Here is a 57671-nt window from a genome sequence, read left to right on the forward strand (position 1 = left end):
GCGCGCGCGACGAGCGCCGCAGGGCGATGAGCGCGCGGTAGGTCTCGAACGTCGCGGCGTCCCAGCCGGGCCCGCCGTGCTCGACCTGCTCCCACGGCATCGGCACGCGCGCGTGCTCGCCGTTGGTGCCGGTCACGCCGCCCTCGTCCCCCGCGAACAGCACGGGCGTGCCGGGGTAGGTGAACAGCAGCGCGGCGGCGACCTCCTGCATCTCCCGCGTCCCGACGACGGTGCGCAGCCGGGCCGTGTCGTGCGAGCCGAGCATGTTCCACTGGTGGCGCGTGACGGCCCACGGCACGGTCGCGTCGAAGTCCCGCATGGTCGCGACCATCGACGGCCCGCCGTGCCGCGGCACAGGGACCGGCAGACCCATGAACGAGGCCGCGGTGCCCTCGGTCGCCAGCCACGTCCAGGCGGGCCGGGTGAAGGCCGAGTAGTTCATGTTGACGTGCCAGCCGCCCACCGCCAGGTCGCCGGCGGCGTCGTGGAAGTGCTCGGAGACGAGCACCGCGTCGGGGTTGAGCTCGCTCATCGTCGCGCGGATCTCGCGCGCGATCTCGTGCGTGAAGTCGTCGGCCGCGTAGCGCCCGGTCATGTTGGCGACGTCGATACGCCAGCCGTCCAGGCGGTACGGGGGTGCGAGCCACCGGCCGATCACCGAGTCGGCGCCGCGCACCATGCGGTCGACGAGGTGCGGGGCGTTGTAGTTGAGCTTGGGCAGCGAGGCGTGCTCGAGCCAGCCGACGTAGCCGGGCTCGCGGTCCGTCCAGTAGTAGAAGCCGGCCTCCTCGCTGGCCGGGTCCTCCTGCGCGCGCCGGAACCACTCGTGCCCCGCGCCCGTGTGGTTGGTGGTGAAGTCGCCCAGGATCCGCAGGCCCTTGCGGTGCACGGCCGTGGCGAGCGACGCGAGCGCCGCGTCGCCGCCCAGCAGCGGGTCGACGTGGTCGAACGTGCTCGCGTCGTAGCGGTGGTTGGAGCGTGCCGGGAAGATCGGCGTCAGGTAGAGCGTGTCGACGCCGAGCCGCTCGAGGTGGTCCAGGTGCTGCTCGATGCCCCCCAGGTCGCCGCCGAACAGCTGCTGCGCGACCCCCGGGCCGGCGGCGATCGACTCGTCGGACCACTGCGCCGGCAGCGCCCAGTCCGGGAGCGGCCCGTGGTCGTCGCCCGACCGCGCGAACCGGTCCGGGAACACCTGGTAGACGACCGCGTCGTCCATCCACGCCGGCGCGGGCTCGTGCACCGTGATGCGGAAGTCGGCGGCGTCCGGCACGTCGCGGGCGAACACCCCGCGCCCGTTGAGCCAGCGGTACCCGCCCGGCTCGTCCAGCAGGAACCGGTAGGACGTGACGGGGTTGTGCACGGGCAGCTCGGCGACGTACCACCGCTCGTGCTGGTCGGACGACTCGAGCCGGGCCGGAGAGAGCCTCGGCTCACCGTCGCGCACGGCGCGCAGCCACACGGCCGTCTCGGGGTTGTCGGCCGGCACGCGCACGCGCACCGGGACCACGTCGCCGAGGCGGGGCGTGGCGCGCGGGACGTAGAGCTCCGAGCCGTCGTGGTGCGGCCCGAGCCCCCGGTGCGGTGCGCTCACCCCTTCACGGCCCCGGAGGTCAGGCCACCGACGATGTACCGCTGCAGGAACAGGAACAGCAGGATCACCGGGATCGCCGCGACCACGGCGCCCGCCGCGAACAGCCCCCACGGCGCGGTGCGCTCGTCGGCGGCCAGCGAGTACAGGCCCACGGCCACGGTGTACTGCTCGGGTCGCTGCAGCACCACCTTGGCCACCAGGAAGTCGCCGAACGCGGAGACGAACGAGAGCAGGCCGACCACGGCGAGGATGGGCGTGACCAGGCGCAGGATGATGGTCCAGAAGATCTGCGCGTGCGTGGCGCCGTCGATCTTCGCGGCCTCGTCCAGCTCGCGCGGGACCGTGTTGAAGAACCCGTACATGAGGAACGTGTTCACGCCGAGCGCGCCGCCCAGGTACACGCAGATCAGGCCGAGCAGGCTGTTGAGGCCGAGCGCGGGGAACACCTCGCCCAGCGACAGCAGCAGCAGGAAGATCGCCACGAACGCCAGGGTCTGCGGGAACATCTGCGCGAGCAGGAGGCCCGTGAGCGAGCCGCGCCGGCCCTTGAACCGGAACCGCGAGAACGCGTACGCCGCCGCCGCTCCCATGATCACGGTGCCCACGGCGGTGACCGTGCAGACGACGAGCGAGTTGGCCGCCCACGTCCAGAACCCACGCTCGTCCAGATTGGTGTAGTTCTCCAGGCTCACGTCGCTGAACAGGTGGTTGGAGCCCGTGAGGGTGCCGCCCGGGTTGAGCGAGGCCGACAGCACGTAGAGCAGGGGCAGGACGCAGACGGCGATCATGACTATGCCGACGATGTGCCGCCAGCCCACCTCGCGCCACCAGCGCATGCCGGTCACCGCGGTGTGGTTGGCGTTGGACGTGGCGGACTTGGGCGGGCGGACCTCGGTCGCGTTGGTGACCATGTCAGAGCTCCTCGAGACGACGGGTCCGACGGAAGCCCCACCAGGAGATCGCGCCGACGATGAAGAAGATGAGGACCGACAGCGCGCTGGCGAAGCCGTACTGCTTGACCCCCGACTCGAAGGCCACGGAGTAGACCATCGAGATCAGGATGTCGGTGTGGCCGACGACGATCGGCGTGCCCTCGAAGTTCGGGCCACCGCCCGTGAGCATGTAGATCAGCGAGAAGTTGTTGAAGTTGAACGCGAACGACGCGACCAGCAGGGGCGCGACCGACACCATGAGCAGCGGGAACACGATCGAGCGCTGCACGCGGCCGGCGCTCGCGCCGTCCATGCGGGCCGACTCGAGCACGTCGCCCGGGATCGACTGCAGCGCGCCCGTGCACACCAGGAACATGTACGGGAAGCCGAGCCAGAGGTTCACCAGGAGGACCGAGACCTTCGCGAGCGTGGGATCCGTGAGCCACGGGATGCTCGCGCCACCCAGCAGCGTCTCGTTGATGAAGCCGAAGTCCGGGTTGAGCATGCCCTTCCACACGAGCGCCGCGAGGAAGCCCGGGAACGCGTACGGGAGGATCAGCAGCGAGCGGTAGATCTTGCGGCCGCGGATCCGCGGGTCGTTGAACACGACGGCGAGGAACAGGCCCAGCGCGAACGTGGTCGCCACCGAGAGGATGGCGAAGACGAAGTTCCAGATCAGGATCGAGATGAACGGACCCGAGATCCGCGAGTCGGTGAACGCGCGCGTGAAGTTCTCGAAGCCGATGTTGACCTTCCACCCGGGCGTCAGGGCGGTGCCGTCCGGGGCCCGAAAGCTGCCGTGGTCGTCGGGCGTGTAGACCGTGCCGTCGGCGTCCGTCATCGTGTCGGTGGCCGGGTCGTACGTCATCGTCGACTGGTAGATGTACGCCGTCGAGCCGTCCTGCGTGCGCAGCGAGCCGTCCGCCGGCTCGTCGGACACCGGGACGCGCAGCGCGACGATCGCGTCCTGCTGCTGGGCGATCGACGCGAAGTTCAGCACGTCCCAGCCGGGGACCTCCGACGGCTTGCCGTCCGCCTCGGTGGCGCCCTCGACCGGCTCGAGCGGCTGGTCGGCGGTGCCGACCTCGACCTGGCCGTCCTGGACCACGGCCAGGCCCAGCTCGCCGCCCTGGCTCACGATCGTGACCGGGTAGGCGTCCGAGCCCTCGACACGCTGCTCGCTCTGGATCTGGATGGCCTCGATCGCGTCGGCCTGCGTCGAGTTGTGCCCGTCGCCGTAGTTGGTGAACGCGATGTAGCCGGTGTAAGCGGCCGCGAAGATCACGTAGGCGAAGAGGAAGACGAGCCCGGGCAGCAGGTACTTGGCCGGCAGCGCGCGCCGGGAGAAGTACGCCCAGTTGACCGCGACGAGCACCACGACGAGGAAGGCGACGATGCCCCACTGCGAGACGGCCGCCGCGGAGAGGATGCCGTAGACGGCCCCCGCGTCGATCAGGGCCACCAGGATCACCTTGACCCAGAAGCCCCGCCCGTAGTCACGTGCGTGCGAGACGCCTCCACTGCGCGACGGGCGCGGGCGGGGCGGAGGTGCGGGAGGTGCCCCCGCGCTGTCGGTGGAGAGGGTCTGCTGCGACATGGGATTCCTTTGCTGGGCGCCTCGTTACGCCGAACGTGAGGACGGTCGTGCCTGCGCGGGCGCGAGGGACGGCGGTCGCCCCGCCCCTGCCCGAGGGCGGCGGGGCGGGGCGACCGGGGTGCTACTTGGTGCCGTCGACGGCGTCCTGCATGTTGGTGACCATCTTGTCCCAGGCCTTGACCGGGTCCTTTGCCTGGCCCGAGATGATCTGGACCTCGGTGGTGCCCCAGAAGGCCCACATGGCGCCCATCTCGGGGATCGAGGGCATCGGGGCGCCGGTGGCGCCGGCCTCGTTGAAGCCCTTGAGCACCGGGTCGTCGACCTGCTCGGCCGAGGCCGTCAGCGCCGGGAGGCGGCCGCCGGCCTTGTAGAGCTCGGTCTGCACCTTCTCGGTGGTGAGGAAGTTGGTGACGAACTCGTTGGCCAGCAGCGGGTTCTTCGACTTGGAGGAGATGAAGGCGCCCTGGACGCCCACGAACGGCTTGGCCTCCGAGCCACCGGCGCTCGGCACGGGGAGCACCGAGATGTCCATGCCGGCCTCCTTGAACGCCGTGGTGTTCCACGGGCCCGTCACGATGTACGGCGTCTGGCCGTCGAGGAACGCCTGCTTCGCCTTGTCGCCGTCGAGCGTGGCGAGCAGCACCTTCTCGTTGCCGAGCTTCGCGAGGTACTTCGCGAACGCCTCGCCCTTCTCGCCGCCCAGGCCCAGCTCGTTCGTGTACGAGCCGTCCGCCGTCTGCGTGAAGATCGGGGCGTCGAACGACGTCTGCAGCGGGTACAGGTGGTACGCGTCGCCCGCGTCGCCCTGCTGGATGACGACCGGGTACTTGACCTTGGCCGTCTTGCCCTCGGCGATCAGGTCGTCGAACGAGTTCGCCTTCGTCTCCGGCAGCAGCTTGTTGTTGCGGACGAGCGCGATGTTCTCGATGGCGTACGGCGAGCCGTAGAGCTTGCCGTCGTAGGTGAACGCCTGCACGGCGGAGGAGGCGAAGCCCGCCGCCTTGTCACCCAGCTCGATGGGGGCGACGACGCCGTTGTTGACGAACTCGCCCGTCCAGTCGTGCGCGCCGATGACGACGTCGGGGCCCTGGCCGGTGGGGACCTGCTTGACGAAGTCCGTGCGGATGTCGCCGGAGACCTTCTGCACCAGGTCGACCTTGATCCCAGTCTGCTCCTGGAACTCGGCGACGATCGGCTTCATCACGTCGATGCGGGTCTCGTCGACCCACATGGTGAGCGTGCCCGACAGAGCAGGCGCGCTCGTCGTTGCCGCGGCGCTGGGCTTCGGCGTGGCGTCGTCCTCGTTCGAGCTTCCGCTCGAGCAGGCAGTCATCGTCAGGGCAAGGCCGAGGGCCGCCGCAACGACAGGGATGCTCCGTCGCATCTTCGATCTCCTGGGTTCAGTGGGAGTGCCTGCGACGGGGCGGCATCACCACCGTCGCTGGCCTGATGGGGCAGACGCTAACCTCGTTGCAACTCCGCTTGCAAGTCGTTACGGTAACTTTCAGGCAACGGTTACAGGCCGGTTCGCCGATGTAGTCGTCTGCCTGCTGAACGACCCGGACGAGGAGGTCCCGTGTCCCCTACGCTGCCATCCGTGCGCACACGCCTGACAGACCTGGCTGAACAAGCCGGCGTCAGCACTGCCACGGTCTCGCGCGTGCTGAACGGCAAGCACGGGGTCTCCCCGCACGCACGCCAGGCTGTGCTCGCCGCGCTCGACGTGCTGGGCTACGAGCGGCCGGAGAAGCTGCGCACGCGGTCGGCCGGCCTCGTCGGCCTCGTCATCCCCGAGCTGTCCAACCCGGTGTTCCCGGCGTTCGCACAGGTCATCGAGTCGATGCTGACCGAGCGCGGGTACACGCCGCTGCTGTGCACGCAGTCGCCCGGAGGCACCACCGAGGACCAGTACGTCGACATGCTGCTCGAGCACGGCGTCGCGGGAATCGTCTTCGTCTCGGGCCTGCATGCCGACAGCTCGGCCTCGAAGGACCGCTACCACCGCCTGCGCTCGAGCGGCATGCCGATCGTTCTCATCAACGGGTACGCCGAGGGCGTCGACGCACCGTTCGTCTCCACCGACGACGTCGCGGCCCTCGACCTCGCGTTCCGGCACCTGGTGTCCCTCGGGCACCGGTCGATCGGCCTGGCCATCGGGCCGGACCGGTTCGTCCCCGCGGCGCGCAAGCGTGCCGAGTTCGGGGTGAACCTCGAGCGGCACCTGGGCATCAGCGACCCGACCGGCCACGTCGTCTCCACGCTGTTCACCGTGGAGGGCGGCCAGGCTGCGGCGCTCGAGCTCATCGACTCCGGCCACACCGCGATCATCTGCGGCTCGGACCTCATGGCGCTCGGCGCCATCCGGGCGGCGCGCTCGCGCGGGCTGTCGGTGCCCGGGGACCTGTCGGTCGTCGGCTTCGACGACTCCCCTCTCATCGCGTTCACCGACCCGCCGCTGACCACCGTGCGCCAGCCGGTCCAGGCGATGGGTCAGGCGGCCGTCTCGGCCCTGGACGCGGAGATCACCGGGACCCCGGGTTCCCGCATCGAGCTCAAGTTCCACCCCGAGCTCATCGTGCGCGCGTCCACGGGCGCCGCTCCCGCCATGGTCGAGCTCGCTGCCGCGACCGCCATCGCCTCACCCGCCTGACCGCTCGGGGCCTCGCCCCAGCCACGACGCACCACGCACCCGCGTGGGCGCGGCCATGCGCTACCCCAGGCTGCGCATCCACCCGAAAGGCCCCACCCCTCGTGACCTCGATCGACACCCGCCCGGCCCTCGTGCACGCCCCCTCCGGCACGGATGGCGAGTGGTGGCGGCACGCCGTGATCTACCAGGTGTACCCGCGCTCCTTCGCGGACGGCTCGGGCGACGGCATCGGCGACCTGCCGGGCATCACCTCGCGCCTGCCGCACCTCGCCGAACTGGGCGTCGACGCGGTGTGGCTGTCGCCGTTCTACCGCTCCCCGCAGGCCGACGCGGGCTACGACGTGGCCGACTACCGCGACGTGGACCCCTTGTTCGGCACGCTCGACGACTTCGACGCGCTCCTGCTTCGGGCCCACGACCTGGGTCTGCGCGTGATCGTGGACCTGGTGCCGAACCACACGTCCGACGAGCACGCCTGGTTCCAGGCCGCGATGGCCGCGGGACCGGGGTCGCCCGAGCGCGAGCGGTACCTGTTCCGCGAGGGCCAGGGCGAGACGGGCGAGCTGCCCCCCAACAACTGGGAGTCGATCTTCGGCGGGCCGGCCTGGACGCGCGTCGCCGACGGCCAGTGGTACCTGCACCTGTTCGACTCGCGCCAGCCGGATCTCAACTGGGAGCACCCCGAGGTCCGCGCCGAGTTCGAGGACGTGCTGCGCTTCTGGCTGGACCGGGGCGTCGACGGCTTCCGCATCGACGTCGCGCACGGGATGGTCAAGGAGCCGGGCCTGCCCGACTGGGACGGCCACGTCTCGATGATCGAGGGCTCGGACGAGCCGGTCGCAGGCAACGGCAACCAGGGGCCCATGTTCGACCAGGACGGCGTACACGAGATCTACCGCGCCTGGAACCGTGTGCTCGCGGAGTACGCGGGTGACCGTGCCCTGGTCGCGGAGGCCTGGGTCGAGCCGCTGTCCCGCCTGGCGCGCTACGTGCGGCCCGACGAGATGCAGCAGGCCTTCAACTTCGCGTTCCTGGCCACGCTGTGGGACGCGCCCGCGCTGCGTGCGGTGATCGAGGCGTCGTACCTGACGGCCGACTCCGTGGGCGCCCCCACCACCTGGGTGCTGTCCAACCACGACGTCGTGCGGCACGCGTCCCGCCTCGGCCTGCCCGTGGCCGGGTCGCGCCCCAACGGCATCGGCCACGGCGACGAGCAGCCCGACGAGGAGCTGGGCCTGCGCCGGGCCCGCGCGGCGACGCTGCTCATGCTCGGCCTGCCCGGCTCGGCGTACCTCTACCAGGGCGAGGAGCTGGGCCTCCCCGACCACACGGCCCTGCCCGACGAGCTGCGCCAGGACCCCGCGTTCTTCCGCACGGGCGGCGCCGAGCGTGGTCGCGACGGCTGCCGCGTACCCTTGCCCTGGGCGGCTGACGAGCCCGGGTTCGGCTTCTCCCCCACCGGCGTGACCTGGCTCCCCCAGCCCGCGTCGTGGGCGTCGTACGCGCTCGACGCGCAGCGCGGGGTGTCGGGTTCCACCTACGAGACGTACTGCCTCGCCCTGGCGGTGCGGCGCGACGAGCACCTCGGCACCGGTGGCCTGGCGTGGGCCGACTCCTACGGGGACGACGTCATCGCCTTCGAGAACCGCGACGTGCTCGTGGTGGCCAACCTCGGCTCCGAGCCGGTGGGACTTCCGGCCGGGGCGACGGTGCTGGCGTCGTCGACCCCGGTGTCCGGCGGGATCCTGCCGGGCGACGCCACGGTCTGGCTCCGCCGGCCCTGACGCGGGGCGGCGTCGCACGACCAGCCTCCGCCTGCCCTCTGGCGGCCGGCCCTCGCCTACCCCTTCGCCTCGCTTCGCCGATTCGGCATCGATGCGCCGATTGCAATCGACGTACCGATGACGAATCGGCGAAGCGACGGCGAGCGGAGGCAGCGACGGCGGGCGGAGGCGGCGACGGGGGCGGTGTCACCCGCGGGCCGGGCAACCGCGGGGACGACGGGGCTGGGCTCAGCCGCGGTGGGCCACGTCGTAGGCGCGGGCGGTGTGCGCCGGGACGGTCAGCCGGATGCGGCCGTCGGCCACCGTGCTCGCGTCGCACCCCGCCGCCAGCACGTCGCAGTAGTCGCCGTCGGCGAGGCTGGTCGCGACGTCGATCGCTTGCGCGTCGTCGCCCGCGTTGACCACGACGAACCCGCGCTCGCCGCGGCCGAACGCGACGGCGTCGCCCTCCGACCAGGCGTCGACCACCGGCGCGTCGCCCACGACGCCCCGCCAGCCGACCATGCCGGCGACCGCGGGCCAGCGATGCTGGCACACCCAGTCGCCGGCCTCGCGCTGCGCCTCGGGACCGGGCTCGGCGGGGCACGTCGCGTCCAGCACCGCGCCGCTCGCGTCCTGCGCCGGTCCCGCGTCGGTGTCGTCGAACGCATAGCCGGAGTAGACCTGCGGCGTGCCGTACGAGCCGGCGAGCATGAGCACGTTCGCGAGGGCGTAGTCGGCGTCGCGATAGCTGAGCGTCGAGCCGTTGCGCTCGGTGTCGTGGTTGTCGACGAACACGACGGCGTCCGGCGACGGCACGTACCGCGCGGACGCCGAGCCGAGATCGAGCGCCAGGCCCGGCGAGCCCGCGAGCACGCCCATGAGCTCCTTCGCATACGTGAACTCGTACACCTGGCCGTTGCCGGTGTACTGCTCGGGGCTGATGGGCTCGTTCGAGCCGCGGATCACCTCCTGGGCGATGCCCGTCCCGGCGGGGAGCGGCTCGAGGACGGCGGCGACGTCGGCAGGCGCCATGTGCTTGGCGGCGTCGATGCGGAACCCGTCGACACCCAGCGAGAGCAGGTCCTGCAGGTAGGCGGTGAGCGTGGAGTGCACGTGCGGCGAGGCGGTGTCGAGGTCGGCGAGGTTGACCAGCTCGCACGTCTGAACCTCGTCGGCGTCCAGATAGCTGCTGATGTCGTCACCGTCGGTGAGTCCGCAGTGGTGGAAGTCGTCGGGCGTCCAGATGCCGGGGTAGGTGTAGTGCTCGAACGACGAGCCGGCCCAGCCGACGCCGCCCTCGTCCAGTCCGGTCATGTGGTTGAGCACCGCGTCCGCCCACACGTCGACCCCCGCGTCGTGGCAGGTCCGCACCATCGCCGCGAACTGCTCGCGGGTGCCGAGACGGGACTCCACCCGGTAGCTCACGGGCTGGTACGACGTCCACCACGGCTCCCCGGTGATGTGCTCCTGCGGCGGCGACGTGAGCACCCAGGCGTAGCCCGCAGGCCCGAGGTGGTCCGTGCACTCGCGCGCGATCGCGTCCCAGGTCCACTCGAAGAGCTGCACGCCGACGTCACGGCCGCTGCCGTCCGACGCGGGCTCCGCGTCCGGGTCCGGCGCGGGGCCGGAGCACGAGGCGAGCAGCACAGCCACGATCGCGGTGAGCCAGAAGCGTGGTCGGGTCGTCGGCATCGTCATCCCGGGGGTCGGCTGCAACGTTGCAGCAACTTGCAAGACGACACGAGCCTAGCGGCGCCGGAGACGGCACGGAGCCTCGCTAGCGTGTCGCCATGGTGAATGTCCTGGTCAACGGCCCCGCCGCGTGGAACACGATGATCCGCGTCCCCCGGCTCCCCGAGCCTCGCTCGCACATGATGTTCGCCGAGGGCCACCACGACGGGCTCGGAGGCACGTCGGCCGGCAAGGCCGTCACGCTCGCAGCCCTGGGCCTCGACGTCACCCTCGCGACCGTGCTGGGCGACGACGCGGAGGCCGACGAGGTCCGCGCCGCGCTCGCGCACGACCGCGTGACCCTGCTGGCGGCGCGCGCGCGGGCCGGACGCACCGAGCGGCACGTCAACCTCATGGCTCCCGACGGCTCGCGTGTCTCGATCTACCTCGAGCTGCCCGCCGCCGACTCCCCCACCGCTCCTGCCGTGCTCGAGGCGCTGAACCGCGCCGACGCGGCCGTGCTCGACCTGGCCGACTCCTCGCTCCCGCTGCTCGCCGCCGCGCGGGACCGGGGTGTCCCCGTGTGGTGCGACGTGCACGACGACGACGGCGCCGGCGAGTATGCGCGCCCGTTCGCCGACACGGCCGACGTGCTCCTGGTCAGCGCCGACCGGCTGGCCGATCCGCGCGCCTACCTGCAGGCGCGCGTCGACGCCGGATGCCGGCTCGCCGTATGCACCCGCGGCGCCGCAGGAGCGATCGCGCTCGACGCGGACGGATGGTGGGAGGTCGGGGTAGCGCCGGTCGAGCGGGTGGTCGACACCAACGGCGCGGGCGACGCCTTCTTCGCCGGGTTGCTCAGCGGCCTGCTGGCCGGGCTCAACACGGCCGGCGCGCTCGCGCGCGGGTCCGCGGTGGGAGCGCTGGCCGTCACCACGACGGACCTCGGGGCACCCGGGGTCACGGCCGACCAGGCCGACGCGCTGGCCCGGTCCGTCGACGTGCGTCGGGTGTGAACCGGCGACGGCGCTAGCCGCCCGAGACGCTCAGCTCCGCCTCGTGCAGCTCGCGCGCGAACTCGTCGGACAGCTCGCGCGAGTCGAGCCAGCCGTACGGCAGGATCGGCCGCTTGGGCGAGCCCGCGCGGCCGCGCTGGCCCTCGGCCGCCTCGCCCGGGTACGGCTGCTCGAGGTCGAGCGCCGCGAGTCGGTCGTCGAGCTCGGCCATGGACGAGACCAGCCCGAGCGCGGCCCGGGTCTCGCCGCCCACGACGTAGCCCTTGAAGTACCACGCCATGTGCTTGCGCATCTCGCGCAGGGCCTTGGACTCTTCGCCGAAGTGCTCGACCATGAGCTCCGCGTGCCGGCGCACCACGGTGGCGACGTACGCCAGGCCCGGGCGGATCCGCTCGTCGGACCCGGCGAACGCCGCCGCGAGGTCGGCGAACAGCCACGGGCGACCCTGGCAGCCCCGGCCGACGACCACGCCGTCGCAGCCCGTCCGGGCGACCATCTCGAGCGCGTCCTCGGCGGACCAGATGTCGCCGTTGCCGAGCACGGGGATGTCGGTGACGGTCTCCTTCAGGCGCGCAATCGACTCCCAGTCGGCCGTGCCCGAGTAGTAGTCGGCGGCGGTCCGGGCGTGCAGCGCGACCGCCGCGACGCCCACCTCCTGCGCGATGAGGCCCGCCTCGAGGTAGGTCAGGTGGTCCTCGTCGATGCCCTTGCGCATCTTGACGGTGACGGGCACGCCGTACGGCGCCGCCGCGTCCACCGCCGAGGAGACGATCGCGCGGAACAGGTCCCGCTTCCACGGCAGCACGGCCCCGCCGCCGCGCCGGGTGACCTTGGGCACCGGGCACCCGAAGTTGAGGTCGACGTGGTCCGCGCGGTCCTCGCTCGCGATCAGCCGGACGGCCGCAGCCACGGTGGCCGGGTCCACGCCGTAGACCTGCACGCTGCGCGGACGCTCGTCGGGCTCGTGCGAGATGATCCGCATCGACTCCTCGCCACGCTCGACCAGCGCCCGGCTGGTCACCATCTCCGCGACGTACAGTCCGGCGCCGGACTCGCGGCACAGCCGGCGGAAGGCGGCGTTGGTGACCCCCGCCATGGGCGCGAGCACCACGGGGGTGTCGATGGTCAGGGGCCCGATCCGCAGCGGCGGGAGCACGGACGTGCCCGTGCTCGCAGTGGTCGTGGTCATGGCACCCAGTGTCCCATCCCGGCGCCGCGCACCGTGCGGGGGGCGATCGGAGCGACCCTAGGCGCACTCGGCGCAGTGCCGGAGGATCTCGTCGACGACGACCTCGACGGGCGCCGTCGCGTCGATCGCGATCCCCTCCTGGGGCACGTCGCCCCCGGTCGCGTGCCATGCCACGATGCGCGCGCGGTCGGTGGGCTTCCCGCCGGCCCACTCGTCGTCGGGCCGGGCGTCGAGGCGTCGGTGCAGCGTGGCGAGGTCGACCTCGAGGATGAACACGCCGTCGAACAGGTCGACGAACCGCGGGAAGTTCCGCGACCCGCCGCAGAAGAACGTGGCGGGATGCGTGCGGTCGGCGACCAGCGCACGCACCGCGGCCTCGTCCCAGATGTGGTGCTCGTGGAGGCCCGCTCCCGTCGGCTCGCCAGTCTCGGGGTCGCCCTGGTACGCGAGCACGCGGTCGCCGTGCACGACGTCGTACCCGCGGCGTGCCAGCTCGTCGGCCACGGTCGTCTTGCCCGTGCCGGACAGGCCCTCGACCAGGTAGTTGCGCGCACCCATCGCTACAGCCAGCCGTTGTCCTGGGCGATCCGGGCCGCCTCGGCCCGGGTGCGCGCGCCCGTCTTGCCCATCGCGGCCGACAGGTAGTTGCGCACGGTGCCCTCCGACAGGAACGTCCCGCGTGCGATGTCGGCCACCGTCCCGCCCTGGGCCGCGGCGACCAGCACGTCGCGCTCGCGCTCGGTGAGCGGGCTGGTGCCCGTGGTGAGCGACTCGACGGCGAGGTCGGGGTCCACCACGCGCAGGCCGCGGTGCACGCGCCGCACGGCGTCGGCGAGCTGGTCGGCCGGCGTGTCCTTGACCACGAAGCCGCTCGCGCCCGCGTCGAGCGCCCGGCGCAGGTACCCGGGACGCCCGAACGTGGTCACGATGAGCGACCGGCACGACGGCAGGGCCCGGTGGAGCTCGCCCGCGACCGAGATCCCGTCCAGGCCGGGCATCTCCACGTCGAGCAGCGCCACGTCCGCCCCGCTCGCTCTCGCGGCGGCCAGCACCTCGTCGCCCCGGCCCACCTGGGCCACCACCTCCAGGTCGGCCTCGAGGTCGAGCAGCGCCGCGAGCGCGCCGCGGACCAGCGCCTGGTCGTCGGCGAGCAGCAGGCGGATGCCGGTCACGCGGCCTCCCGGGTGGTGACGAGCAGGCGGTAGCCGCCTAGCGGACCGGTCGTGACCTCGACGCGGGCACCGGCGGCGCGCGCCCGCTCCACGAGGCCGCGCAGCCCGTTGCCGCGGTCGTCGGCGGCCGGGCCGGTGCCGTCGTCGTCGACGGTGAGCGAGTCGGGCGTCATGGTGATCTGCACCCGGGTGGCGGCCGCGTGGCGCAGCACGTTGGTGGTGGCCTCGCGGATCGCCCACGCGAACAGCACGCGCAGCTCGTCGGGCACGTCGTCGATGCTCCCCGGCACCACCGCCTCGATCGCCGCCGAGTCGAACGCCTGCCGGGCCCCCGCGAGCTCGCCGGCCAACGTGACCGCACGCGTGGCCGTGACCATGCCGCGCACGTCCGCGAGCGCGGTGCGGGCCAGGTTCTGCACCTCGAGCATCTCGGTGCGCGATCGGACCGGGTCGACGTCGAACAGCTTCGCCGCGAGCTCGGACTTCACCGAGATGACCGTCAGCGAGTGCCCGAGCACGTCGTGCATGTCGCGCGCGATGCGCTCGCGCTCGCGCTCGACCGCCAGGACGGCCACCTCGTCCCGCGCGATCTGCAGCTGCCGGTTGCGCATCACCAGCTGCGTGAACCCGAACACCGCGACCGTCGCGAGGATCACCGAGATGATGAGGTCGTCGATGGTCTCCCAGCCGGGAACCAGCCGCGGGACCACCACGATGAGCGCGGACGCCCACAGCGCGAGGCCCAGCGCGCGCGGGTCGCGCAGGAGGAAAACGCCGCTCACGCACACGAAGACGAGCCCGACGAGGCCGTCCTGGTCTGCGGCCAGGCAGGACACCGCCACCAGGCACGTCTGGCCGAGCAGGAACACCCCGGCGCGACCCGGTGCCATCGCGCTGCCGTGCGGGCCGGCGTGCGTGAGCACCACCCACGCGAAGCTCGCGGCCAGACCCGCGATCGCGACGAGCGAGACGACGCGCTGCCAGCCGGGCGCGCTGTCCCACGCCGACTGCCAGGGCTGCAGCAGGAAGACCGCCCACACGATGCCCATGGCCGGGCCGATCACGCGCATCACCCGACGAGCACGGCCCGGCGGGAGGTCCTCGCGGGCCGGGTCCGTCGCGTACAGCGCCGTGTCACCCTGCGGCCAGTTCTCGCGCAGGCGGGCACGCCAGGGTGCCCTCGGGTGGCTCACGGCGTCCACGCTAGCGTCCGGGCAGCCGGGCGACCCGGAACCACGAGCCGCGGTGCCGGGTCGGCCCTGGGCGGCCGGCGTCATGCACGCGCCGTGTCGCGGCGGAACCGCCACGCCGCGCCGACGACGAACACCACGCCCCAGGCCAGCACGTTGACCAGCGCCCAGACCGACACGCCCTCGTCCGTGATCGGCGCACGCACGATCTCGGCGAGGCCGTACGTCGGCACGAACTGCGCGACCGTGGCGAAGACGCCGTCGCCGAGCGGCATGAACAACCCGCCCGCGAACGACAGCAGGGCGAGCACCGGCCCGAGGATCTGCATGACGTTCTCGGCGGGTAGCAGGTACCCCATGAACAGCCCGAAGGCGGCGAACACCGACGACCCGACCCACGCCAGCGCGAGCGAGGTCGCGATGCGCGACGCGTCGCCCGTCGCACCGGCTGGGATGCCGACGGCGGCGGTCACGACCACCGCGCCGAGGCCCAGCACCATCGCGCTGATGACCTTGGTGGCCACGTACGTCACCGGGCTGAGCGGCGTCAGGCGCAGCTGGCGCGTCCAGCCCTGCGCACGCTCGACCGACACGCTGGCCCCGCCGCTCGTGGTCGCGAGGATCGCGCCGTACAACGCCATCGAGATCATGATCCACGCGGTCACGTTGGCGTGACCCACGGACTCGGTCTTGTAGCTCTCGACCGTGCCGAACAGGAGGAAGAACACCGGCGGCATGACGAGCGTGAAGATCACCGTGCGGCGGTTGCGCACCAGGCGGCGCAGCTCGACGGTGAGGTAGGTCAGGTTCAGCCCTCGGCGCGCCCTGGTGGCGGCGGACGGGACGGCGACGGCGCTCATGCGTGGCTCTTCTCGGTCTGGGTCTCGGTGATGGTCTCGGCGGTGTGTGCCGCCTGGGCGTCCGTGGTGAGCGCGATGAACGCGTCCTCCAGCCCGCGCGCGGCGATCTCGAGGTCGGTCGCGTCGGTGGCCGTCAGCAGGTGGCGCGCGACGGAGTCCGAGTCGGTGGTGCGGATCAGCACGCGCTCCCGGCGCACCTCCACGTCGACGACCCCCGGCAGCCCGCGCAGGGCGGCGGCGTCGATGGTCCCCTCGAAGGACGCCGAGACGATCCGCCCGCTGGTCAGGCTCTTCACCTGCGCCGCCGAGCCGTCGGCGACGATCCTGCCGTGGCTGACCATCACGATGCGGTCCGCGTACGCGTCCGCCTCCTCGAGGTAGTGCGTCGCGAACAGGATGGTCCGGCCGCGTGCGGCGTCCGCCCGCAGCGCGTTCCAGAAGTCGCGCCGCCCCTCCACGTCCATGCCGGTGGTCGGCTCGTCGAGCACGATGAGGTCGGGGTCGGGCAGGAGCGCGAGCGCGAACCGCAGCCGCTGCTGCTGGCCGCCGGAGCACTTGCCCACCTTGCGGTCGCCGATGTCGGCGATGCCCGCCCGCTGCATCACCTCCCGGGCCGGCCGCGTGCCGCCGAAGAACGAGGCCGTGAGCTGGACCGTCTCGAGCACGGTCAGGTCCTTGAGGAGACCGCCGCTCTGCATGACGGCCGACACGCGACCGGCAGCGATGGCCTGGCCGGGCTCGAGCCCCAGCACCTGGACGGTGCCCTCGTCCGGGTCGGCGAGCCCGAGCAGCATGTCGATCGTCGTCGTCTTGCCGGCGCCGTTGGGCCCGAGGAAGGCGACCACCTCACCGGGGCGGACGGCCAGGTCGAGGCCGTCGACGGCACGCACGGTGCCGAAGGACTTGCGCAGGCCGCGCAGGTCGAGCGCGAGGGTCCCCGTGGCCGGGGTGTCGAGCAACTGTGAGGTCATGACTCGATCGTGGCGGTTCGCGGGAGGTCGCTCCCCCGCCGCGCGTCACCGCCTGGACATGACGGATGTCACGACTGCGCTCTCGAGACCGACAGTCGGCCTCGAGACTGACAGTCCCAGCGGGTTGGAGCTGTCAGTCTCGAGGCCAGGTATCAGTCTTGATCCTCCGGCAGGGTCAGGCCCCGACCAGCCGGGCGCCGAGGTAGGCGCTCACCTGGTCGAGCGAGACGCGCTCCTGGCTCATGTCGTCGCGGTGCCGGATCGTCACCGCCTGGTCGTCGAGCGTGTCGAAGTCGACCGTGATGCAGAACGGCGTGCCGATCTCGTCCTGACGGCGGTAGCGACGACCGATGGCGCCCGCGTCGTCGAAGTCGACGTTCCAGCTGCGGCGCAACTCGGCGGCCAGGTCGCGCGCCTTGGGCGAGAGCGACTCGTTGCGCGACAGCGGAAGCACCGCCGCCTTGACGGGCGCGAGGCGCGGGTCGAGCTTGAGCACGACGCGGGTGTCGACGCCGCCCTTGGTGTTGGGCGCCTCGTCCTCCGTGTAGGACTCGACGAGGAACGCCATGAGCGAGCGGGTCAGACCGGCCGCGGGCTCGATCACGTACGGGACGTACCGCTCGTTCTTGGCCTGGTCGAAGAACGACAGGTCCTGGCCCGAGTGCTCGGTGTGCGTCGTCAGGTCGAAGTCGGTGCGGTTCGCGATGCCCTCGAGCTCGCCCCACTCGCTGCCCTGGAAGCCGAACCGGTACTCGATGTCGACGGTGCGCTTCGAGTAGTGCGACAGCTTCTCGGCGGGGTGCTCGTAGTGGCGCAGGTTGTCGCGCGCGATGCCCAGATCCGTGTACCACTCGGTGCGCAGGTCGATCCAGTACTGGTGCCAGGTCTCGTCGGTGCCGGGCTCGACGAAGAACTCCATCTCCATCTGCTCGAACTCGCGCGTCCGGAAGATGAAGTTGCCGGGCGTGATCTCGTTGCGGAACGACTTGCCGATCTGGCCGATGCCGAACGGCGGGCGCATGCGGGCCGTCGAGTACACGTTCTTGAAGTTCACGAAGATGCCCTGCGCCGTCTCGGGCCGCAGGTAGTGCAGGCCGGACTCGTCCTCGACCGGGCCGAGGTACGTCTTGAGCATCATGTTGAAGTCGCGCGGCTCGGTCCACTGCCCCCGCGTGCCGCAGTTCGGGCACGCGATGTCCGCCAGGCCGTGCTCCGGAGCCCGGCCCTTCTTCTCCTCGTACTCCTCGAGCATGTGGTCTTCGCGGAACCGCTTGTGGCAGTGCAGGCACTCGGTGAGCGGGTCGGTGAACACCCCGACGTGGCCCGACGCGACCCACGTCTGCCGCGGGAGGATCACCGAGGAGTCGAGGCCGACGATGTCGTCGCGGCTGGTCACCATCGCGCGCCACCACTGGCGCTTGATGTTCTCCTTCAGCTCCACGCCCAGCGGTCCGTAGTCCCACGCGGATCGGGTGCCTCCGTAGATCTCACCGCTCGGGAAGACGAAGCCTCGGCGCTTGGCGAGGGAGACGACGGAATCCAGCCGGGACGGTGCAGCCACGAGAGTTCACTCCAGGGGGTGGGCCCGCTGCTGGGTGCGGCGGGCGATCGACCGCGACCGGATGCCGCGGGATGAGCCCGCTCAGGCTACCCGTGGGATGCGTGCGGCACGACGCGCATTCCGGGCGCGGCGGGACGCTCCGCCCCTACGATCGGCGGGTGAACGACGATCCGATGGACGGATTCGGGCTCGGCGGCCTGTCGCTCGTCGCCGCGCTCATCGTGCTCTTCCTCTTCGCGATGGCGCGCTCGCACGCGACGTACTGGGCCGGCCGAGGCGTGGTGCGCGGCGCCCACACCGTGCACGAGACCGATCACGGCTTCGCCTGGTGGCGCTCGATGATCACGCGCCTGGAGGCGTGGACCAACACCAACGCTGCGCAGCGCGGCCTTGACCTGGTGCGCGGCTGGGGCCCGATCGCCGTGACCATCGCCTTCGTCATGTTCGGCCTCCAGACGGCGATCTTCGCCTCCGCGGGCCTCATCCAGATGAAGTACACCCGCTTCACGGTGGCGACCATCCCCGGCGCCATCGTCTGGGCGATCATCTGGGCCACCGTCGGCGTCGGCGCCGTGTGGGGGGCGATCAAGCTGTTCGCCGCCTCGCCGATCGCGTTCACCGCCGTGGTCGGCGTCCTCGCGCTCGTGGTCGCGTGGTGGGTGCGGCGGCGCCTGCTGCGGCAGTCTCGCAGGCAGTCTCGCGGGCAGGCGATCGCGGCCGGCCCTGGGAGCGGCCGCGAGCCCTCTGCCCACATCGGGCGGCACGTCTCGCCGGACGTCGCGGACGGGCCCGCCGACCGCCGCGAGCCTCAGCCGTGAGGTCCTGACAGGCAGAACTGGTTCCCGTCGGGATCGGTCAGCACCACCCAGCGCCAGCCGCCCTCCTCGTGCCGGGCGACGAACGTGGCGCCCTCCGCGACGAGCCGCTCGATCTCGGCGTCGTGGTCCGAGGCCGACAGGTCGAGGTGGATGCGATTCTTGCCCGGGGTCGGGTCCTCGACCTGCTGGAACCCGAGGATGGGACCCGTGCCGGACGGGTGCACCACGACGAAGCCGTCCCCCATCGCGTCGTCGAGCCTGCCGTCCGTCTGCCGGGCCCACCATCGCGCCAACGTGGGCGCATCGGTGGTGTCGAACGTGATCATCCCCAGTGAGATCGTCATGACGGCAACCTAGCGAAGCGCTCGGACAGCTGGACCCGAACCTGGTGGCTCACGTGCCGCGATGCTGCACCGCGCTCACGACGGCCGGTCCACCGCGCCGCCGTACCGCCGGTCGCGACGGGCGTACTCCTCGACCGCGCGCCACAGGTGGCGCCGGTCCACATCGGGCCAGGGCTCGTCGAGGAACACCATCTCCGCGTACGCGGCCTGCCAGATCATGAAGTTGGACGTGCGCTGCTCGCCCGACGACCGCAGGAACAGGTCGACGTCCGGCAGGTCGGGCTCGTCGAGGTACCGCGCGAAGACCTTCTCGGTGATCCGGTCGGCGTTGACCTTGCCGGCCGCGACGTCGCGCGCGAGGGCCTGCGCCGCGTCGGCGATCTCGGCGCGACCGCCGTAGTTCACACACATCGTCAGCGTGCAGGTCGAGTTGCCGCGCGTACGCTCCTCCGCGGTCTCGAGCTCGCTGATGACGGAGCGCCACAGCCGCGGGCGCCGGCCCGCCCAGCGCACGCGTACGCCCCAGGAGTCCATGAGGTCACGGCGACGGCGCAGCACGTCACGGTTGAAGCCCATGAGGAAGCGCACCTCGTCGGGCGACCGTGACCAGTTCTCCGTGGAGAACGCGTACGCGGAGACGTACTCGACGCCCACCTCGATGGCACCGGCGACGACGTCGAGCAGCGACGCCTCACCGGCCCGGTGGCCCTCGACGCGGGGCAGGCCGCGCGCGTTGGCCCACCGCCCGTTGCCGTCCATGACCACCGCGACGTGCCGCGGCACGAACTGCTTCGGGATCTCCGGGGGGCGGGCGCCCGAGGGATGCGGATAGGGGGCAACGACGTCGTGGGGCACGAGCGCCATTGTGCCGCTCCCGCCTACCGCCGGAGGGTCACACGCGCTCGACCATCGGCAGCGAGCGCAGCTGTCGCTCGAGGTGGAACTGGCTGTATGCGGCCACGAGCCCGTTGCCCTCGCCGCGGTGCCGCTCCGCGCTCGCGTCGGCCACGGCCCAGTCCCCCACCAGCAGGGAGGCCAGCAGCGCGAAGGTCTCGGGTGCGGGTGATGCCGCGCCCGGTGGCCGGCAGCGCGCGCACACCGCGCCGCCCGAGGCGATGGCGAACGCGTGGTGCGGGCCGGGTTCGCCGCACCGGGCGCAGTCCGTGAAGGACGGCGCCCAGCCCGCGATGGCCAGCGCGCGCAGCAGGTAGGAGTCGAGCACCAGGCCGGGGGCGTGCTCACGCGTGGACAGCGCGCGCACGGCGCCCACGAGCAGCCAGTACTGCTGGACCGCCGGCTCGCGCTCGGCCTCCACCAGCCTGTCCGCGGTCTCGAGCATCACGGTCCCGGCGGTGTAGAGCGTGTAGTCCTCGCACACGGCACGGCCGTAGGAGCCGATCGTCTCGGCCTGCGTCACGATGTCGAGGTTGCGGCCCGTGGACAGCTGCAGGTCCACGTGCATGAACGGCTCGAGCCGCGAGCCGAACCGCGAGGAGGTGCGGCGGACGCCCTTGCCGACCGCGCGCACCTTGCCGTGCGTGCGGGTCAGGAGGGTCACGATGCGGTCGGCCTCCCCCAGCTTGTGGGTGCGCAGCACGATCGCCTCGTCGCGGTAGAGGCTCACGCTCCCATTGTCGCCCCGTGCACCCACAGACGACGTCGGCGCGCGGGGACGGACCCCTGGTCAGCGCGGAGCGCGGGTGAAGACGTGGTGCACGACACCCGTGGGTGAGGCGACGGTCTCGATCGCGAACCGCTCCTCGAGACCCTCGAGCCCGTCCCACAGCCGCACCCCGCGCCCGAGCACGATCGGCACGACGACGACGTGCAGGTGGTCGACGAGGTCCGCCTCGAGGAAGGCGCGGACCACCGACGGTCCACCGCCGAGCCGGACGTCGAGCCCGCCCGCCAGCTCCGTCGCCAGCGCGAGCGCCTCGTGCGGGCTCGCGTCGCGGAACATGAACGTGGTCTCCCCCAGCACGAGGTCCGGGCGCGGATGGTGGGTGAGCACGACGACGGGCGAGTGGAAGGGCGGCTCCTCGCCCCACCAGCCCTGCCACGCCTCGTCGGGCCAGGGGCCGGTCTGCGGACCGAACTTGCCGCGTCCCATGATCTCCGCGCCGATACCGACGTTCGTCGCGGCGGCGAACGCGTCGTCGACACCGGTCGTGCCGAGACCCTCCGCCTCGGAGTCGTGGCCCGTCATGCTGACGAAGGTCCGCGTGGGGAAGAACCACTGCATCAGGCGCGGCCCGGCGTGCCCGAACGGAGCCTCGGTCGTGCGGCCCTCCCCCGTGGCGAAGCCGTCGAGGGAGACTGCGAGCGCGTGGACCCGAAGCTTCGTCATCGCGTCACCGTAGCGGGCGTGTCACCGCAGACTCGCGCCGCCGAGCCCAGAGCCCACGACCGTCGAGGGTGGTGACGGCGAGTGGTCGAGGATCGGCGGCGCGAGTGTGCGCACGGCGTGCGTCGGGGTCGCCGACGAGGACCGCGCGCGCCGGAGCGGCGGCGGTGTGCGCGCCCCGGCAGGCCGGGAGCGCGGGACTCAGCGCTGGTAGCGGTTGACGGCCGACGTGATGGCCTTGAGCGACGCCGTGGTGATCGACGGGTCGATCCCGACGCCCCACAGGATCTGGTCGCCGATCGCGCACTCGACGTAGGCGGCGGCCGTCGCGTCCCCGCCGGCCGAGAGCGCGTGCTCGGCGTAGTCGAGCACCGCGATGTCCACGCCGATGCCCTTGAGCGCGGTGACGAAGGCCGCCACCGGCCCGTTGCCCGCGCCCTCGATGGTGCGCGGCTCGCCCCGGTCGAGGAGGTCCACGACGAGCGTGTCGGCGCCGTCCTGCACGCTCGTGGCACGCGTCCCGCGCAGCGAGAACCGCCCCCACGGCACCAGGTCGCCGAAGTCCTGCACGGGCGTGACGACCTGGGTCGCCTCCACGGGCAGGTACTCGTCGACGAAGATGCGCCACAGCTCGTCGGCCGTGACCTCCGTGCCGTGCTCGTCGGTGTGCCGCTGCACCACCTGGGAGAACTCGATCTGGAGCCGGCGAGGCAGGTCCAGGTCCTTCTCGGACTTCATCAGGTAGCTGATGCCGCCCTTGCCCGACTGCGAGTTGACCCGGATGATCGCCTCGTAGGAGCGCCCGACGTCCTTGGGGTCGATGGGCAGGTAGGGCACCGCCCAGACGATGTCGTCGACGGACTTGCCCTCGCGCGTCGCCGACTTCTCGAGCGCGTCCAGCCCCTTCTTGATGGCGTCCTGGTGCGAGCCCGAGAAGGCCGTGAACACCAGGTCGCCGCCGTAGGGGTGGCGCTCGTTGATCGGGAGCTGGTTGCAGCGCTCGACCGTGCGGCGGATGTGGTCCATGTCGGAGAAGTCCAGCTGGGGGTCGATGCCCTGGCTGAACAGGTTCATGCCCAGGGTCACCAGGCAGACGTTGCCGGTGCGCTCCCCGTTGCCGAACAGGCATCCCTCGATGCGGTCCGCGCCGGCCTGGTAGCCCAGCTCGGCGGCGGCGACCGCGGTGCCGCGGTCGTTGTGGGGGTGCAGCGAGAGCACGACCGACTCGCGGTAGCGCAGGTTGCGGCTCATCCACTCGATGGAGTCGGCGTAGACGTTCGGGGTGGCCATCTCCACCGTCGCCGGCAGGTTGATGATGACCTTGCGGTCCGGCGTCGGCTCCAGCTCGTCCAGGACGGCGTTGCAGATGCGCAGCGCGAACTCCAGCTCGGTGCCCGTGTACGACTCGGGGCTGTACTCGTAGAACACCTCGGTGTCCGGGACGAGCTCCTCGTACTTCTTGCAGAAGCGCGCGCCCGACACGGCGATGTCGACGATGCCGTCCTCGTCCGAGCGGAACACGACCTCGCGCTGCAGCGTGGAGGTCGAGTTGTACAGGTGCACGATGGCCTGCTTGGCGCCGGCGATCGCCTCGTAGGTGCGCTCGATGAGGTGCTCTCGCGCCTGGGTCAGCACCTGGATGACGACGTCGTCGGGGATGCGCCCCTCCTCGATCAGCATCCGCACGAAGTCGAAGTCCGTCTGGGACGCTGCCGGGAAGCCGACCTCGATCTCCTTGAACCCCATCTGCACCAGCAGCTCGAACATCTCGAGCTTGCGTGCGGGGTTCATGGGCTCGATGAGCGCCTGGTTGCCGTCGCGCAGGTCCACCGCGCACCAGCGCGGTGCCTTCTCGATGCGGGCGTCGGGCCATCGGCGGTCCGGCAGCTCGACACGGATCTGCTCGTGGAACGGCCGGTACTTGTGGATCGGCATGGGCGACGGCTGCTGGGGGCTCGTCTCGAGATAGCTCATGGGGTCATTCCTTCGCTGCGTGTCTGCGGGTGGCCAGCCGGCACACGGAACACCGCGGCGAGGATCCGGCCTAGAAGGCCTCGCCGCGGCAGCGAAGAAGGAGGGTGTACCCGAGCATGTGCGCCACCCTACTCCCGGTCAGGGTGCGGAGCACAAACCGACCAGCGCGGAGCACAAACCGACCCGCGCGGGGCGCGGAGCACAACCCGACCAGCGCGGGGCGCGGAGCACAACCCGACCAGCGCGGGGCGCGGAGCACAAACCGACCAGCGCGGGGCGCGGAGCACAAACCGACCAGCGCGGGGCGCGGAGCACAAACCGACCCGCGCGGGGCGCAGCGCGAACCGCTCAGCGCAGCGCGACCAGGCGGTCCGTGCTGAGGGCGTACAGCTCGGCGCCCAAGCGCACCACACGCCGGGTGCCCGTGGGCAGCGCCACCTGCCACTCCCGATCGCCGTCGGCGAGCCGCAACGCCGCCATGCCCGACTCGCTGCCGGGCAGGTTCACCAGCACGGCCACCCTGTCGCCGTCGGAGAACGCCGAACGCGACTCGACCCCGGCGGGCCGCTGCCACACCCGCTCGCCCGACGCCGCGTCGAGCCCGACCAAGGAGCCGTTGCGCTCGACCACCACGCGGCCGCCGGCGTCGGCCACCACCCAGCCCGCGGGCTCGGCGGCGCGCCAGAGCGGCGCGGCGCCGTCGGTGTAGGCGCGGACGCCGACGCCGCCCCGAGTCGCCTCGACCGTGAGCACGCGCGGCGAGGCGGGGTCGTGCACCGCAGGGATCACCGCCTCGCCCCTCGCCGTGCGCACCACCCTGCCGGCGCCGTCCATGAGCACCGACGTGGCCGAGACGCCACCCGCGCGGGACTCGAACCGCGTGCGCACGTACACGCCGTCGGGGCGCAGCCGCACGAGGTCGTCGCTGATCGCGACCGGCAGGGGGTGGCCGTCGGCTGCGTCGATCGCCATCTGCGCCGGGAAGGAGGAAGCGACGACAACCCGTCCCGCGACGGCCAGCCCGATGTTGCCGGTCGCGCGCGGGTGCGCCCGATCCGACGGCGGCGTCGTCCACTCCTGGGCACCGCTGGTGGGATCCACGCGCACCACGCCCATGCCCGCGGGTACCCACCCAGCGAGCACGACGTCGTCGTCCACGGCCTCGATCTCGACCCACCGCCCCTGCACTGGGTGATCGGCGAGCACGCGCCCCGTCCCGACGTCGACGAGCACGACGCGCGAGGGGGGTCGCTCACCCCGCCCGCGCAGCCCGACGATGCAGGCCAGGCGCGCCGCGCTCTCGACGCAGCCCTGCACCGGGGCGGCCGTGGTGCCGATCGCCTCGGTGCGCCACAACGGCTTTCCGGTGACCACGTCGAGCCCGGCCAGGTGCAGCACCGGGGAGTCCTGCGCCACCACCACGACGTCGCCCACCAGGACGGGCGCCATCGCCGACGCCGCCGGCGCGCTCCACCGCTCCCGGGGTGCGCGCGCGAGCGAGTGCACGGCGCCGTCGAACGCGGCGGGCTCCAGCACCGCGACACGTTCGCGGTCGGCCGCCACGTGCGGGGCGACGAGCACGAATCCGACGAGCAGACCCACGGCGAGCGTGCCCGCGACCGCCGCGAGCACCGGCCGCCGGCGCGCCCAGCCCCACAGCGGCCCGCGCGCGCCCCGAGACCGAGCGGCGGCGCCGTCCTCGACCTCGTCCAGCTCGACCACGCTCACCGTGGGCTCCCGGCCGTTGGGCCTCATCCCCGCACCGTACGTCCGCGCAGCCGTCCGCGTCAGGCGGCGGGCGACGGACCTCGCACCACGACGAAGGAGTAGTCGCCGAACGTCACGGTCGAACCCGGTCGCAGGCGCACCGGGTGGTCCACGGGGCACACCACCTGGGCGCCGTCCGGCAGGGTGACGACGGTGCCGTTGGTGGACCCGCGATCGGCGACCCAGATCCCCGCCGGGGAGACCGCGACCTGCAGGTGGGTCTTCGAGACGGAGCGGCCGGGATCCACCACCCTGATGGTCTGGACGTCGACGACCGCCGACGGGTTGCGGCCGATCAGGGCGACGCCCTCGACGACCACGCGACGACCGTCGCTGAGCGCGAGCTCGGCGCTCGTCCGCGGTTCGGGCGACTCCACGACCTCCGGCTCCGGCGCGACCTCGGGCCTGGGTGCGGATCGGCGCGTCATCTCGACCTCGGGCTCCAAGAACGAGTCGAGTCCGGCGTCGACGTCGGCGTCGAGCTGGGCGTCGACGACCGGAGGCGCCTGACCTTCGGTGCGAACGCTGCCGGCGCGGCCAACGCCGGCGCGGGCACCGTCGGCGCGGGCATCGTCGGCCCGGGCATCGTCGGCGCGAAAGGTTTCAACGGCGGCGGTCTCGACGCGCTGCCGGGCACCCACCCGGACGACGGGCATCGCGCGCGTGTCCACGTCGGGGCCGTGCTCGCGCGGGACCAGCGGGGCCAGCACGAGCGGGTGGGATCCGGTCACGGTGGGTGCGTCGGCGGGGTCGGACGCCGTCGCCCACGCGGGCACGACCGGGGCGTCTGCCGCAACCAGGCGGGCGGGCGGCCGGCGCGCGGGCTCCTGGGCGGCTACGGCGACGGGCACGGTCGCGCGCACCTCAGCCGCCGCATCGTCGAACCACTGCGGCGCCTGGTCGAGCTCGTCGTCGCGCAGGTCCACGACCTCGTCGCCCGCGGCTTTGTCGTGCCAGCCGCGGTTGCGCCCCGTCGCGTCGAACAGGGGCGAGACGAGCACCACGAGCTGCCCGACTCCGAGCACGAGCGCCCCGGCGGCCACCACGAGCCCGCGGACGAGGACGCGGCCCAGGCCGATGGGCCGGAGCGTCTCGACGTCCACCGTGCGCAGGCCCAGCACCAGCCGCCCCAGCGTCCAGCCGCGCGTGCCGTGCCAGACCCACTGCAGCACGACCAGCGCGAGCACCAGAGCCGCGCCGACGACGACCACCACCGGACCCGCGGACCGGCCGAGCAGCAACGGCGTGCCGGCCAGCAGCAGCACGAGCGTGTCGAGCGTCGCCGCGAGGAACCGGCGGCCCAGCGAGGCCACCCGGGCGGGCGCGGGCGCCATCGACGGACGCGCCACCGACCGACGAGCCACGGACGGGCGCGCCATCGACGCGCGGCCGCTCACGGACGGCTCCTGCGCGGACGGTGCCGCCCGCGCAGCGAGGCCAGGGACAGCCGCGCCCACGTGCGTCGCCGCCAGCCCACGGCACGGCGCATGCCCCGGACGGCGGTCTCGACGTCCGCCCAATACGCGGCCGCCTCGGCGGGGGTCGGCCGGTGGGCGGAGAACACCGCGCGGTCCGCGGCGCTGGCCAGCTGGTGCACGTCACCCGCTGCGCTGAAGGCCGTCGCCAGCGAGCGGGCCGACTCGGCGCGGGTGGCGTGCGCCAGCACGGGCTGGCGCAGGTCGACGGCCGCGTCGAGCACCTCGTCCCAGCCACCGGCCACTCGTCGGGCCACGTCCCGGTCGCGTCGCCGCCTGCGCCGCCGTCGCGCCTTGACCGCGCCGATGACGAGGAACGGAAGTGCCAGGATCGCCAGAGGCACCGAGACGACCCCGCCCACCTTGGCGATCGTGCTCCACAGCGAGCCGTCGCTCTGGTCCGAGGGCGGTGTCTTGGTGCCGGGCTGCTCGGTGTCGTCGTCGGGCGGCTTGACGGCGTCCGGCGGCGGCGGGGGCGGCTGGACCACCTGGGGCTGCGGGTCCGACGGGTTGGGCTTCTCGTTCTGCTCGGGCGTCTGCTCGCGCGGCGGCGTCGGGTAGAACGGCACCCAGCCGTACCCCACGAACGGGATCTCGACCCACGCCTCGAGGTCGTCGCCCGTGACGGTCACGGGCTCGCCCTGGGGCACGGACCCGTCCGATGCCGCGTGCGGCACGAAGCCGAGCACGACGCGCGCCGGCAGTCCCATCGCCCGCGCCATGAGCGCCATGGCAGCCGCGTACTGCTCGCCGTCGCCCACCATGATGTCGCCGTCGAGCAGCGAGACCATGCGGTTCGCTCCGTGCCCGGACAACGACTGCACCTGGTTCGCGTCGGTCGCCCCGTGGCTGAAGTAGCCCTTCTCGGAGAGCCACTGCTGGAGCGTGCGTGCGACCTGCACGGGCGTTCCGGCGTCGCGGGCCACGTCGGCGGCGGTCACGGCGACGACGTCGGGCACGTTCGTCGGCGGCTGCGAGACGTCCTCGGTCTCGGCCCTGCCCACCTGGGTGTCGGTCGGGTCCCGCGGCACGACGACGTCCAGCGCGTAGGACAGCCCCGGCCGCAGCGCGCCCGTGAGGACCGCGGCCCCGGTCGCCTCGTTGAACCGCAGCCCCTCGGCGGCGGCGGAGTCCGCGATGTCGATCGACGTCGCCTCGCCGACCGTCGGGAGCCACACGCCCGAGAGCTTGTCGATCGTCATCTCGACGTGCGCCGCGCTGCCGCGCGCGTTGCTGGGGATGGTCTCGCCGACGCGGCGGAACTCCCCCGAGCTCTCGGCGGTGCCGTTGCCCGCGACGTTCCACACCACGCCGTCGTAGCGGTCCATGGTGGCCAGCCTGATGGTGGCGCCCGCGGGGAGGCCGGTGACGGTGAAGAGCTTGGTGTCTTTCTCGCGCTTGACGTAGTCGCGGAAGGCCGCGAGCGGGCTCGGGTACGCGCGCGGGTCGAACGGCGGCACGATCTCGTCGCGCACCACGAGCCGCGGCGTCTCGCCCACCACCGCGGGGGCACCGAGCAGGGAGCCGCCGAGCCCGACCGCGGTCAGGACCGTCAACGAGAGCACGCGGCGGAGCCGCAGCGTGCCCGCCCGCCATGCGGCCCAGGGCAGCAGGACGAGCAGCAGCACCACGCCCGTGGTCATCGGCGGGATGCTGGGCCGCCGGGTGCCGAGCAGGGCGACCACGCCCGCGACCACGACCGGCACCACGATGGCCGCCGCGCCGCCGCGCCGGGCCCGCAGCGCGATGCCGAGCGCGGCCACCGAGCCGACGAGCGCGAGCAGGTACGGGGCCACGAGCAGGCCACCGCTGGAGCCGACGGGCGGTTGGAGCGTGAGCATCTGCTGCCAGGAGGAGCCGACCCCCCGCAGGAGCGTCTCCAGGGTGTCGAGCGTGGGCAGCACACCCGCGACCGTGGTCGACGGCGCGGCGAGCGGCCCACCCGCCGCGAAGTAGACGACCACCACCACCGCGACGACGGCGAGCGGTGACCAGCCCCGAGCGGCCGAGAGCACGGCGACCCCGCCGCCCAGCAGCAGGCCGCCGACGATCGCCGGCACGGCGGCGGTGCCGCCGTACACCTCGACCTGGGGCCACAGGACCACGGCCAGGACGCCGAGCAGGCACGCGGCGTCGACGGCGGTCTGCCCGGCGGACCGGAGGGGACGGTTCCTCATGCCAGCGCGCGCCTCAGCAGTCGGGGCAGCTCGTCGAGCTCGCCGAGGGTCGCCAGCGTCAACACTCCCTGGCTGCGCACCGCGAGGGAGGCACCGCGCTCGCACCGCACCACCAGCGTGCGCGTCCCGAAGGGCACGTACCGCGCGGCCAGGCGCAGGTCGGCCTCCGTCGGCACCGAACCGGACACGAGCACGGCGACCGTCACGTCGGGCGTCTCCCGTGTGATGCGGCGCCCGAGCACGGTCGCGCTCGCCCCGGAGGCGGACGTCACGATCGCCGAGCAGTCGTCGAGCAGCCGCGGAGGCGTGTCGACCCGCAGGCTGCCCGGTCCCGCGAGCACGGCGAGGCCACGCTCCTCGCGGATCACCTGGGCGCCGATCGACGCGATGGTGGAGACCGCGAGCTCGAGCTCGTCCTCGTGCGCGTAGTCGGCCGGGTCGGTGGCGAGCGCGAGCACGGTCTGGGTGCGCCGGGTGTCCTCGAACTGCTTGACCATCAGCACGCCTCGGCGCGCCGTGGTGCGCCAGTGGATGTAGCGCCGGTCGTCGCCCGCGACGTAGTCGCGCAGCGCGTGGAACGAGAGGTCGGCGTCCGTGATCTCGCGCGTCGACTGGCCCTCGAGGTCGCGGAGCAGACCCGCGCTCGCGCCGGCGAGGGACACGACGCGCGGGTGCACGTACAGGTCGACGGGCCGCGTCCACAGCACGCTGCGGCGCGCGAGGCCGAGCGGGTCCCCGCGCACGGACCGGACCGGGCCGACGACCACGACCGCACGACGCTGGGTGGGGATCGCGAACAGCTCGTCGTGCGTGCCGCCCGGGCCCAGGCTGGGCACCCCCAGCTCGGCGACGTTCGAGCCCACGGGCAGCTCGACGCGCGAGGGCAGCGCCCGGCGGCGCGCGCGGTTGGTGACGCTGACGCGGCCCACCGCGCGCTCGCCGATCCGCACGCGCCGGTCGGCCATGTCCAGGTCGACCTGGTAGCGCGCACGGCCGATCATCATGAGCAGGGAGACCGCGAGCACGGCGGCGAGGCCTGCGCCCAGGGCCGCGAGCTCGAGCCAGCCCAGCCACCGGCCCACCACGAGGGCGGCGGCCGCGAGGACCGCGACCCCCCAGCCCAGGGGTGAGACGCGCATGCTCAGGCCACCCGCACCGTGGGCGGCGCGGTCGTCTCCAGGACGCGCGCCACCACCTCCGCCTGCGTGACGCCGGCGAACTCCGCCTCGGAGTCGAGGATGATCCGGTGCGCGAGCACGGGCTGCGCCAGCGCCTTGACGTCGTCGGGCACCACGAACTCGCGGCCCTCGGACGCCGCCCACACCTTGGAGCAGCGCACCAGCGCGAGGCCGCCGCGGACGCTCGCGCCCAGCGCCGTGCGCCCGTCCTCGCGCGTGCCCTCGGTGAGCCGGGCGATGTAGTCGAGCACGGCCTCCTCGATGTGCACGGTCTGCGCGAGGTCCGCCATGGTGCCGACGGCCTGCGTGGTGATGCGGGCGGTCAGCGACGCCGTGCGGTCCTTGGCACCGGCCAGGATCTCGATGGCCGACGCGCGGTCGGGGTACCCGAGCGACGTCTTGAGCAGGAACCGGTCCAGCTGCGCCTCGGGCAGGCGGTACGTGCCGGCCTGCTCGATGGGGTTCTGGGTAGCGATGACCATGAACGGGCGACCGACGGCGTGCGTGATGCCGTCGACCGTGACGTTGCCCTCCTCCATCACCTCCAGCAGCGCCGCCTGCGTCTTGGGCGAGGCCCGGTTGATCTCGTCGGCGAGCACCACCGAGGCGAACACCGGTCCCGGGTGGAACTCGAACCGCTGCGTGCCCTGGTCGTAGATCGTCACGCCCGTGACGTCCGACGGCAGCAGGTCGGGCGTGAACTGGATGCGGTGGTGCGTGCCCTGCACCGTGGCGGAGATGGCCTTCGCCAGGCTCGTCTTGCCGGTGCCGGGCGCGTCCTCGAGCAGGATGTGCCCCTCGGCCACCATCGCCGTCAGGGCCAGCCGGATGGTGTGCTCCTTGCCCAGCAGGGCGAGGCCCACGTTGGACACGAGCGCGTCGAACGTCTCGGCGAACCAGGCGCTCTGCTCGGGGGTCATCTGCGTGTCTCTCCTCGGAGGGGCTGTGCTGGTGGTCGGTGTCGGGCTCATGGGCCGGTCCCGCCGTCGGGCGGTGGGGAGATCTCGATCGTCGTCGTGGCCTCGGCGCTCCACGCGCCGTCGCCCTTCGCGTTGCGCGCCCTGACCTGCACGGTCACCTGGTGCGAGCCCGCTGCCGGGTCCGCACCGAGGACGTCGCGGGCCGACAGGCGCATGGACGTGGCGTTCGCGCCTGCCGTGTCGGAGCTCCACCGGTCGCCGTCCGCGCGCCAGCGCACGTCGTACCCGGAGATGCGCAGGCCGCCGTCGTCGGGCGCGTTCCACGAGACCGTGAACGTGCCGGGGTCGGGGCTCTGGTCGGCCGCGACGGCCACGTCGGGCACCGTGTCCGGGACCGAGCCCCAGTCGAAGCGCTGCGTCTTCGTCGCCGTCGAGCCCGCGTACGACCGGCCGTCGATGGTGGTCGAGGCCTGGACCGACAGCGTCAGGTCGACGCCCGAGAACGGGATGGCGGTCGCGGGCACGTCGAACGTCGCCGAGGTGCCCGTCAGCCCGTCGTCGCGGGCCAGCGTCGTGTTCCCCCGGACCGTGTACGCGTAGGTGAGCCCGGACCCGCCGCCCAGGTTCGTGACGGGGTTCCACGAGACCTTGATCCGGGTGGGCCGGCCGCCCGACCCGGTCTCGACCGTCTCGAAGCTCAGGCCGTCCGGTGCCGGGGGCGGCGTGGTCGCCTGTGCCGAGGCCGGGGCGCTCCACGCGCTCGAGCCCGCGGCGTTCACGGAGCGCACCTGGTACTGGTAGGTGACGCCGCCGTCGAGGCCGTCGAACCGCACGCTCAGGCGCGCACCGCCCACCGAGTGGATGCTACCGTCCGGGAGCTTGACCTCGTACGCGGTGATGGGCGACCCGTTGTCGTCGGCGGCGTTCCAGGACAGGTCGATCGCACCCTCGCCCGCGGGCGCGGAGGCCGTGACCCCCGTGGGCGCCGCGGGCAGCCCGAACGTCGACGCCGTCGTCGTCCCGGCCGTCCCCCAGCCCGCCTTGTTCTTGGCGCGCACGGAGACCTTGTAGGCGACCTTCGTCTGCGCGTCGTTGAACGTGTAGCGACGCGTCCCGGCGGGGACGGTCGCGGTCAAGCCGTTCGGCCCGTCGATCGTCACCTCGTAGCTGCCGATCCGGTCACCGTTGGACCGCGGCTCGGTCCACGTGATCTCCAGGACGCGCCCCGCGTTGGTGTCGGCGGGCAGCGCCTTGACCTCGGGGGCGTCGGGGGCCGCGGCGGGCGTCTCCGTCGCGGACGGGCTCCATGCGCTGGGGTCCGGGGCGGCGTTGTGCGCCCGCACGCGGACCGTGTACGCGGTGCCGTTGTTCAGCCCGGTGAACGTGTGCCGCGTGCTCGTCTCCGTGACCGAGCCCGTGACACCGCCCGTGATCTCGACCGTGTAGGACGTCACGGGCGAGCCCGAGGACTTGGGCGCGTTCCAGGAGACGTCGAGCCGCCCGTCCCCGAAGGTCAGCGTCGGCACCCCGGGCGCGTCGGGCACGGCGTCGGGACGGGCGGGCAGCGACGCCCCGCTCGGGTCGGACCAGCCGACCGCGTTGCGCGCCTCGACGGTGAACGTGTACTCCGTGTCGTTGGTGAGCCCGTCGAACGTGCAGCTGGTGGTGGCGCACTCCTTGGTCAGGCCGCCGGGCTGCGCGGTCACGCGGTAGCCCGTGATGGGCGTGCCCCGGCTGTCGGGTGCGGTCCAGGACAGCGCGACGCTCCGGTCGCGCACCGCCCCGATGCGCGGGGCGACCGGGGTCGCGGGCTTGCCGCGCACCGTCACGGTGATCCGGCCCTCGGCGTCGCGGTCCGGGTCGCCCGTGACGTCCCGCACCCGGAAGCGGACCACCATCGACCCGATGAAGCCGACGTCGGGGCGCACGCTGACCGTCGAGGCGGTGTGCCCCGCGGTGCCCGAGCCGGGCGTCTCCACGGCCGCGTCGACCACCGTGAGCGGCGAACCCGGGAAGGGGTTGAACGCGCCCTCGAGCACGTCGAGCGTGACCTGCTGCCCCTCGGCGCCGTCGGGCACCGAACGGTTGAGGACGCGCGCGGTCGGTCGCATGCTCGCGCTCGCGCGCAGGTCGATCTTCTCGTCCAGGGTCCCGGTGCGGCCGTAGCCGATGCGGAGGCCCAGGGACGCCGTGGTGCCCTTCTTGGTGGTGGCCGCCGCGCTGACGGACAGCACCGAGCCCTCGAGCTTGGTGGTGAAGCCCGGCGGGGTCGCGGTGGTGATCGCGTACGAGTACCGGGTGGCGGAGCCCGCGGCGCCGTCGGGTCCCTTGGTGAAGGCCGCGAGGTCGACGAGCACGGGCGCCTCCCCGGGCGGGACCTCGATCACGGCGGGCGTGAACACGGGCGGGTGGTCCTCGGCCGCGAACACGTCGATGGGGATCGTCAGGTAGGCGGTGCGCGCGTGCGTGTCCCCCGGCCCGGTGCTGTCGGTGACCGGGACGGTGATCGAGGCCGGGCCGGCGTAGCCCTCGGCCGATGTGAAGACGAGGGTGGACCTGTCCTTGACCAGGCTCTCGCCGTTGGACTTCGAGGCCGTCACCGCGGTGACGTCGAGGATGGTGGCGCTGCGGCCCGGTGCGACCTTGACGTACTCGTCGAGCTGCAGCTCCACGCGCTCGCCCGACGCGACGCGCGGCGTGGCCACGTTGGGCCGCAGGCTCGGCGGGAACTCGCCGCGGGCGGGGACGGTGATGAACGCGTACGACGCGACCTTCCCACCCGGCGCCGTGGTGTTGGTGAGCAGGAACGGGACCGTCTGCGCGGTGTCCACGAGCGTGACGATGACGTTGCCGGCCGCGTCCACGCGGGCGACGTCCGCCACCGTGGCGGGCACGGACACGGCGAGGTCCTCGAGCGGGCCGCTGGGGTTCTGGGCGACGGCGAGCACGTCCACTGACACCTCGGTCAGGCCGAAGGTGTCCTTGGCGGGCACGACGACGTCGCGCGCGATGGGCCGCAGCACGGGGGCGTCGTCGTCGACGGTGACCTGGAGCACCGCCGTGTCCTGCCCGCCGAGCGCGTTGCTCGCCCGGTACTGGATGCTCCACTGCCCGTTCTTCTTCGGGGCGACGACCGCGATGCGCCGGTCCTCCACGGTGGCCTCGATGCCGTCCGGGACCACCAGCTCGGGGTCCAGCCGCAGCCCGTTGCCGCTGGAGTCGACGTCGTTGGCCAGCACCCGCACGTCAACGCTCTGCCCCGGGCGCACCGTGACCGCGTCGTCCCGGGCGACCACGCGCACGGCGGTGCTGGGGCGGGCGCTGATGCCCACCCGGATGGTGGCGACGGCACGCTGCCCCACCCAGTCCTCCACCGCGTAGGTGAACTCGTCGGTGCCCACGTCGCCGGCGAACGCCGTGTACTTGATGAAGTCGGCTCCCACCTCGACGCGCCCGTGCTTGGGCGAGGACGCCGGACCCAGGAGGGTGACGCCGTCGCCGTCGCGGTCGATGCCGACGAGAGGGATCGGGATCTGCACGGACTCGCCGGAGAACACCCGAGCCACGACGTCCCGCGGGCGCGGCGGCGCCTTCGTCGCCGGGTCCGACGCGTGCACCGTCACCGTGAGCGTCGCGCCCGTGCGCGCGAGCCCGTCCGTGACCTCGAAGGTGGTCCGGACCGTGGTGGGCGTGGCCGGCGCCTGGTAGCGCAGCACGTCGCCCGAGACGAAGAGCAGGCCCTGGCCGGGGGCCAGCGGCTCCGGGAGCTCCGGCACCAGCGAGAGGCTGTCGCCGTCGGGGTCGTAGGACGTGTCGAGCACCGGGATGGTCACCACGCCGCCCGTGCGCACGGTCACGGCGACGTCCTGCACCACGGGAGGGCTCTGCTCGGCTGAGGCGGGCACGGGCTGCACGACGATCTGCCCGGTGGCCTGGGCGTTGCCGTTCGAGACCGTGTACGTGAGCACCTCCGGCCCGTCCAGCGCGCGGCTGGCGCGGATCTGCACGAGGTGCCGCTCCAGCACGGCGGCGCGCAGCGGCGAGTCGTCGGGGACGGTGAGCTGCGTCAGGACCAGCACGTTGCCGGAGGGGTCGGAGTCGTTGGCCAGGGGGTCGATGGTGACCTCCCCGCCCGCGGGCAGGAACGCCCGGTCGGGGACGGCCACGGGCGGGGGCGCCTCGCCGGGCCACTCGACGACGTCGATGCGCGCGATCCCCGTGGCCTGCTGCGGCGCGGCCGTCACCACGAACTGCACGTAGTAGGTGCCCACGCGCGAGGCCTGGAAGGCGAAGGTGCCGTCCTCGAGGTCCGGGGTCACGGTCGCCCCGGCGACGTCCTGGACGGACGCGAGGCGCACCGGCTCGTCCGAGGTCGAGCGGACGGCGTCGAGCGGCTTCACGGTGATCGGCCGGTCGATGTAGGTGACCGCGTGCACCGGGTCCAGCTGCGGCGGCAGCGACCCCGCCGCGCGGACGTCGACGTCCAGGCTGCCCTGCACCGTATGGGACCCGTCGGAGACCGAGAGCGTGACGCGCGCGCGACCGAGGGTGCCGCCGCTCGCGTCGAACGTCAGCGTGCCGTCGGGACGCACCTGGACCTCGCCGGACTTCTCGGCGACGCCCGCGCCCACCAGGATCAGGTCGTCCCCGTCGGGGTCGCGGAAGTCCGCGAGCACCTGGTAGGTGGCCTTGCCGCCCTGCTCCACGCGCATGGAGCCGACCCGCAGCTGCACCGGGGCCTCGTTGCTGCTCTCGGGCGTCGCGGTCAGGCGCACGGTCGCCGTCGAGGGCGCGGTGGTGCCCCGGCCGTCGGTGATCGTGTACGTGAACTGCACGGTGCCGGAGGCCGACGGCGAGACGTCCACCTGCAGCGCACGGCCTCCGTACACCGCACTGACGTGGCCGAAGGACGACGGCAGGTCGTCGAAGTCGGAGACGACCAGCACCCCGCAGTCCGCGGAGGAGTCGTTGTCGATGACGGACAGGATGGTCGAGCGGCCCGGGCGCACGCCGAACTCGTCGTCCACCGCGGACGGCGGCGACGCCTCCGACGAGCACTCGGTCACCAGGTCCTGGACCGTGTCGGTGCTGTCGGAGTCGTCCTGCTGGTCCTTGGGGTCGTCCGGCTTCTCGATGTCGTCCCAGTTGGGCGTCCGCAGGTTGGTGTCCTCGAGCGGCAGCCACAGCCGCCCGCGCGCGGTGTCGTTGAGCACCACCATCGAGCGGTTCACCCGGAACTTCAGCTCGTCCTGGGCGGACGTGTCCTGCAGGTTCTTGACCACGGCCTTCTTGCCGTCGCACAGCTGCAGGTAGGAGCCCGTCGCGGTGGCCCACGCCGCGTGCGCGCAGGAACCCACCTGCACGGGGGCCGCCGGGACGCCCGTGCCGGTGGTCGCGTGCTCGGTGGGCGAGCCGCCGTCCAGCGGCACCTCGAACAGTGCCGACGTCCCGGCCACCAGGACCCGGGACCGCGCGGGTCCGGGCTGCTGGAGCACCAGCCCGTCGCCGTCCACGTCGACCGGGCCGCCCGTGGTCCACACCGTCGAGCCGCGCAGCGCCACGGGCTCGTCGCCGACGGCCGTGAGCGCGTCGATCGGCCCCTCGCCCAGGGAGCCGGCGGCGGCGGGCGCCTGCCCGGGCGCCACCCGGGTCACGTCGCCCTCGCTGTCGACCGCGAGGACCGTGCCGTCGGGAGCCACCACCGCGCGGCCCGCGTCGCCGAGCTCGACGTCCGGCGGGTCGGTGCCGACCCGGAGCGACTCGAGGGCGGTGATCTCGCGCACGTACAGGCCGCCGTCGGCGTCGACCACGGCGACGACGCCGCCGGCCATCGAGACGTCGGCGCCGGGTGCCGGGACGGGGGTGCCCAGCGCGACGTCGGCCGGGTTGACCACCGCGAACGTGTCCGGCTGCAGCAGCAGCACGTCGCCGCCGTCCTGCTGCACGTCGAAGGTGCTGCCGGCGGTCACGAGGCCCGCGTTGAGCTCCTCGACGGGCACGTTGTAGCGACCGACGCGCAGCTGGTCCGTGGCCGTGACCCAGACGCTGCCGTCGTTGAGGTCGAGCTTGGCCAGCGGGAAGCCCTGGTTCACGATGGCCAGCACCGCGACGAGCACGGGCACGGTGACGACCGCCGCCGCGGTCGTCGCGCGGTGCCGGGCCCGCAGCCAGCTCATGACGCGCACGCCTTCGTCGGCTCGTCCGACGACCGACCGTCCGCGCGCACGATGGTCACCTGGATGCACACCTGGCCATCGTCCCCCGTGGGTGGCACCGCGACCGAGGTCGTCGGGACGAACGCCAGCTCGGGATCGCCCGTGGCGCTCAGCACGCCCCACAGGTAGCGGTCGCCCTCGGCGGGCTGGGGGTTGGTCCAGGTGAACACGAACGTGCCGTCCGACTGCCGCGTGCCCGACAGGCCGGTGGGCGAGGGCACGTCCTGGCCGACGACGGCGTCACCGGGGACAGAGAACTCCTGGCTCGGCTGCGGGTTGGGGCCGTCGTCGCGGTTCATCGCGGCCGCGGCGACGCCGATCACCGCGGCGAGCACGACCACGCCCGAGACGATGGCCGTCACGGTCCGTCCCCGGCCAGAGCTGGGCTCCTCGTCCGGCTCCTCTGCAGGGACGTCGAGGACCGGCAGTCCGTCGCTGGTCGGTGCCTCGGGCACGGCCGCCCAGGTCGGGGTGCTCGGAGCCACCTCGATGACCGGTCGCAGGCGGGTCGCGTCGTCGCTCTGGGCCGGCTGCCGCACGTCGTCGGGGGCGAGGGGCACGTCGGGCAGGTCGAGCGGTGTGACCGGCAGCCCGAGGTCGGCCTCGACCTGCTGGAGCGCGCGCGCGACGGCCTGCGCACTCGCGTACCGGCGGGACGGGTGCTTGGCCATGGCGCGCTCGAGGACGGCGAACAGCGCCGGCGGCACGTCCTGCCGGCCCAGCTGGGGCAGCGGCGTGCGCTCGATGCGCGTGACCAGGTCCTGGGCGCTGTTGCTGCCGCCGGGCACCTCGAACGGCGTGCGCCCCGCGAGCAGCGAGTAGATGGTGGCCGCGAGCGAGTACACGTCGGAGCGCTCGTCGCCGGTGGGGTGCTCGGCGAGCAGCTCGGGCGGCGACCACGGGATCGACATGCCGACGGTGGCGCCGCCGCCCTGCCCCACCGTCGCCGCGATGCCGAAGTCGGTCAGCGCCGGCCAGCCGAAGTCGGTCGTGAGCACGTTGGCGGGCTTGATGTCGCGGTGCAGGATGCCCACGGAGTGCGCCGCCTCGACAGCCGAGGCCAGGCGGATGCCGATGCGCAGCGCCTCGTGCACCGACACGTGCTCGGTGCGGTAGCGCTGCGCGAGCCCCGGCCGCGAGCAGTACTCCATGACCAGGTAGGGCCTGCCGTCGGCGGCGATGGCCGCCTGGTGGATGGTGACGATCGACGGGTGGTGCGACAGCTGGGCCATGAGGTTGGCCTCGGTCTGGAACCGCTCGCGCACGTCGTCGTCCAGGCTGCCCGCCAGGAGCACCTTGACCGCGACGTCGCGCACGGGCAGGTCCTGGCGGTACAGGAAGACGTCCGCGAACCCTCCCAGCCCCAGCAAGCGCACATACCGGTAGCCGGGAAGCGTCGGCGGCGCCGAAGGCTCCCGGCGTGCTGTCACCCTCGTTCCACCGTGAACGTCACCCCGTCGCCCAGGTCCACCACGTGGCCGGACTCGAGCGGTGTCGCCTCTCCCGGGTGCAGGCGCCGCGCGCCCTCGCCCGTGCGCGTCACGTGCACGCCGTTGGTCGACGCGAGGTCGGTGACCAGCACCTGGCCGTTCTCCACGCGCACCTCGGCGTGCGTGCGCGAGATGTCCTGCTGCGGGCTCGGCACGGTGACGAGGTGCGGCAGCTCGCTGTTGGTCACGCGCGCCACCTGCGGCGCGCGGCCCAGCAGCACGGCCCGGTCCAGCGGCACGACGAGGCCCGTGGAGAGCACCAGCTGCGGGACGACGCCCGCCTCCTTCGGCGGTCCGAACGGTCCGGGCACGGCCTCGCCCGTCCAGTCGGCGGCCCAGGAGGGCAGCCGCTCGCGGATCGCGGCCAGGTCCGTGGACAGGATGGTGAGGCCGTCGTGGTCGTCGACCGACGAGCCACCGACCGACACGAGCGCCGGGAGCGCGCTCGGGGACGAGGTGCTCGTCGCGGCGGTGGTGAACGTGGGCGCCTCGATGGGCGCCTGCGGGGCGGTCGGCGCCGGCTCGTCCTGCGCGGGCACGGGGTCGTGCGCCGGACCCGTCTCCGGCCCACTCGCGGGCTCGTCGGCCGCGGCCTCGAGCGGGACGAGCGCGGGGACGTGGACATCGCCGTCGGGCTCGTCGGGCTCGTCGTCGGGCACGGCGTCGGGCACGGCGTCGTGGCTCGCGCGAGCCGACGACTCGTCGTCCTGGTCCTCGACGGGGGCCGGCGCGGCCGCCACGTCGTCGGGGACGGCCGGTGCGGTCGCCACGTCGTATGGCACGGCGGGCGTGGGCGTCGTGACGGCGGCCCCCCGACCCGCGCCGGCGTCCTCCGACGCGGGCCCCTGCTCGGGGTCCTCCGCGGCGGCGGGTGCCTCGGGCGCGACGACGGGGATCGCCGACGTCCCCTCGGCCGCCGCGGCGGGGACCAGGGCCACCTCGATCTGCGCGGCGCGAGCCGTGCCGTCGCCCAGCGGCCACGAGGCCTCGCCGGCCGACTCCTGCCCGCCCGCGCGCAGCTCGACGCCGACGGCGGGCTCGAGCACCTGCTCGGTCCAGGTCGTGACACCGTCCGCGGTCAGGCTGCGCGACCCGACGGCCGACCAGACGACCACCTCGACGTCGCCGCGCTGCACCACGTGCACGCGCTGGCCCCGGACCGCGACCAGCGCAAATCCCGGCAGGCCCTCGAAGCCCTGCCGCGCCAGCACTGCGAGCGCGCCGAGCACGCCGTCGGCGCCCCGCTCCCACACGGCACGGACCGTGTCGGCGGGGACGCTGGGGTCGAGCAGCGCGACGAAGCCCGGGCAGGCGACCGCGGTCCAGGTGCCGGGACGGTAGGCGGGGACGCTCATCGCGGGAACTCCTGCTTCGCTGGGTCGGTCGCGGCGACGGAGCCGGCGGCCGGGCGGATCCGCGGCACCGTCGCCCCGTGGAGCATCTCGTCCCACTGGTGGACGCCGAGCTCCGCGCCCATGCGCGGCACCGTGATGTGGACGTCGTCGAGCTGGCCGGAGGCGGTGGCGACGTCGACCACGACGGCGCTGACGTTGTCGCGTGCACCGTGCTCCAGTGCCCGCCCCACCAGTGTCGCAGCTGCCTCCTGCGCGTCCGGCACCGAGCGCAGCACGGCGGCCAGCTCGGCCGGCCCCAGCTCGCGCGTGAGCCCGTCGGTGCAGATGAGCAGGCGGTCGCGCGGTCCCGCCGGCAGCAGCCAGTAGTCGGGCTCCGGCTCGCCGCTGGTGCCGAGCGCACGGGTCAGCACGTGCCGCTCGGGGTGGGAGGCCGCGTCGGCGACCTCGATCCGCCCCAGGTCGATGAGCTCCTGGACCACGGAGTGGTCCACGCTCACCTGCTCGAGGGTGTCGTCCGCCCAGCGGTACACGCGCGAGTCGCCGACGTTGAAGACGAGCCAGTAGGCGCCGCCCTCGTGCACGGTCACGGCGACACCGGCGACCGTGGTGCCGCCCTGCCGGCCACCGGTGAACTCGCCGCGGATGCGGCTCGCCGTGCGCGAGAAGCATGCGTGCACGTCGTCGGCCGTGGCCGACGGCTGGCCCGCCAGCTGCGCGAACTCCTCGACCGCGATCCGGCTCGCCAGGTCACCCGCGTCGTGGCCGCCCATGCCGTCGGCCACCAGGAAGACGGGCGGGTAGGCCAGCAGCGCGTCCTCGTTGACCTCACGCACGAGCCCTCGGTCGGTCGCTGATCCCCACGACGTGCGCATGGTCACCCCCTCGTGTCGGTCGCCGGAGCTGACGGCTCAGACGATACGTCGGCGCACATCGTGCCTCACCTGAGCCGAGAACGGCACATCTGACACCAGATCGGTCACGCGTCGCTCAGATGCCGAGCTGGAACACGCCCCAGTACGCCAGGACGACCAGCACCACCGAGCAGCCGACCACGACGGCCCAGAACGAGATCGCCCGGAGCACCCCCTCGGCCTGCCTGCCGACGAGTGCGAGCGCCTCCCGCTCCCGCTGGAGGAGGACCACCAGCGCCGCGACCGCGGCGATGCCGAGCAGACGGACTCCCACCCAGCCGCCCTTGACCACGACGTCGTTCTGCTCGTAGTCCAGCGCCAGCTTCGCGATCGCGACCAGGTACCAGACCAGCCCGGCCACGGTGAGCACGGCCCCGAGCGCGCACACGACCATCCGCAGCGGGATCCCGCGCGGGAAGCGGTGCACCACGGCCGTCGCCCGGCCCCGGCGTCGTCGGACCACCTCGACCGCACGCGCGCCCGGCACCAGCACCAGCGGCAGGACGATGAGCCCCGCGCCGACGAGCACCGTGGCGATCACCACGTCGCCGTCGCGCAGCCAGCTCGGCTCGGGCACTGGCGCGGCGACGAACTCCTGCGTGGGCTGGTCCCCGGCGATGCGCGGCGGCGCGGCGGCGGTCGCCGGCAGGCCCAGCACCCACCCGCTGAGGTCGGTGAGGAAGCTCGCAGCCATGACCCCGTCGATCTTCAAGCCGTGGTTCGCGCCGGCGTAGTAGCGCACGGTGACGTCCCCGTTGCCCGCGATGGCCGTGTCGCGGAGCACCTGCTCGGCACCCTGCACGATCGGCATGGACGAGTCGCCGGTGCCGTAGACCATGAGGACGGGCTGGGTCATCTTGCGCTGGAAGGGCGTGACGTCGAAGTCGGCGTACTCGAAGCCGCCGCCGGGCAGCGCCATGCCCACGGCCCGCGGGATGGCACGGAAGACGCCGTGCGGCACGTTGGTGTTGCGCAGGTAGTTGTCGGCCGCGAACGCGGCCTGCTCGCGCGGCGGCACCACGGGCGCCGACGCCAGGACGACGAACGCGAGCCGCGGGTCGGACGCCGCCATGACGGGGGCGATCCACGCACCCTCGCTCTCGCCGTACACGCCAACGCGGGCGGGGTCGACGCCCTCGTGCACCCGCAGGAGCGCGACCGACCGCTCGTAGTCCGCGGCCATGGCGACGTAGTCGCGGTGCCTCGCGGAGTACGTGTCGAGCCGCTTGTCCGGGACCATGGTGACGATGCCGGCCGCCGCCATCGCCGCCGTCTGCTCGCTGAAGGCGGTCTCCGACGAGCCGGTGCCCGCGCCGTGCACGAACACGACCCCGGGCATGGGCTCGGGCGCGCCCACCGGGATTCGGATCTTCGCGCCCACGGTGGTGCCGTCCAGCTGGACGGTGACCCGCTCGATGCGCACCGGGTAGGAGCCGAGCGTGGGCGCACCACCGATCGCCGTCGACGGGGATTCCGCGAGGATGGGGTCGGCCAACGGCACGGGGTCCCACTGCGGGCCCATGACGGCACCCAGGATGGCCAGCACGATCACGCCGAGCGCGGTGCTGGCGACGAGCCGGTACGGACCCGTGAGCCGTCGCTCGACGAAGCCGCGCACGCGCCGGCCGCCACCCGGCGGTGCGTCGTGAGCCACGTCCTCCCGGTCCTGCTGCAGCACGTCAGAACCCGAGCCGGCCGAGCTGCTTGGGGTCGCGCTGCCAGTCCTTGGCCACCTTGACGTGCAGGTCCAGGTACACCCGGGCGCCCAGCAGCGCCTCGATCCCCCGCCGCGCCTGGCTGCCGACGTCGCGCAGCCGCGCGCCGCCCTTGCCGATGATGATCGCCTTCTGGCTGTCGCGCTCGACGAACAGGTTCACGCGCACGTCGAGCAGGGGCGGACCGTCGCCCGTGCGCTCGCGCGGCACGATCTCGTCGACCACCACCGCGAGCGAGTGCGGCAGCTCGTCGTGCACGCCCTCGAGGGCGGCCTCCCGCACCAGCTCCGCCACCATGACGATCTCGGGCTCGTCCGTCAGCTCGCCGTCCGCATACAGCGCGGGCCCCTCGGGGAGATGCCCGACCAGCACGTCGGCCAGCGTGTCCACCTGGTACCCGCCGACGGCGGACACGGGGACGATGTCGGCCCACTCGCCGAGCCGGGAGACGGCCAGCAGGTGCTCCGCGAGCCGGCCCTTGGGCACCAGGTCGGCCTTGGTCACCACGGCGACCACCGGCGTGCCGCGGCCGTCACGGGCCAGCTGCTCGAGCTGCTCCGCGATGAACCGGTCCCCCGGGCCCACCTTCTGGTCCGCCGGCAGGCAGAAGCCGATGACGTCGACCTCCGTGAGCGTGTCCTTGACGAGCGCGTTGAGGCGCTCGCCCAGCAGCGTGCGGGGGCGGTGCAGCCCGGGGGTGTCCACGATCACCAGCTGCGCGTCCTCGCGGTGCAGGATGCCGCGGATGGTGTGCCGCGTGGTCTGCGGCCGGTCGGAGGTGATCGCGACCTTCTGGCCGACGAGCGCGTTGGTCAGCGTCGACTTGCCCGCGTTGGGCCTGCCGACGAAGCAGGCGAATCCCGAGCGGAAGGTCATGGCGTGGCTCCGTGGTTCTGTGGGTCGTGCGCGTCCTCGCCCGCGTCGTCGTCCGACTCGCGCCGCTCGATCTCGCTGACCAGGACGGTGGCGAGCCGGCGGCGGCGCCCCTCGACGCGTTCCGCGACCAGGTGCAACCCGTGGATGTCGCCCGCCGACCCGGGCAGAGGAACCTTACCCAGTGCCTTGGCCAGCAGACCGCCGGCGCTGTCCACGTCCTCGTCGTCGACCTCGAGACCGAACAGCTCGCCCAGCTCGTCGTGGCCCATCCGAGCCGGCACGCGGTAGACCCCCTCGGCGACCTCCTCGACGGCGAGCGCGCTCTGGTCGTGCTCGTCGGTGAGCTCGCCGACGATCTCCTCGAGGGCGTCCTCGATGGTCACCAGGCCCGCGATGCCGCCGTACTCGTCGACCACCAGGGCGATGTGCGAGGCGCCGGCCTGCAGCTCGCGCAGCAGGTCGTCGACCGGCTTCGACTCGGGCACGAAGATGGCGGGGCGCACGAGCGAGGACACCGGGGCGTCGAGCACGTCGTCCGACTCGTCGCGCTGGCCGGGTGCGAACGGCACGCGCCGGACGATGTCCTTGAGGTAGAGCACGCCGCGCATGTCGTCGACGTCGTCGCCCGTGACGGGCACGCGCGAGAAACCGGAGCGCAGCAGCAGCGTGAGCGCCTTGTGCACGGGACTGTCGGCGTGAGCCGTGACCATGTCGGTGCGCGGCACCATCACCTCGCGCGTCAGCGTGTCGCCCAGGCCGAGCACCGAGCGGAACATCTCGCGCTCGTCGTCCTCGATGGCCTCGGACTCGCTCACGCGCTGCACCATGTCGCGCAGCTGGTCCTCCTCGTCGTCGACCGCTCCGCGCGCGCTGGGCGTGCTGCCGGCGAGCCCGCCGGCCACCGCCGTGACCGCGAGCAGCGGCCCCGACAGCAGGGTGAGCGTCGCGAGCGGGTGCCGTCGGCCGATGGTGCGCGGGCTCACGCGGACGAGCAGGAAGGCCACCAGGGCGCACACGGCCACGGCGACGAGCCCGACCGCCCACCACGGCAGCGAGCCCGCGGACACGACCAGCGTGATCCCGACCGTGGCCACCATCTCGGCCAGCAGCCGCACGAACGCGGCCGCGGACGCGACGCGTGCGGGGTGCTCCACCAACCGGCGCACGCGGTCCGAGGACGGGTGCCGCTCGCTGATGAGCTCGGTCACCGCGGCGCGTGAGACGCGCATGACGGCGACCTCGCCGGCCGAGAGGGCCGCGGCCGCCAGTATCCCCGCGAGCGAGACGACGACGAGCAGGGCGACCGGGACGTCGGTCATGCGGCGCGCGTCACCGGCCCGCGAGGAAGGTGAGGAGCAGCCTTCGCTGCAGCGCGAACATCTCCTTCTCCTCCTCCGGCTCGGCGTGGTCGTAACCGAGCAGGTGCAGGATCCCGTGCGTGGTGAGCAGCAGCAGCTCCTCGACCGTGGAGTGCCCGGCCGTGACGGCCTGCTGCGCGGCGACCTCGGGGCACAGCACCACGTCGCCCAGCAGCCCGGCGGGCGTGGTGTCGCCGTCGCGGCCGGGGCGCAGCTCGTCCATGGGGAACGACAGCACGTCGGTGGGCCCGGGCTCGTCCATCCACTTGACGTGCAGGTCGGTCATCACGTCCGTGCCCACCAGCATGATCGACAGGTCGGTCTGCGGGTGCAGGTGCATCTCGTCGAGCACGTAGCGCGCCAGGGCGGCGAACTCGGCCTCGTCGACCGCATAGCCCGACTCGTTGTTGACCTCGATGCTCATCGAGTCCTCAGCTCCTGTCCCAGCGCGCGTACGCGTCGATGATCTCGCTCACGAGCCGGTGCCGGACGACGTCCGAGGACTCCAGCCGGCAGAACGCCACGTCGGGGATCCCCTCGAGGATCTGCTGCACCACGCGCAGGCCGGACGGCTGCCCGGAGGGCAGATCCACCTGGGTCACGTCGCCAGTCACGACGACGGTGGACCCGAAGCCGAGCCGCGTGAGGAACATCTTCATCTGCTCGACCGTGGTGTTCTGCGCCTCGTCCAGGATGATGAACGAGTCGTTGAGCGTGCGCCCGCGCATGTAGGCCAGCGGCGCCACCTCGATGGTCCCGGCCTCCATGAGCCGCGGGATCGTCTCGGGGTCCACCATGTCGTGCAGCGCGTCGTACAGCGGGCGCAGGTACGGGTCGATCTTGTCTGAGAGCGAGCCGGGCAGGAACCCGAGCCGCTCCCCCGCCTCGACGGCGGGACGCGTGAGGACGATGCGGTGCACCCGCCGCTCCTGCAGCGCCTGGACCGCCTTGGCCATGGCCAGGTACGTCTTGCCGGTGCCGGCGGGCCCGATGCCGAACGTGACCGTGTGCCGGTCGATCGCGTCGACGTAGTCCTTCTGCCCCGACGTCTTGGGACGGATGGTGCGGCCGCGGCTGGACAGGATGTTGAACGTGAGGATGTCGGCGGGCTTCGCGTGCGCCCCTGCGGTGAGCATCGCGACGGTCCGCCGCACGACGTCGGGTGTGAGCGGCGTGCCCGCGCCCGCCATCTCGACGAGCTCGTCGACCAGCCGCGCGACCAGAGCGACGTCCCCCACCGGGCCCGCGAGCTTGACCTCGTTGCCGCGCACGTGGATGTCGACGCCGGTGAAGCCCTCCTCGATCGAGCGCAGCACCTCGTCGCGCAGGCCGAGGAGCTCGACCATCGAGACGTCGGCGGGGACGGAGATGCGGTGCTCGACGCGGGCGGGCGCGCCGACGGTGCGGGGGGCGGGGGTGGACTCAGCCATGAGGTCGGCGGACGCCGCTGCGCTCCTAGATCGTCGGTTCATGCGTCGGACACGTGCGTACCAGCGAGTCTACCGAGCGTCCCCGACACCACGCCGCCCCTGACCTCACGCCCAGCGTCCCGTGCGCTGCGCGAGCAGCGCGAGGGCCACGGGCCCCGCGGTCGAGGTCCGCAGCACGTGCGGGCCCAGCCGCACGGCACGGGCGCCCGCGTCGGTCAGCCGCCGCAGCTCGTCCTCACCGATGCCGCCCTCGGGCCCGACGACGACGAGGAGCTCGCCGCGAGCCGGCAGCGGCACGTCGGCGATCGGGACCGACGCCTCCTCGTGCAGCACCAGGGCGCCGCCGCCGGCAGCCACGGCGGCCTCGATGCGCACCGCGAGCGCCTTGCTGTCCACGGGCTGGCCGACGTCGGGCACGCGCGCCCGGCGCGACTGCTTGGCCGCCGTCCGCACCGTGCCCAGCCAGCGCGCGCGACTCTTCGCGGCACGCTCGCCGCGCCACACCACGATCGAGCGGTCCGCCTGCCACGGCACGACGCCGTCCGCGCCCACCTCGGTCGCCGCCTCGATCGCCTGCTCGTCGCGGTCGCCCTTGGCGAGCGCCTGCACCAGCACGAGCGCGAGCTCGGGCGCGGGCTCGTCCACCCGTTCGAGCACCTCGACCAGCACCCCGTCGCTCACCACGGACGAGATCCGCCCGACGAGCCGCACGCCGAGCCCGTCCACCACGTCGATGCGCTCACCCGCGGCCCGGCGCTGCACGACGCCCGCGTGCCGGCCCTCCGTGCCGTCGAGCAGCAGCGTCTCGCCGACTGCGGCGCCTCGGACGCGTGCCTCGTCGCCGAGGAAGACGGGAGCGCTCAACGCCCGGCGAGCTTGTCGCGCAGCTTGCCGAACACGCCCGAGTGGCTGGTGGCCAGCCGGGCGTCGGGACGCTCCTCGCCGCGCAGCGAAGCCAGGCGGCGCAGCAGCTCGGCCTGCTCGTCGTCGAGCGACGTGGGAACCGTCACCTCGACGTGCACGTGGAGGTCGCCGCGACCGCCGACGTGCAGGTGGCCGACCCCGAGGCCCTTGAGCGTGACCACCTGCGCCGGCTGGGTGCCGGGGCGCAGGTCCACCTCCTGCTCGCCGTCCAGGGTGTCGAGCGTCAGGACCGTGCCCAGCGCGGCGGCCGTCATGGGCACCTCGATGGTCGCGTGCAGGTCGTCGCCGCGACGCACGAACGTGTCGTGCTTGCGCTCGCGCACCTCGAGGTAGACGTCGCCCGCAGGGCCGCCGGCGGGGCCGACCTCGCCCTGGCCGGTGAGCTTGATGCGCGTGCCCGTGTCGACGCCGGCGGGGACGTCGACCGACAGCGTGCGGCGCGAGCGCACGCGACCCTCGCCGGAGCACTCGGTGCACGGCTCGGGGATGACGGTGCCGAACCCGTGGCAGGCCGCGCAGGGCTGCGTGGTCATCACCTGGCCGAGGAAGGATCGCGCCACCCGCTGGACGGTGCCGCGGCCGCCGCACACGTCGCACGTGCGCGGGGAGGTGCCGGGGCGGCAGCACGTGCCCGAGCAGGTCGGGCAGACCACGGCCGTGTCGACAGGGACGTCGCGGTGCACGCCGAACGTCACGTCGGCCAGGTCGAGGTCAAGGCGGACGAGCGCGTCCTGGCCCCGCCGCGCGCGCGGGATCGGGCCGCGCTGGGTCTGCGCCCCGGCGGCACCGAAGAACGTCTCGAAGATGTCCTGGAACCCGAAACCGCCACCGGCACCGCCGCCGGGCGACGCCGGGTCGCCGCCCATGTCGTACGTCCGGCGCTTGTCCGGGTTGCCGAGCACGTCGTAGGCGCGCGACACGTCCTTGAACCGCTCTTCGGCTCCCGCGTCCTCGCCCGCCACGTCGGGGTGGTGCTCGCGGGCCAGCTTCCGGTACGCCTTCTTGATCTGCTCCGGGCTCGCGTCGCGCGGCACGCCGAGGATCTCGTAGTAGTCGGTCACAGGGAGGTGTGCTCTCTTCCGATCGTCAGGGTCAATCGAGGTCGCGGACGGCAGGAGCCGCGCTCACGACCCGGCCAGGATGCGAGTCAGGTAGCGGGCCACGGCGCGCACGGCCGCCATGGTCCCGGGGTAGTCCATCCGCGTGGGGCCGATGGAGCCGACGCGGGCCACGGCGCCGTGCTCGTCGCCGTACCCCGTGGTGACGAAGCTCGTCTCGAGGAGGCCGGCGTGCTGGGTCTCGCGCCCGATCCGGACGGAGACCGTCGCCTCGTCCTCGGCCATCTCGGACAGCAGGCGCATGAGCACCACCTGCTCCTCGAGCGCCTCGAGCACCGGGCCCAGCGTGTGCCCGAAGTCGCTGCCTCCGCTGCGCGCCAGGTTGGCCGTGCCCGCCAGGACCACGCGCTCCTCGCTCTCCTGCGCGAGCGTCTCCTCGATCACCGAGACCACGGACGCGACCAGCGAGGCGTGCGCCGGCTCGAAGGCCGCGGCGAGCCCCGTGAGCGCTGCGGGGAGCTCGGACGGCCGACGGCCCGCGACGGACACGTTGAGCTGCACACGCAGGCGCGCGATGACGACCTCGTCGATCTCGGCGTCCGTCTCGAGCGTGCGCTGCTCGACGCGGCCGGTGTCCGTGATGAGCACGACGAGCAGGTGACGCTGCCCGACGGGCACGAGCTCGACGTGGCGCAGTGCCGAGCGCCGCAACGACGGGTACTGGACGACGGCGACCTGCTGCGTGAGCTGCGCGATGAGGCGCACGGAGCGGTCGACGACGTCGTCGAGGTCCACCGCGTCCTCGAGGAAGGAACCGATGGCGCGTCGCTCGGCCGCCGACAGCGGCTTGACCGTGGTGAGGCGGTCGACGAAGACGCGATAGCCCTTGTCGGTCGGCACCCGGCCGGCCGACGTGTGCGGCTGCGCGATGTAGCCAGCCTCCTCGAGCGCCGCCATGTCGTTGCGGATCGTGGCCGGCGAGACGCCGAGCACGTGCCTCTCGACCAGCGCCCGCGAACCCACCGGCTCGCGCGTGGCCACGTAGTCCTCGACGATGGCGCGCAGCACGTCCAGTCGACGGTCGTCGCTCACGGTGCACCTCCTTCGTCGTCCACGGGCCGCCCGGTCGCCGGGTAGCACTCACATTGTGTGAGTGCCAAGCGTACGCCGCCACGCCGCCCGATACGCGGAGCCGTGCACCACCTCACGTCTTAGGGTGACCGGCGTGAACCACGACCGCTACGGCTCCGACGTCCTGGGGGGAACGCCCACCACCCACCACCGAGCACCGCGAACCTCGCGCCCGCAGGCGGCCGAGCACGGGCTCGTGGTCGAGGAGGTCACCACCGGATGGGTGGGCGCCGTGATGCGCGTCGAGAAGTCGGGCGGGCAGCACGTGGTGGTGCTCGAGGACCGCGCCGGTCGCACCCGAACCTTCCCCCTGGGCCCGGGATTCTGGGTCGACGGGGAGCCCGTGCTGCTCACCGCCCCGGTCCGTCGGACCGCGCCCGCCGCCCCCACGCGCACGGCGTCGGGGTCGGTCGCGGTGCACGACGCGCGCGCCCGGGTCGCCCGCGCGAGCCGCATCTGGGTCGAGGGCAAGCACGACGCGGAGCTGGTGGAGAAGGTCTGGGGCGATGACCTGCGCCTGGAGGGCGTGGTCGTCGAGCTGCTCGACGGCGTGGACAACCTCACCGACGCGCTGCGTGACTTCGGCCCCGGACCCGGTCGCCGCGTCGGCGTGCTCGTCGACCACCTCGTGCCCGGGTCCAAGGAGAGCCGGATCGCCGCCGAGGCCACGCGCTCCGCACCCGCGGGCTCCGTGCTGGTGCTGGGCCACCCCTACGTCGACGTCTGGCAGGCGGTCCGGCCCAAGCGCATCGGGCTGCGGGCGTGGCCGACGATCGAGCGCGGCACGGAGTGGAAGCACGGAATCCTGCGCGAGCTGGGCTGGCCGGCCGACGAGCAGGCCGACGTCGCGCGGGCCTGGCAGCGCATCCTGCGCTCGGTGCGCAGCTACGCGGACCTCGAGCCCACGCTGCTCGGCCGGGTCGAGGAGCTCATCGACTTCGTGACGGCCCCCTGAGCTCCTCGACCCGCGACGGGCGGCGTCAGGCGGCCACCTGCTCACCGAGCAGGCGGCGGTAGACGCACGCCGTGGCGATGAGCGCGACCGGCAGCGCCACCAGCACGCCCACGCCGCACAGCAGCGACCCCACGAGCTCGGCGACGTACACGGCGAGGAACAGCAGGATCACCGTGCCGAGGTTCTTGTTGACCAGGGCGAAGCTGGACTTGATGGCGTCGACCGCGCCCTGCTTCTTGTCGATCACGAAGAACAGCGCGAACTGCGCGAAGAACGCGAAGACGATGCCGGGCACGAAGCAGAGCAGGAAGCCGATGGCCGTGAGCAGGCCGATGAGCAGCGACGCGCCGATCACGCGCCCGAGGTCGTCGAACGTGAAGAACGTCTTGAACTCGAGCGGCCTGCCGTAGGTGACGTGCAGCGCCGCGCGGATCACCCCCGCCTGCACCAGCACGCCGACGAGCACCATGATCGCGACGAACAGCAGCGAGGCGAAGAACCCGCCGGCCAGGAAGCCGGTGTCCCGCGTGATGGTGCCGTCCTCGTTGATCTGCAGGTCGCCCGACGACGAGCTCGCGATGAGGATCGCGTAGAAGATCGCGGCGAGCACCGCGTAGACCGCGACGTACGCGAGCACCGCGAGCAGGATCGGCCCCACGTTCTGCGTGAACTTGTTCCAGCCGTAGGTGAACGCGTCGGCCACGCTCACGGTGCTCGGGCCGCCCGCTGCGCCGTAGGGGGCCGCGGGGTAGCCGCCCTGCGGGTAGCCGGCGGGCGGGGGCGGGTAGCCGCCAGGGGGCGGCGGGTAGCCGCCAGGCGGCGGGGGCGGGTAGCCGCCGGCCGACGGGCCGGGCGGCGGTGCCTGGTAGCCCGGGACCGGCTCGGGCGGCGCGCCGTAGGCGGGCGCGCCGTAGGCCGGGGCGCCGTAGGCGGACGGCGGAGGCGGCGCGACCGGCGGCGTGGGAGGTGCCGGCGTCGGGGCGACGGGCGGCTCGGGCGCAGCAGGCGCCTCGGGCGCGGTGGGCGCTTCGGGGCCCGGCTCCGGCGCGGGCGCGGGCTCCGGCGCGGGGGCGGGCTCAGGAGCCGACGGCGGCTCGGGCGCGGGAGGCGTCGTCGGGACCGGCGCGTCCTGGCCGGGCTCGTCGTCCTGGGGCGGCTTCCCGCCAGGGGTCTCGCTCATGTCAGCTTCCTCCCGAGTCAGGGCGGTGGTCGCCCTCGCGCCCACCGAACCGAACCGGACAGGCGGGTGTCAAGGATCGCCACCTGTGCATCCGGATGCCGAGCGCTTCCCTGACCTGGGCGGACGGAAGGCTGAGCGCGGAAGCCCGACGGCGCCGACCGCCTGTCGCGGCACGCCGAAACCACTAGGCTCGACGGCGACCCCAGCCGTGAACGACGTCAGGAAACAGAGATGACCACCCCCGACCCGGACCCCGACTTCCTGCGCAAGCCCGAGGAGCACGGCCAGCCGGCTCAGCCCGCCACCCCGCAGCAGCCGTACGTGCAGCAGCCCTACCCGGGTCAGCCGCACCAGCAGCCCTACGCCGGTCAGCCCGGTGCCCAGCAGCCAGCCTGGGGCGCGCCCGTCGGGCAGCCGCTGCGCCCCGACGACGAGCGCACCTGGGCCATCGTCGCGCACCTGCTCCCGCTCATCGGGGTCGGCTTCCTGGCGCCGCTGGTCATCTGGCTCGTGTTCCGCGGCCGCGGCCCCTACCTGGAGGACCAGGCCAAGGAGTCGCTCAACTTCCAGCTCACGCTCCTGATCGGCGCGATCGTTGGCGCGATCCTGCTCATCGTCGTCGTCGGCATCCTCGTCCTGATCGCCGTCGGGATCGCCTCGCTGGTGTTCGCCATCCTGGCGGCCGTCGCGTGCAGCCGGTACGAGTGGTACCGCTACCCGGTCTCGATCCGGTTCGTGAAGTAGCAGTCAGTCGTCGAAGCCGGCCAGCGTCCGCACGACGAGGTCGGCGAGCAGGCGCCCGCGCCGCGTGAGGAGCACGCGACGCTCGGTCAGCAGCGCGCGTCCGTCCACAAGCCCGTCCGCGACGAGCCCGGCGACGGACGCGCGCGACGCCGTAGGCACCTCGTCGAGCGGCATGCCCTCGGCGAGCCGCACGTGCAGCATGAGCCGCTCGAGGGTCGCGGCCTCGGCGTCGATCGTCTCGCGGCCGGCAGCCGGACTGAGCCCCGACTCGAGCCGCCCGGCGTAGGCCCGGGGGTGCTTGACGTTCCACCAGCGCACGCCGCCCACGTGCGAGTGGGCGCCGGGCCCGATCCCCCACCAGTCGTCGCCGCGCCAGTACGCGAGGTTGTGCCGGCACGCCGTCTGCGGCGTGCGCGACCAGTTGGACACCTCGTACCAGCCCAGGCCCGCCGCGGTCAGCAGCTCGTCGGCCAGCTCGTACTTGGCGGCCTGGTCGTCGCCGTCGGGCAGCTCGAGCTCGCCGCGACGCACCTGCACCGCCATCTTGGTGCCCTGCTCGACGACGAGCGCGTACGCGGAGACGTGGTCCACGCCCGTGGCGAGAGCCGCGTCGAGCGAGGCGCGCCAGTCGTCGACCGACTCCCCCGGCGTGCCGTAGATGAGGTCGAGCGAGACGGCGAGGCCCGCGTCGCGCGCCCAGCGCACGACGTCGGGGATCCGGCGCGGGTCGTGGGTGCGCTCGAGCGTGGCGAGCACGTGCGGCACGGCGGACTGCATGCCGAACGAGACCCGCGTGAACCCGCCGGCCGCGAGCGCGGCGAGTGACTCGGGCGTCACCGAGTCGGGGTTCGCCTCGGTGGTGACCTCCGCGTCGTCGTCGAGACCCCACGCGTCGCGGACCCCGTCGAGCATCCGCACCAGGTCCCCCGCAGGGAGCACGGTGGGGGTGCCGCCGCCGACGAACACCGTCGAGACCTGCCGCGCCGGCAGGCCCGCGTCGGCGAGCACGCGCCGGCCCAGCGCGATCTCGCGCAGGGCCGTGTCCGCGTACGACACCTGGCTCGCACCGCCGCCCAGCTCGCTCGCGGTGTAGGTGTTGAAGTCGCAGTAGCCGCAGCGCACCGTGCAGAACGGCACGTGCAGGTACACCCCGAACGCGCGCCCGTCGGCGCCCGCGACGACGGAGGCCGGCAACGCGCCGTCGTCGGGAGCCGCGTCCCCGTCGGGGAGGGCAGGGCTCACTTCTTCTTCGCGTCCTTGGCGTCCTTGCCGCCACCGGCGTCCGACGAGAGCGCGGCGATGAAGGCCTCCTGCGGCACGTCGACCCGGCCGATGGTCTTCATGCGCTTCTTGCCCTCCTTCTGCTTCTCGAGCAGCTTGCGCTTGCGCGTGATGTCGCCGCCGTAGCACTTGGCCAGGACGTCCTTGCGGATGGCACGGATGGTCTCGCGGGCGATCACCCGGGCGCCGATGGCGGCCTGGATGGGCACCTCGAACTGCTGGCGCGGGATGAGCTCGCGCAGCTTGCCGGTCATCATGACGCCGTACGCGTACGCCTTGTCCTTGTGCACGATGGCGCTGAAGGCGTCGACGGTCTCGCCCTGCAGCAGGATGTCGACCTTGACGAGGTCGGCCACCTGGTCGCCGATGGGCTCGTAGTCGAGGCTGGCGTAGCCGCGTGTGCGGGACTTGAGTTGGTCGAAGAAGTCGAACACGATCTCGGCCATCGGCAGCACGTAACGCAGCTCGACGCGCTCCTCCGACAGGTAGTCCATGCCCTGCAGCTCGCCGCGCTTGCCCTGGCAGAGCTCCATGATCGCGCCGATGAACTCGCTCGGCGCCAGGATCGTGGCCTTGACGATCGGCTCGTGCACCTCGCCGATCTTGCCGCTGGGGAACTCGCTCGGGTTGGTCACGGTGACCGTGCTCTTGTCCTCGAGCGTCACCTCGTAGACGACGTTCGGCGCGGTCGAGATGAGGTCGAGGTCGAACTCGCGCTCGAGCCGCTCGCGGATGATCTCGAGGTGCAGCAGGCCGAGGAAGCCGACGCGGAAGCCGAAGCCGAGCGCCACGGACGTCTCGGGCTCGTAGTTGAGCGCGGCGTCGTTGAGCTTGAGCTTGTCGAGCGCGTCGCGCAGCACCGGGTAGTCGGTGCCGTCGATCGGGTACAGGCCCGAGAACACCATGGGCTTCGGGTCGGAGTACCCGCCCAGGGCCTCGGCGGCCGGCTTGCCCGCGTTGGTGACGGTGTCGCCCACCTTCGACTGGCGCACGTCCTTCACGCCGGTGATGAGGTAGCCCACCTCGCCGACGCCCAGACCCTTCGTCGGCACCGGCTCGGGCGAGATGACGCCGATCTCCAGCAGCTCGTGCGTCGCCTTGGTGGACATCATCGCGATGCGCTCACGCGGGTTGAGGTTGCCGTCGACCACTCGCACGTAGGTGACCACGCCGCGGTACGTGTCGTAGACGGAGTCGAAGATCATGGCGCGCGCCGGGGCGTCGGCGTCGCCCGTGGGCGGCGGGACCAGCTCGACGATCCTGTCCAGCAGCTCCTCGACGCCCACGCCCGTCTTGCCCGACACGCGCAGGCAGTCCTCGGGCTCGCCGCCGATGAGCTTGGCCAGCTCCTCCGCGTACTTCTCGGGCTGCGCGGCCGGCAGGTCGATCTTGTTGAGCACCGGGATGATCGTCAGGTCGTTCTCGAGCGCCAGGTACAGGTTGGCGAGCGTCTGCGCCTCGATGCCCTGCGCGGCGTCGACCAGCAGCACGGCGCCCTCGCACGCCGCGAGCGAGCGCGAGACCTCGTACGTGAAGTCGACGTGGCCGGGCGTGTCGATCATGTTGAGCGCGAACGCCTTGTCGTCCACGCCCCACGGCATGCGCACGGCCTGCGACTTGATGGTGATGCCGCGCTCGCGCTCGATGTCCATCCGGTCGAGGTACTGCGCGCGCATCGCCCGCGCGTCGACCACGCCGGTCTTCTGCAGCATGCGGTCGGCGAGCGTCGACTTGCCGTGGTCGATGTGCGCGATGATGCAGAAGTTGCGCAACAGCTCGGGCGCGGTCGCGGCAACCTGGATGCGCGACGATGCGGCGGCGCTGGGGATCGGGGACACGCGGCGACAGCTCCAGGCTTCGGATGGGCGGGTGCCGTTGGCACTCGCTCGACGGATGTTGACCGGCTGGCACCTGTGCGGTGCCCGCGGCGGGCACCACCATGGTCCCATGACGACGGCCCCGACCGACGCCCTGGACCACCTGCTCGTGCTGGGCGACCTCCAGTACCAGTTCCTGGCGTCCATCGACCTCGTCGACCCGGCCACTCCCATCCCGTGGTGCGGGCGCTGGCGGGTGCGCAACCTCGTCGTCCACCTGGCCCGGATCCACCACTGGGCCGCGGGTCAAGCGCTTCGCCGCCAGGAGACCCCGCTGGGCCGCGGACCGTTCGACCTACCCTCGCTCTACGCGTCCTGCGCTCTCGAACTGCGCTCGACCCTGACCGACGTCTCCCCCGCGGCCCCCGCCTGGACGCTCGACGAGTCCGGCGTGGCGGGGTTCTGGCGCCGGCGGCAGACCCACGAGACGCTCATCCACCTCTGGGACCTGCGCACAGCGGGCGGACTGCCGTTCGACGCCTCGCCCGTGGTCTGGGCGGATGCGGTCGACGAGGTGGTCACCGTGATGCAGCCGCGGCAGGAACGGATGGGTCGGATGGAACCGCTTCCCGCTCCGATCGAGCTGGTGGCCACGGATGCCGACCGCCGGTGGCTGCTCGGCGGTGACGGCGTTCCGGCCGCGCAGGTCACCGGACCAGCGTCGGTGCTCGCTCTGCTGTTCTGGGGCCGAGGCTCGGTCTCCGCGCCGGTGCTCGACGTTGCCGGCGACCGCGGAGCGCTCGACGACGCGCTGAACCGAAGGCTCACGCCCTGACCGATCGCATCGGCCTGGGGCGGGACCATCGTCGGCTTGCCGACTCGTGTCCCGCCCCCGCTCACCCCTCCCGCGTGATCTCCACCGTCACGGCGAGCTCCTGCGTCCCGGTCCCCGCGTAGATCCCCCGCAACGGCGCGACGTCGTCGTACGAGCGCCCGCGCGCCAGCACCACATGGTGCGACCCGGCGGGGATCCGGTTGGTGGGGTCGAAGGGCACCCAGTCCCCCGCCCACCACTCGACCCAGGCATGCGACTCGCCCGAGACGGTCTCGCCGATCTCGTCGCCGCGCACCGGGTGCAGGTAGCCGGAGACGTACCGCGCGGGGATGCCGAGCGAACGCAGGGCGCCGACCGCGAGGTGGGCCACGTCCTGGCAGACGCCGGCGCGGGCCGCCCACGCCTCGGCGGCGGGGGTGTGCACGCTCGTCACGCCGGGGATGTACTCCAGCTCGTCGCGCAGGGCGAGGCAGACCGCGAGCGCGGCGGCGTCCGGGTCGAGCGCTCCGGCGGCGGCGGCGGCCAGCGCGGCGACCTCGTCGGGCGCGGCCGTCGTCGGGGTGTCCGAGAGGAACTCCGCCAGCCTGTCCTGGACGTCGGGCGAGCGCAGCATCGCCCACGTGGCGGGGTTGCGCACGGGCGGGCGGTCGCCCACCTCGACAAGATGCTCGGCCACGATGACCAGCGACTCGTGCGGGACGAGCGCCTCGAAGGCGGTGACCGCCGTGCCCCAGTAGTCGCGGTAGTCGTACGTCCACGTGTGCGGCTCGATGGTCAGGCGCGAGTCGATCACCGTCTGGCCGGCCTCCGACAGGGGCGTCATCCGCGCCTCGTTGTAGGAGGCCTGCACCGGGCCCGAGTACCGGAACGTGGAGGTGTGGGTGACGCGCAGGCGGCTCATCGGGTCTCCTCGGTGGTCACAGTGCCTCGCCGACCCAGTTGGTCTCCGCGGCGGACGGGAAGTACCGGCCGCGGATCGCGTCGGAGGCTGCGGAGCAGGCGCGCTGCACCTTCTCCATCTCCCGGGGCAGCGCGTCGAGCACCTCGCGCAGCGGGCGGTACTCGAGGTTGGTGCGCACGTGGCCGATGTGCCGGCGCGCGTCGTCGACGGTCGCCCGGTCGACGACGGGCTCCAGCGCGGCCAGCGAGGCCTCGGCCTGGTTCAGTGCGAACACGATCGAGCGCGGGAAGAGCCGGTCGAGCAGCAGGAACCCGGCGGCCCGCTCGTCGGAC

At 73.0% G+C, this 57671-nt stretch carries 46 protein-coding genes (2 of these 46 cut by a window edge); 7 read left to right on the forward strand and 39 right to left on the reverse strand.

Going from position 1 to position 57671, the window contains the following annotated elements; all coding sequences use genetic code 11:
• The 4 genes from QRT05_RS09245 to QRT05_RS09260 form a co-directional block, all read right to left on the reverse strand.
• Nucleotides 1-1591, reverse strand: partial view of a glycoside hydrolase family 13 protein gene (locus QRT05_RS09245; RefSeq protein WP_289446863.1) — the 5' portion only. It extends 233 nt beyond the left edge of the window; only the first 1591 of its 1824 coding nucleotides appear in the window; the start codon lies at nt 1589-1591; its stop codon lies beyond the left edge, outside the window.
• Nucleotides 1588-2502, reverse strand: a complete 915-nt coding sequence (locus QRT05_RS09250; protein WP_407650324.1) for a sugar ABC transporter permease — start codon at nt 2500-2502, stop codon at nt 1588-1590. Before QRT05_RS09250 ends, QRT05_RS09245 begins: the two co-directional genes overlap by 4 nt.
• A 1-nt stretch (nt 2503) precedes the next feature.
• Nucleotides 2504-4120: an ABC transporter permease subunit gene (locus tag QRT05_RS09255; RefSeq protein ID WP_289446865.1), complete on the reverse strand. Its 1617-nt coding sequence runs from the start codon at nt 4118-4120 to the stop codon at nt 2504-2506.
• 121 nt (nt 4121-4241) lie between these two features.
• Nucleotides 4242-5504 carry a sugar ABC transporter substrate-binding protein gene (locus QRT05_RS09260; RefSeq protein ID WP_289446866.1) on the reverse strand — a complete coding sequence of 421 codons (1263 nt, stop codon included), beginning with the start codon at nt 5502-5504 and terminating at the stop codon, nt 4242-4244.
• 213 nt (nt 5505-5717) lie between these two features.
• Here QRT05_RS09260 and QRT05_RS09265 point away from each other — a divergent pair, with 213 nt between their 5' ends.
• Both QRT05_RS09265 and QRT05_RS09270 read left to right on the forward strand, forming a co-directional pair.
• Entirely contained in the window at nt 5718-6770 is a 1053-nt protein-coding gene (locus tag QRT05_RS09265; protein WP_407650325.1) for a LacI family DNA-binding transcriptional regulator, read from the forward strand.
• 101 nt (nt 6771-6871) lie between these two features.
• The gene (locus QRT05_RS09270; RefSeq protein ID WP_289446870.1) at nt 6872-8554 is read left to right on the forward strand and encodes a glycoside hydrolase family 13 protein; all 1683 of its coding nucleotides are present in this window, start codon (nt 6872-6874) and stop codon (nt 8552-8554) included.
• Nucleotides 8555-8782: 228 nt separating this feature from the next.
• Here QRT05_RS09270 and QRT05_RS09275 read toward each other — a convergent pair whose 3' ends face one another.
• Complete coding sequence (locus QRT05_RS09275; protein WP_289446871.1) at nt 8783-10234, reverse strand: alpha-amylase; 1452 nt, start codon at nt 10232-10234, stop codon at nt 8783-8785.
• Nucleotides 10235-10326: 92 nt separating this feature from the next.
• Here QRT05_RS09275 and QRT05_RS09280 point away from each other — a divergent pair, with 92 nt between their 5' ends.
• A complete protein-coding gene (locus tag QRT05_RS09280; RefSeq protein ID WP_289446872.1) occupies nt 10327-11223 on the forward strand; it encodes a carbohydrate kinase family protein in 897 nt (298 codons plus the stop codon).
• Nucleotides 11224-11236: 13 nt separating this feature from the next.
• Here QRT05_RS09280 and dusB read toward each other — a convergent pair whose 3' ends face one another.
• The 7 genes from dusB to QRT05_RS09315 form a co-directional block, all read right to left on the reverse strand.
• Nucleotides 11237-12412, reverse strand: a complete 1176-nt coding sequence (dusB, locus tag QRT05_RS09285) for a tRNA dihydrouridine synthase DusB (RefSeq protein WP_289446873.1) — start codon at nt 12410-12412, stop codon at nt 11237-11239.
• Nucleotides 12413-12469: 57 nt separating this feature from the next.
• A complete protein-coding gene (locus QRT05_RS09290) occupies nt 12470-12970 on the reverse strand; it encodes an AAA family ATPase (protein WP_289446875.1) in 501 nt (166 codons plus the stop codon).
• Between the two features lie 2 nt (nt 12971-12972).
• Nucleotides 12973-13584 (reverse strand): response regulator transcription factor, encoded by a 612-nt coding sequence (locus QRT05_RS09295; protein WP_289446876.1) that lies wholly within the window; start codon nt 13582-13584, stop codon nt 12973-12975.
• Nucleotides 13581-14777 (reverse strand): sensor histidine kinase, encoded by a 1197-nt coding sequence (locus tag QRT05_RS09300; RefSeq protein WP_289446877.1) that lies wholly within the window; start codon nt 14775-14777, stop codon nt 13581-13583. Before QRT05_RS09300 ends, QRT05_RS09295 begins: the two co-directional genes overlap by 4 nt.
• 80 nt (nt 14778-14857) lie before the next feature.
• Entirely contained in the window at nt 14858-15634 is a 777-nt protein-coding gene (locus QRT05_RS09305; RefSeq protein WP_289446878.1) for an ABC transporter permease, read from the reverse strand.
• Nucleotides 15631-16605 carry an ABC transporter ATP-binding protein gene (locus QRT05_RS09310; RefSeq protein WP_289446879.1) on the reverse strand — a complete coding sequence of 325 codons (975 nt, stop codon included), beginning with the start codon at nt 16603-16605 and terminating at the stop codon, nt 15631-15633. The genes QRT05_RS09305 and QRT05_RS09310 overlap by 4 nt, the downstream gene beginning before the upstream one ends.
• 175 nt (nt 16606-16780) lie before the next feature.
• Nucleotides 16781-18166: a glycine--tRNA ligase gene (locus QRT05_RS09315; protein ID WP_289446880.1), complete on the reverse strand. Its 1386-nt coding sequence runs from the start codon at nt 18164-18166 to the stop codon at nt 16781-16783.
• A gap of 158 nt (nt 18167-18324) precedes the next feature.
• Between QRT05_RS09315 and QRT05_RS09320 the strand changes: the two genes are divergently transcribed.
• Entirely contained in the window at nt 18325-18984 is a 660-nt protein-coding gene (locus tag QRT05_RS09320; RefSeq protein ID WP_289446881.1) for a DedA family protein, read from the forward strand.
• On the opposite strand, the gene QRT05_RS09325 is transcribed toward QRT05_RS09320, so the two are convergent.
• The 22 genes from QRT05_RS09325 to hrcA all read right to left on the reverse strand — a co-directional run bounded on the left by QRT05_RS09325 (nt 18975) and on the right by hrcA (nt 49587).
• On the reverse strand, nt 18975-19328 hold the full coding sequence (locus QRT05_RS09325; RefSeq protein ID WP_289446882.1) for a VOC family protein: 354 nt from the start codon (nt 19326-19328) through the stop codon (nt 18975-18977). The two genes, QRT05_RS09320 and QRT05_RS09325, sit on opposite strands and share 10 nt — an antisense overlap.
• 75 nt (nt 19329-19403) lie before the next feature.
• Nucleotides 19404-20192 (reverse strand): isoprenyl transferase, encoded by a 789-nt coding sequence (locus tag QRT05_RS09330; protein WP_289446883.1) that lies wholly within the window; start codon nt 20190-20192, stop codon nt 19404-19406.
• A gap of 28 nt (nt 20193-20220) precedes the next feature.
• Nucleotides 20221-20952 (reverse strand): DNA repair protein RecO, encoded by a 732-nt coding sequence (gene recO, locus QRT05_RS09335; protein WP_289446884.1) that lies wholly within the window; start codon nt 20950-20952, stop codon nt 20221-20223.
• Between the two features lie 60 nt (nt 20953-21012).
• A complete protein-coding gene (locus QRT05_RS09340; RefSeq protein ID WP_289446886.1) occupies nt 21013-21675 on the reverse strand; it encodes a dihydrofolate reductase family protein in 663 nt (220 codons plus the stop codon).
• A 198-nt stretch (nt 21676-21873) separates the two neighbouring features.
• The gene (gene leuA, locus QRT05_RS09345; RefSeq protein WP_289446887.1) at nt 21874-23646 is read right to left on the reverse strand and encodes a 2-isopropylmalate synthase; all 1773 of its coding nucleotides are present in this window, start codon (nt 23644-23646) and stop codon (nt 21874-21876) included.
• Between the two features lie 348 nt (nt 23647-23994).
• Nucleotides 23995-25401 (reverse strand): outer membrane protein assembly factor BamB family protein, encoded by a 1407-nt coding sequence (locus QRT05_RS09350; RefSeq protein WP_289446889.1) that lies wholly within the window; start codon nt 25399-25401, stop codon nt 23995-23997.
• Between the two features lie 32 nt (nt 25402-25433).
• Complete coding sequence (locus QRT05_RS09355) at nt 25434-26810, reverse strand: RDD family protein (protein ID WP_289446890.1); 1377 nt, start codon at nt 26808-26810, stop codon at nt 25434-25436.
• Entirely contained in the window at nt 26807-29065 is a 2259-nt protein-coding gene (locus QRT05_RS09360; protein WP_289446891.1) for a transglutaminase-like domain-containing protein, read from the reverse strand. The genes QRT05_RS09355 and QRT05_RS09360 overlap by 4 nt, the downstream gene beginning before the upstream one ends.
• Nucleotides 29062-30204: a DUF58 domain-containing protein gene (locus QRT05_RS09365; protein ID WP_289446893.1), complete on the reverse strand. Its 1143-nt coding sequence runs from the start codon at nt 30202-30204 to the stop codon at nt 29062-29064. Before QRT05_RS09365 ends, QRT05_RS09360 begins: the two co-directional genes overlap by 4 nt.
• Before the next feature lie 2 nt (nt 30205-30206).
• Nucleotides 30207-31163 carry an AAA family ATPase gene (locus QRT05_RS09370; protein ID WP_289446894.1) on the reverse strand — a complete coding sequence of 319 codons (957 nt, stop codon included), beginning with the start codon at nt 31161-31163 and terminating at the stop codon, nt 30207-30209.
• A 47-nt stretch (nt 31164-31210) separates the two neighbouring features.
• On the reverse strand, nt 31211-37339 hold the full coding sequence (locus tag QRT05_RS09375) for a fibronectin type III domain-containing protein (protein WP_289446896.1): 6129 nt from the start codon (nt 37337-37339) through the stop codon (nt 31211-31213).
• Nucleotides 37336-38808: a serine/threonine-protein kinase gene (locus QRT05_RS09380; RefSeq protein WP_289446897.1), complete on the reverse strand. Its 1473-nt coding sequence runs from the start codon at nt 38806-38808 to the stop codon at nt 37336-37338. The genes QRT05_RS09375 and QRT05_RS09380 overlap by 4 nt, the downstream gene beginning before the upstream one ends.
• Nucleotides 38805-40223 (reverse strand): FHA domain-containing protein, encoded by a 1419-nt coding sequence (locus QRT05_RS09385; RefSeq protein WP_289446898.1) that lies wholly within the window; start codon nt 40221-40223, stop codon nt 38805-38807. The genes QRT05_RS09380 and QRT05_RS09385 overlap by 4 nt, the downstream gene beginning before the upstream one ends.
• Entirely contained in the window at nt 40220-41056 is an 837-nt protein-coding gene (locus QRT05_RS09390; RefSeq protein WP_289446899.1) for a PP2C family protein-serine/threonine phosphatase, read from the reverse strand. The genes QRT05_RS09385 and QRT05_RS09390 overlap by 4 nt, the downstream gene beginning before the upstream one ends.
• Before the next feature lie 154 nt (nt 41057-41210).
• Nucleotides 41211-42812, reverse strand: a complete 1602-nt coding sequence (locus QRT05_RS09395) for an alpha/beta hydrolase family protein (RefSeq protein WP_326522642.1) — start codon at nt 42810-42812, stop codon at nt 41211-41213.
• A gap of 1 nt (nt 42813) precedes the next feature.
• Nucleotides 42814-43725, reverse strand: coding sequence for a GTPase Era (gene era / locus QRT05_RS09400; protein ID WP_289446900.1), 912 nt, complete (start codon nt 43723-43725; stop codon nt 42814-42816).
• The gene (locus QRT05_RS09405; protein ID WP_289446902.1) at nt 43722-45044 is read right to left on the reverse strand and encodes a hemolysin family protein; all 1323 of its coding nucleotides are present in this window, start codon (nt 45042-45044) and stop codon (nt 43722-43724) included. The genes era and QRT05_RS09405 overlap by 4 nt, the downstream gene beginning before the upstream one ends.
• 10 nt (nt 45045-45054) lie before the next feature.
• The gene (ybeY, locus tag QRT05_RS09410) at nt 45055-45507 is read right to left on the reverse strand and encodes an rRNA maturation RNase YbeY (protein WP_289446903.1); all 453 of its coding nucleotides are present in this window, start codon (nt 45505-45507) and stop codon (nt 45055-45057) included.
• Nucleotides 45508-45514: 7 nt separating this feature from the next.
• Nucleotides 45515-46513: a PhoH family protein gene (locus QRT05_RS09415; RefSeq protein WP_289446904.1), complete on the reverse strand. Its 999-nt coding sequence runs from the start codon at nt 46511-46513 to the stop codon at nt 45515-45517.
• A gap of 105 nt (nt 46514-46618) precedes the next feature.
• Complete coding sequence (locus QRT05_RS09420) at nt 46619-47377, reverse strand: 16S rRNA (uracil(1498)-N(3))-methyltransferase (protein WP_289446906.1); 759 nt, start codon at nt 47375-47377, stop codon at nt 46619-46621.
• Nucleotides 47374-48498, reverse strand: coding sequence for a molecular chaperone DnaJ (gene dnaJ / locus QRT05_RS09425; protein ID WP_289446907.1), 1125 nt, complete (start codon nt 48496-48498; stop codon nt 47374-47376). Before dnaJ ends, QRT05_RS09420 begins: the two co-directional genes overlap by 4 nt.
• A gap of 63 nt (nt 48499-48561) precedes the next feature.
• Nucleotides 48562-49587, reverse strand: a complete 1026-nt coding sequence (gene hrcA, locus QRT05_RS09430) for a heat-inducible transcriptional repressor HrcA (protein WP_289446908.1) — start codon at nt 49585-49587, stop codon at nt 48562-48564.
• Nucleotides 49588-49720: 133 nt separating this feature from the next.
• Here hrcA and QRT05_RS09435 point away from each other — a divergent pair, with 133 nt between their 5' ends.
• Nucleotides 49721-50581, forward strand: coding sequence for a DUF3097 domain-containing protein (locus tag QRT05_RS09435; protein ID WP_289446909.1), 861 nt, complete (start codon nt 49721-49723; stop codon nt 50579-50581).
• A 25-nt stretch (nt 50582-50606) separates the two neighbouring features.
• On the opposite strand, the gene QRT05_RS09440 is transcribed toward QRT05_RS09435, so the two are convergent.
• Entirely contained in the window at nt 50607-51761 is a 1155-nt protein-coding gene (locus tag QRT05_RS09440) for a hypothetical protein (RefSeq protein WP_289446910.1), read from the reverse strand.
• A gap of 231 nt (nt 51762-51992) precedes the next feature.
• Between QRT05_RS09440 and QRT05_RS09445 the strand changes: the two genes are divergently transcribed.
• Nucleotides 51993-52505, forward strand: coding sequence for a DUF4870 domain-containing protein (locus QRT05_RS09445; protein ID WP_289446911.1), 513 nt, complete (start codon nt 51993-51995; stop codon nt 52503-52505).
• Between the two features lie 3 nt (nt 52506-52508).
• Here QRT05_RS09445 and hemW read toward each other — a convergent pair whose 3' ends face one another.
• Together hemW and lepA are read right to left on the reverse strand one after the other, a co-directional pair.
• The gene (gene hemW, locus QRT05_RS09450) at nt 52509-53747 is read right to left on the reverse strand and encodes a radical SAM family heme chaperone HemW (protein ID WP_289446912.1); all 1239 of its coding nucleotides are present in this window, start codon (nt 53745-53747) and stop codon (nt 52509-52511) included.
• Complete coding sequence (gene lepA / locus QRT05_RS09455) at nt 53744-55624, reverse strand: translation elongation factor 4 (protein WP_289446913.1); 1881 nt, start codon at nt 55622-55624, stop codon at nt 53744-53746. The genes hemW and lepA overlap by 4 nt, the downstream gene beginning before the upstream one ends.
• A gap of 109 nt (nt 55625-55733) precedes the next feature.
• Between lepA and QRT05_RS09460 the strand changes: the two genes are divergently transcribed.
• Nucleotides 55734-56438, forward strand: a complete 705-nt coding sequence (locus tag QRT05_RS09460) for a maleylpyruvate isomerase family mycothiol-dependent enzyme (RefSeq protein ID WP_289446914.1) — start codon at nt 55734-55736, stop codon at nt 56436-56438.
• 61 nt (nt 56439-56499) lie between these two features.
• On the opposite strand, the gene QRT05_RS09465 is transcribed toward QRT05_RS09460, so the two are convergent.
• Together QRT05_RS09465 and QRT05_RS09470 are read right to left on the reverse strand one after the other, a co-directional pair.
• Nucleotides 56500-57339: a transglutaminase family protein gene (locus QRT05_RS09465; RefSeq protein ID WP_289446915.1), complete on the reverse strand. Its 840-nt coding sequence runs from the start codon at nt 57337-57339 to the stop codon at nt 56500-56502.
• Between the two features lie 16 nt (nt 57340-57355).
• Nucleotides 57356-57671, reverse strand: partial view of an alpha-E domain-containing protein gene (locus QRT05_RS09470; protein ID WP_289446916.1) — the final stretch only. The gene runs 614 nt beyond the window's last position; only the last 316 of its 930 coding nucleotides appear in the window; the start codon falls outside the window, past its right edge — the gene reads right to left on this strand; its stop codon occupies nt 57356-57358.

Source organism: Cellulomonas edaphi (genome assembly GCF_030362815.1).
GTDB classification, from domain to species: Bacteria; Actinomycetota; Actinomycetes; order Actinomycetales; family Cellulomonadaceae; genus Cellulomonas; species Cellulomonas edaphi.

Excerpts from the sequence above, each read along its gene's own strand:
- QRT05_RS09250 (WP_407650324.1), bottom strand. The coding sequence starts at position 2,502 with ATGGTCACCAACGCGACCGAGGTCCGCCCGCCCAAGTCCGCCACGTCC.
- QRT05_RS09255 (WP_289446865.1), bottom strand. The coding sequence starts at position 4,120 with ATGTCGCAGCAGACCCTCTCCACCGACAGCGCGGGGGCACCTCCCGCA.
- QRT05_RS09260 (WP_289446866.1), bottom strand. The coding sequence starts at position 5,504 with ATGCGACGGAGCATCCCTGTCGTTGCGGCGGCCCTCGGCCTTGCCCTG.
- QRT05_RS09275 (WP_289446871.1), bottom strand. The coding sequence starts at position 10,234 with ATGACGATGCCGACGACCCGACCACGCTTCTGGCTCACCGCGATCGTG.
- QRT05_RS09280 (WP_289446872.1), top strand. The coding sequence starts at position 10,327 with ATGGTGAATGTCCTGGTCAACGGCCCCGCCGCGTGGAACACGATGATC.
- dusB (WP_289446873.1), bottom strand. The coding sequence starts at position 12,412 with ATGACCACGACCACTGCGAGCACGGGCACGTCCGTGCTCCCGCCGCTG.
- QRT05_RS09290 (WP_289446875.1), bottom strand. The coding sequence starts at position 12,970 with ATGGGTGCGCGCAACTACCTGGTCGAGGGCCTGTCCGGCACGGGCAAG.
- QRT05_RS09305 (WP_289446878.1), bottom strand. The coding sequence starts at position 15,634 with ATGAGCGCCGTCGCCGTCCCGTCCGCCGCCACCAGGGCGCGCCGAGGG.
- QRT05_RS09310 (WP_289446879.1), bottom strand. The coding sequence starts at position 16,605 with ATGACCTCACAGTTGCTCGACACCCCGGCCACGGGGACCCTCGCGCTC.
- QRT05_RS09325 (WP_289446882.1), bottom strand. The coding sequence starts at position 19,328 with ATGACGATCTCACTGGGGATGATCACGTTCGACACCACCGATGCGCCC.
- QRT05_RS09330 (WP_289446883.1), bottom strand. The coding sequence starts at position 20,192 with ATGGCGCTCGTGCCCCACGACGTCGTTGCCCCCTATCCGCATCCCTCG.
- QRT05_RS09340 (WP_289446886.1), bottom strand. The coding sequence starts at position 21,675 with ATGACGAAGCTTCGGGTCCACGCGCTCGCAGTCTCCCTCGACGGCTTC.
- leuA (WP_289446887.1), bottom strand. The coding sequence starts at position 23,646 with ATGAGCTATCTCGAGACGAGCCCCCAGCAGCCGTCGCCCATGCCGATC.
- QRT05_RS09350 (WP_289446889.1), bottom strand. The coding sequence starts at position 25,401 with ATGAGGCCCAACGGCCGGGAGCCCACGGTGAGCGTGGTCGAGCTGGAC.
- QRT05_RS09360 (WP_289446891.1), bottom strand. The coding sequence starts at position 29,065 with ATGAGGAACCGTCCCCTCCGGTCCGCCGGGCAGACCGCCGTCGACGCC.
- QRT05_RS09365 (WP_289446893.1), bottom strand. The coding sequence starts at position 30,204 with ATGCGCGTCTCACCCCTGGGCTGGGGGGTCGCGGTCCTCGCGGCCGCC.
- QRT05_RS09370 (WP_289446894.1), bottom strand. The coding sequence starts at position 31,163 with ATGACCCCCGAGCAGAGCGCCTGGTTCGCCGAGACGTTCGACGCGCTC.
- QRT05_RS09375 (WP_289446896.1), bottom strand. The coding sequence starts at position 37,339 with ATGAGCTGGCTGCGGGCCCGGCACCGCGCGACGACCGCGGCGGCGGTC.
- QRT05_RS09385 (WP_289446898.1), bottom strand. The coding sequence starts at position 40,223 with ATGAGCGTCCCCGCCTACCGTCCCGGCACCTGGACCGCGGTCGCCTGC.
- era (WP_289446900.1), bottom strand. The coding sequence starts at position 43,725 with ATGACCTTCCGCTCGGGATTCGCCTGCTTCGTCGGCAGGCCCAACGCG.
- QRT05_RS09405 (WP_289446902.1), bottom strand. The coding sequence starts at position 45,044 with ATGACCGACGTCCCGGTCGCCCTGCTCGTCGTCGTCTCGCTCGCGGGG.
- ybeY (WP_289446903.1), bottom strand. The coding sequence starts at position 45,507 with ATGAGCATCGAGGTCAACAACGAGTCGGGCTATGCGGTCGACGAGGCC.
- QRT05_RS09415 (WP_289446904.1), bottom strand. The coding sequence starts at position 46,513 with ATGGCTGAGTCCACCCCCGCCCCCCGCACCGTCGGCGCGCCCGCCCGC.
- QRT05_RS09440 (WP_289446910.1), bottom strand. The coding sequence starts at position 51,761 with ATGAGCGAGACCCCTGGCGGGAAGCCGCCCCAGGACGACGAGCCCGGC.
- QRT05_RS09445 (WP_289446911.1), top strand. The coding sequence starts at position 51,993 with ATGACCACCCCCGACCCGGACCCCGACTTCCTGCGCAAGCCCGAGGAG.
- QRT05_RS09460 (WP_289446914.1), top strand. The coding sequence starts at position 55,734 with ATGACGACGGCCCCGACCGACGCCCTGGACCACCTGCTCGTGCTGGGC.
- QRT05_RS09465 (WP_289446915.1), bottom strand. The coding sequence starts at position 57,339 with ATGAGCCGCCTGCGCGTCACCCACACCTCCACGTTCCGGTACTCGGGC.